General features: G+C 70.3%; 49 protein-coding genes and 1 pseudogene (2 of these 50 running past the window's edge). 24 read left to right on the forward strand and 26 right to left on the reverse strand.

All coding sequences use genetic code 11. From position 1 onward, the window contains the following. Nucleotides 1–317 carry the 3' portion of a diacylglycerol kinase family protein gene (locus tag C8D81_RS08960; RefSeq protein ID WP_094403271.1) on the forward strand. It extends 1,276 nt beyond the left edge of the window, so the window shows 317 of its 1,593 coding nt (coding positions 1,277–1,593); the start codon falls outside the window, past its left edge; it ends in the stop codon at nt 315–317. An 85-nt stretch (nt 318–402) separates the two neighbouring features. Here the strand turns inward: C8D81_RS08960 and C8D81_RS08965 are convergent, their stop codons facing one another. The 5 genes from C8D81_RS08965 to C8D81_RS08990 form a co-directional block, all read right to left on the reverse strand. After that, nucleotides 403–1,287, reverse strand: coding sequence for an ImmA/IrrE family metallo-endopeptidase (locus C8D81_RS08965; RefSeq protein ID WP_133625946.1), 885 nt, complete (start codon nt 1,285–1,287; stop codon nt 403–405). A gap of 368 nt (nt 1,288–1,655) precedes the next feature. Beyond that, the gene (locus C8D81_RS08975; protein WP_133625947.1) at nt 1,656–2,252 is read right to left on the reverse strand and encodes a hypothetical protein; all 597 of its coding nucleotides are present in this window, start codon (nt 2,250–2,252) and stop codon (nt 1,656–1,658) included. 87 nt (nt 2,253–2,339) lie between these two features. Continuing rightward, nucleotides 2,340–3,275 carry a prephenate dehydratase gene (gene pheA, locus C8D81_RS08980; protein WP_133625948.1) on the reverse strand — a complete coding sequence of 312 codons (936 nt, stop codon included), beginning with the start codon at nt 3,273–3,275 and terminating at the stop codon, nt 2,340–2,342. 37 nt (nt 3,276–3,312) lie between these two features. Then, complete coding sequence (locus C8D81_RS20885; protein WP_166646740.1) at nt 3,313–4,221, reverse strand: DUF2510 domain-containing protein; 909 nt, start codon at nt 4,219–4,221, stop codon at nt 3,313–3,315. Nucleotides 4,222–4,228: 7 nt separating this feature from the next. After that, nucleotides 4,229–5,890, reverse strand: a complete 1,662-nt coding sequence (locus tag C8D81_RS08990) for a hypothetical protein (protein ID WP_133625949.1) — start codon at nt 5,888–5,890, stop codon at nt 4,229–4,231. Nucleotides 5,891–5,961: 71 nt separating this feature from the next. Between C8D81_RS08990 and C8D81_RS08995 the strand changes: the two genes are divergently transcribed. From C8D81_RS08995 to C8D81_RS09005, 3 genes are read left to right on the forward strand one after another with little or no spacing between them, the layout of a single operon-like run. After that, nucleotides 5,962–7,224, forward strand: coding sequence for an arginine deiminase (locus C8D81_RS08995; RefSeq protein ID WP_094430922.1), 1,263 nt, complete (start codon nt 5,962–5,964; stop codon nt 7,222–7,224). A 34-nt stretch (nt 7,225–7,258) separates the two neighbouring features. Continuing rightward, complete coding sequence (locus C8D81_RS09000) at nt 7,259–8,647, forward strand: DUF1731 domain-containing protein (RefSeq protein WP_094430924.1); 1,389 nt, start codon at nt 7,259–7,261, stop codon at nt 8,645–8,647. Between the two features lie 30 nt (nt 8,648–8,677). Further along, nucleotides 8,678–9,127, forward strand: coding sequence for a BlaI/MecI/CopY family transcriptional regulator (locus C8D81_RS09005; RefSeq protein WP_094357730.1), 450 nt, complete (start codon nt 8,678–8,680; stop codon nt 9,125–9,127). A gap of 7 nt (nt 9,128–9,134) precedes the next feature. Here C8D81_RS09005 and C8D81_RS09010 read toward each other — a convergent pair whose 3' ends face one another. Further along, nucleotides 9,135–10,268 carry an NAD(P)-dependent alcohol dehydrogenase gene (locus C8D81_RS09010; RefSeq protein ID WP_094357732.1) on the reverse strand — a complete coding sequence of 378 codons (1,134 nt, stop codon included), beginning with the start codon at nt 10,266–10,268 and terminating at the stop codon, nt 9,135–9,137. A gap of 118 nt (nt 10,269–10,386) precedes the next feature. Here C8D81_RS09010 and C8D81_RS09015 point away from each other — a divergent pair, with 118 nt between their 5' ends. Genes C8D81_RS09015 through C8D81_RS09030 form a run of 4 tightly spaced genes read left to right on the forward strand, consistent with a single transcriptional unit; the run spans nt 10,387 to nt 14,693 of the window. Further along, the gene (locus C8D81_RS09015; RefSeq protein ID WP_166646741.1) at nt 10,387–11,331 is read left to right on the forward strand and encodes an AraC-like ligand-binding domain-containing protein; all 945 of its coding nucleotides are present in this window, start codon (nt 10,387–10,389) and stop codon (nt 11,329–11,331) included. Between the two features lie 38 nt (nt 11,332–11,369). Then, nucleotides 11,370–12,020, forward strand: a complete 651-nt coding sequence (locus C8D81_RS09020) for a DUF5134 domain-containing protein (protein WP_133625951.1) — start codon at nt 11,370–11,372, stop codon at nt 12,018–12,020. Beyond that, nucleotides 12,017–13,420: a PepSY-associated TM helix domain-containing protein gene (locus tag C8D81_RS09025; protein WP_166646742.1), complete on the forward strand. Its 1,404-nt coding sequence runs from the start codon at nt 12,017–12,019 to the stop codon at nt 13,418–13,420. Before C8D81_RS09020 ends, C8D81_RS09025 begins: the two co-directional genes overlap by 4 nt. A 10-nt stretch (nt 13,421–13,430) precedes the next feature. Then, the gene (locus C8D81_RS09030; RefSeq protein WP_166646743.1) at nt 13,431–14,693 is read left to right on the forward strand and encodes a S8 family peptidase; all 1,263 of its coding nucleotides are present in this window, start codon (nt 13,431–13,433) and stop codon (nt 14,691–14,693) included. A gap of 19 nt (nt 14,694–14,712) precedes the next feature. Here the strand turns inward: C8D81_RS09030 and C8D81_RS09035 are convergent, their stop codons facing one another. The 5 genes from C8D81_RS09035 to eccCa all read right to left on the reverse strand — a co-directional run bounded on the left by C8D81_RS09035 (nt 14,713) and on the right by eccCa (nt 23,978). Beyond that, nucleotides 14,713–15,639 (reverse strand): dihydrodipicolinate synthase family protein, encoded by a 927-nt coding sequence (locus tag C8D81_RS09035; RefSeq protein ID WP_094430933.1) that lies wholly within the window; start codon nt 15,637–15,639, stop codon nt 14,713–14,715. Then, nucleotides 15,636–17,063, reverse strand: a complete 1,428-nt coding sequence (locus tag C8D81_RS09040) for a sialate:H+ symport family MFS transporter (RefSeq protein ID WP_208109196.1) — start codon at nt 17,061–17,063, stop codon at nt 15,636–15,638. Before C8D81_RS09040 ends, C8D81_RS09035 begins: the two co-directional genes overlap by 4 nt. Nucleotides 17,064–17,175: 112 nt before the next feature. After that, nucleotides 17,176–17,880 (reverse strand): FadR/GntR family transcriptional regulator, encoded by a 705-nt coding sequence (locus tag C8D81_RS09045; RefSeq protein WP_208109197.1) that lies wholly within the window; start codon nt 17,878–17,880, stop codon nt 17,176–17,178. Between the two features lie 98 nt (nt 17,881–17,978). Further along, on the reverse strand, nt 17,979–19,394 hold the full coding sequence (locus tag C8D81_RS09050) for a glucose-6-phosphate dehydrogenase (RefSeq protein WP_094430935.1): 1,416 nt from the start codon (nt 19,392–19,394) through the stop codon (nt 17,979–17,981). Nucleotides 19,395–19,832: 438 nt separating this feature from the next. Beyond that, the gene (eccCa, locus tag C8D81_RS09055) at nt 19,833–23,978 is read right to left on the reverse strand and encodes a type VII secretion protein EccCa (protein ID WP_133625952.1); all 4,146 of its coding nucleotides are present in this window, start codon (nt 23,976–23,978) and stop codon (nt 19,833–19,835) included. A 120-nt stretch (nt 23,979–24,098) separates the two neighbouring features. Between eccCa and eccD the strand changes: the two genes are divergently transcribed. From eccD to mmsB, 5 genes are all read left to right on the forward strand, one after another. Further along, nucleotides 24,099–25,502: a type VII secretion integral membrane protein EccD gene (eccD, locus tag C8D81_RS09060; protein WP_166646744.1), complete on the forward strand. Its 1,404-nt coding sequence runs from the start codon at nt 24,099–24,101 to the stop codon at nt 25,500–25,502. A 133-nt stretch (nt 25,503–25,635) separates the two neighbouring features. Beyond that, entirely contained in the window at nt 25,636–26,673 is a 1,038-nt protein-coding gene (locus C8D81_RS09065; RefSeq protein WP_208109198.1) for a LacI family DNA-binding transcriptional regulator, read from the forward strand. 287 nt (nt 26,674–26,960) lie between these two features. After that, a complete protein-coding gene (gene chvE, locus C8D81_RS09070; RefSeq protein WP_094357752.1) occupies nt 26,961–28,001 on the forward strand; it encodes a multiple monosaccharide ABC transporter substrate-binding protein in 1,041 nt (346 codons plus the stop codon). A gap of 99 nt (nt 28,002–28,100) precedes the next feature. Next, complete coding sequence (mmsA, locus tag C8D81_RS09075; protein WP_133625954.1) at nt 28,101–29,657, forward strand: multiple monosaccharide ABC transporter ATP-binding protein; 1,557 nt, start codon at nt 28,101–28,103, stop codon at nt 29,655–29,657. Continuing rightward, nucleotides 29,638–30,858 carry a multiple monosaccharide ABC transporter permease gene (gene mmsB / locus C8D81_RS09080; protein ID WP_094357756.1) on the forward strand — a complete coding sequence of 407 codons (1,221 nt, stop codon included), beginning with the start codon at nt 29,638–29,640 and terminating at the stop codon, nt 30,856–30,858. The genes mmsA and mmsB overlap by 20 nt, the downstream gene beginning before the upstream one ends. Here mmsB and C8D81_RS09085 read toward each other — a convergent pair. The 9 genes from C8D81_RS09085 to C8D81_RS09125 form a co-directional block, all read right to left on the reverse strand. Then, nucleotides 30,855–31,874 carry a LacI family DNA-binding transcriptional regulator gene (locus C8D81_RS09085; protein WP_229119177.1) on the reverse strand — a complete coding sequence of 340 codons (1,020 nt, stop codon included), beginning with the start codon at nt 31,872–31,874 and terminating at the stop codon, nt 30,855–30,857. The two genes, mmsB and C8D81_RS09085, sit on opposite strands and share 4 nt — an antisense overlap. Before the next feature lie 84 nt (nt 31,875–31,958). Next, complete coding sequence (locus C8D81_RS09090) at nt 31,959–32,945, reverse strand: zinc-dependent alcohol dehydrogenase (RefSeq protein ID WP_094357760.1); 987 nt, start codon at nt 32,943–32,945, stop codon at nt 31,959–31,961. A gap of 1 nt (nt 32,946) precedes the next feature. Next, nucleotides 32,947–34,455 carry an L-arabinose isomerase gene (gene araA, locus C8D81_RS09095; protein WP_133625955.1) on the reverse strand — a complete coding sequence of 503 codons (1,509 nt, stop codon included), beginning with the start codon at nt 34,453–34,455 and terminating at the stop codon, nt 32,947–32,949. A 4-nt stretch (nt 34,456–34,459) separates the two neighbouring features. Next, nucleotides 34,460–35,215: an L-ribulose-5-phosphate 4-epimerase gene (locus C8D81_RS09100; RefSeq protein ID WP_094357764.1), complete on the reverse strand. Its 756-nt coding sequence runs from the start codon at nt 35,213–35,215 to the stop codon at nt 34,460–34,462. Further along, a complete protein-coding gene (araB, locus tag C8D81_RS09105) occupies nt 35,208–36,896 on the reverse strand; it encodes a ribulokinase (RefSeq protein ID WP_094357766.1) in 1,689 nt (562 codons plus the stop codon). The genes C8D81_RS09100 and araB overlap by 8 nt, the downstream gene beginning before the upstream one ends. A gap of 96 nt (nt 36,897–36,992) precedes the next feature. Further along, a complete protein-coding gene (locus tag C8D81_RS09110) occupies nt 36,993–37,805 on the reverse strand; it encodes a glycosyltransferase family 2 protein (protein WP_133625956.1) in 813 nt (270 codons plus the stop codon). Next, nucleotides 37,798–38,844, reverse strand: a complete 1,047-nt coding sequence (locus C8D81_RS09115) for a hypothetical protein (RefSeq protein WP_208109200.1) — start codon at nt 38,842–38,844, stop codon at nt 37,798–37,800. The genes C8D81_RS09110 and C8D81_RS09115 overlap by 8 nt, the downstream gene beginning before the upstream one ends. Beyond that, on the reverse strand, nt 38,844–40,010 hold the full coding sequence (locus C8D81_RS09120; protein WP_133625957.1) for a glycosyltransferase: 1,167 nt from the start codon (nt 40,008–40,010) through the stop codon (nt 38,844–38,846). The genes C8D81_RS09115 and C8D81_RS09120 overlap by 1 nt, the downstream gene beginning before the upstream one ends. Further along, a complete protein-coding gene (locus C8D81_RS09125) occupies nt 40,007–41,026 on the reverse strand; it encodes a glycosyltransferase (protein WP_094355094.1) in 1,020 nt (339 codons plus the stop codon). The genes C8D81_RS09120 and C8D81_RS09125 overlap by 4 nt, the downstream gene beginning before the upstream one ends. A gap of 47 nt (nt 41,027–41,073) precedes the next feature. Here C8D81_RS09125 and C8D81_RS09130 point away from each other — a divergent pair, with 47 nt between their 5' ends. Together C8D81_RS09130 and C8D81_RS09135 are read left to right on the forward strand one after the other, a co-directional pair. Continuing rightward, the gene (locus C8D81_RS09130) at nt 41,074–42,045 is read left to right on the forward strand and encodes a hypothetical protein (protein ID WP_133625958.1); all 972 of its coding nucleotides are present in this window, start codon (nt 41,074–41,076) and stop codon (nt 42,043–42,045) included. Further along, nucleotides 42,042–43,325, forward strand: coding sequence for a glycosyltransferase (locus C8D81_RS09135; RefSeq protein ID WP_094405972.1), 1,284 nt, complete (start codon nt 42,042–42,044; stop codon nt 43,323–43,325). The genes C8D81_RS09130 and C8D81_RS09135 overlap by 4 nt, the downstream gene beginning before the upstream one ends. Nucleotides 43,326–43,760: 435 nt before the next feature. On the opposite strand, the pseudogene C8D81_RS21940 reads toward C8D81_RS09135, so the two are convergent. The 5 genes and pseudogenes from C8D81_RS21940 to eccE form a co-directional block, all read right to left on the reverse strand. Then, a pseudogene (locus C8D81_RS21940) lies at nt 43,761–43,937 on the reverse strand (helix-turn-helix domain-containing protein); the annotation flags it as partial. A gap of 190 nt (nt 43,938–44,127) precedes the next feature. Then, nucleotides 44,128–44,901: an enoyl-CoA hydratase/isomerase family protein gene (locus C8D81_RS09145; protein WP_208109201.1), complete on the reverse strand. Its 774-nt coding sequence runs from the start codon at nt 44,899–44,901 to the stop codon at nt 44,128–44,130. A 40-nt stretch (nt 44,902–44,941) separates the two neighbouring features. Continuing rightward, nucleotides 44,942–46,159, reverse strand: a complete 1,218-nt coding sequence (locus C8D81_RS09150; protein ID WP_094355099.1) for a pyridoxal phosphate-dependent aminotransferase — start codon at nt 46,157–46,159, stop codon at nt 44,942–44,944. 13 nt (nt 46,160–46,172) lie between these two features. Further along, on the reverse strand, nt 46,173–46,874 hold the full coding sequence (locus tag C8D81_RS09155) for a hypothetical protein (protein WP_094426868.1): 702 nt from the start codon (nt 46,872–46,874) through the stop codon (nt 46,173–46,175). Then, nucleotides 46,874–48,034 (reverse strand): type VII secretion protein EccE, encoded by a 1,161-nt coding sequence (gene eccE / locus C8D81_RS09160; RefSeq protein ID WP_166646745.1) that lies wholly within the window; start codon nt 48,032–48,034, stop codon nt 46,874–46,876. The genes C8D81_RS09155 and eccE overlap by 1 nt, the downstream gene beginning before the upstream one ends. A gap of 119 nt (nt 48,035–48,153) precedes the next feature. Between eccE and eccB the strand changes: the two genes are divergently transcribed. The 6 genes from eccB (at nt 48,154) to C8D81_RS09190 (ending at nt 53,826) form a co-directional block, all read left to right on the forward strand. Continuing rightward, on the forward strand, nt 48,154–49,533 hold the full coding sequence (eccB, locus tag C8D81_RS09165; RefSeq protein ID WP_133625960.1) for a type VII secretion protein EccB: 1,380 nt from the start codon (nt 48,154–48,156) through the stop codon (nt 49,531–49,533). A 203-nt stretch (nt 49,534–49,736) separates the two neighbouring features. Beyond that, on the forward strand, nt 49,737–50,057 hold the full coding sequence (locus C8D81_RS09170; protein ID WP_094355103.1) for a WXG100 family type VII secretion target: 321 nt from the start codon (nt 49,737–49,739) through the stop codon (nt 50,055–50,057). A gap of 40 nt (nt 50,058–50,097) precedes the next feature. Beyond that, entirely contained in the window at nt 50,098–50,415 is a 318-nt protein-coding gene (locus tag C8D81_RS09175; RefSeq protein WP_133625961.1) for a WXG100 family type VII secretion target, read from the forward strand. 391 nt (nt 50,416–50,806) lie between these two features. Next, nucleotides 50,807–51,151: a hypothetical protein gene (locus C8D81_RS09180; protein WP_133625962.1), complete on the forward strand. Its 345-nt coding sequence runs from the start codon at nt 50,807–50,809 to the stop codon at nt 51,149–51,151. Between the two features lie 3 nt (nt 51,152–51,154). After that, a complete protein-coding gene (locus C8D81_RS21775) occupies nt 51,155–52,906 on the forward strand; it encodes a hypothetical protein (RefSeq protein WP_133625963.1) in 1,752 nt (583 codons plus the stop codon). Between the two features lie 56 nt (nt 52,907–52,962). Continuing rightward, a complete protein-coding gene (locus C8D81_RS09190) occupies nt 52,963–53,826 on the forward strand; it encodes an Fpg/Nei family DNA glycosylase (RefSeq protein ID WP_094403250.1) in 864 nt (287 codons plus the stop codon). 212 nt (nt 53,827–54,038) lie between these two features. Here the strand turns inward: C8D81_RS09190 and C8D81_RS09195 are convergent, their stop codons facing one another. Next, a complete protein-coding gene (locus C8D81_RS09195; protein ID WP_407644070.1) occupies nt 54,039–54,719 on the reverse strand; it encodes a hypothetical protein in 681 nt (226 codons plus the stop codon). 112 nt (nt 54,720–54,831) lie between these two features. Here C8D81_RS09195 and aat point away from each other — a divergent pair, with 112 nt between their 5' ends. The 3 genes from aat to C8D81_RS09210 form a co-directional block, all read left to right on the forward strand. Next, a complete protein-coding gene (aat, locus tag C8D81_RS09200) occupies nt 54,832–55,488 on the forward strand; it encodes a leucyl/phenylalanyl-tRNA--protein transferase (protein WP_094355109.1) in 657 nt (218 codons plus the stop codon). Between the two features lie 63 nt (nt 55,489–55,551). After that, nucleotides 55,552–56,487 carry an NAD(P)-dependent oxidoreductase gene (locus C8D81_RS09205; protein ID WP_133625964.1) on the forward strand — a complete coding sequence of 312 codons (936 nt, stop codon included), beginning with the start codon at nt 55,552–55,554 and terminating at the stop codon, nt 56,485–56,487. Between the two features lie 32 nt (nt 56,488–56,519). Beyond that, nucleotides 56,520–57,671 carry the 5' portion of a cytochrome P450 gene (locus tag C8D81_RS09210; protein ID WP_094405960.1) on the forward strand. The gene runs 54 nt beyond the window's last position, so the window shows 1,152 of its 1,206 coding nt (coding positions 1–1,152); the start codon lies at nt 56,520–56,522; its stop codon lies beyond the right edge, outside the window.

The raw sequence follows: 57,671 nt of genomic DNA on the forward strand, positions 1-57,671 counted from the left end.
CGTCGGTGCTGCTGATCGGCAATGTCGGGGTGCTCACCAACAACATCCGGATCATCCCGGATGCCTCCGCCACCGACGGCCAGCTCGATCTGCTGGTCGCCTCCCCGCGGACCGCGGCCGACTGGGTGCGCCTGACCACCAAGGTGCTGACCCGCGCCCGCGGCGCCGACCCGCGGATGGACCTGCTCAAGGGCCGCCGGGTCGAGGTCCGTGCGGAACGCAGTGATGCCTACCAGGTCGACGGCGACACCGAGGGCCGCTGCCGCACCCTGGAGGCCGAGGTGATGCCCAGCGCCCTCACGATCCTCGTCCCTTGAGTGTCAGATCGCTGCAGCGGCTTCTGCACGACGCATGACAGTCGTTACCTCCTCATCGACAGGCGCGGCGCACCACACGTTCGAATCAGGGACGAGTCCGGATCGGCAAAGACAGGATATCTGCTGGCTCATCCCCGAACACCGGTTGCGATGCGGACTCTGATGGCAATCGCGCGGCGAGATCGATCACCTCACCTGTTTGATCAGTTTCCCAGCGGGTCCACGCTCGAACGACCTCCCCATCAACACCAAACCGCTTTGCAGCAGCCGCGGAACTTTGAAACTGGCGACTCAGCGTCTTTGTCAACCAGTGGGCACCCTCGTTACCGACCTCAACAGGTTCACGAGTATTCCACCCCCGGGCTGAGATCTGTCGATAAAGACTCGTCGCGTGCGCATCGTCAATCCTGTTTAGCTGCCTGAACCTAACGACCAATGCCTTTATCGAGAGGCCCCACCTCTGTTTCAGATGGGCGAGAGTGTTGAGCGTGACGCGACCACCTAGCTCCTCGAGTCCGGCTAGCAAAGCTTCCGCCGGAGCGAGGAACGAGCCAGCGAACCTGTGAGCTTGCCGCTCCACAATCTTCGACTCATGACTACTTGCCGGGGCAGGTTGTTCGCAATGCAGCGCGAGATGCCCGATCTCGTGAGCGACAGTGAAACGCTGACGGTCTCCAGGGAGACCGCCTCCAGCCCGTGGTCGCGCCACCCGCAAAACCGGCACGCCATCTAACACCATGGACATTCCCATGTGGCGCCCAAGCTCGTCGTCCATCGGGATTACAAGACACCCTAGACGCTCGGCCGCTCGCGTCGCATTGCCGACGACCGAATCATCAGATATGCCGGCAGCCGCGCGCACCTCCTGCGCGAACACCTCGATTTCGTAGTCATCTGCAGGATCAGCGGTGAACGTGGGAAACCGATCGGGCAGTCGTCGAAGACCCAGCTTCTGAACGAACTCGACCATTAGTCGTGTCTCTTCAACATGGGCATCAACTCGCCGCCTAGATGCGTCGGCGTATGCCCGAAGCCAAGGACCTGCCGACCGATACGTAGGCGTGGGTGTTGCAAGCAGTTCAAGCGAACACCCGAACTCAATCGCAACGGCCTCCTCTAGCGCTGGAGCGAGCTGACCAGCTCCGGTCTCGAAACGATTAAGTGACGCCGTGCTCGTGTTCACCCTTCCAGCAAGAGCTGCTTGGGAAAGGCCCAGAATCGTACGCAGTTGTCGTACCCGTGTTGGTGATGCGGTCACCGTGTCAGTCCTATCGCAATGAACGTAGAGAGGCCAGTAGGACAGCGATCCCACCCGAAGGCTTGAGGTCGCGCACGAGCTCAGGCACCAGGTGCCATCTCGTCACCGTCGTCATCAAGCCCATCCAGTGCTTCATCGAGATCCTCATCGTCTGGCATGAATGTCCCATTAGGCGGCGGAACAACTGCATGTCCCAAGGGGATCTCCGGTCCGAGGACGAACATCGGTACTTTGCGGTCAGTCTGGCCCAAGACCTTGGCGATACACAGGTCAGTCAACGCGCAGTCGTCATCAATATCGAATCCGAAGACCCAGAACTCCTCCGGGATGGCGGCCTCATCCATGGGAGGAACGTCCGAGGCGATCACGGCCAACCTTCCATGCCCATCACGGTGCACTCGTCGGACCCGCAGCCGGAGGAGGACTCCACCAGCCATTGCCATCACCTCGACGGCGGTCGCGTTACCGTCCGAGACCCACACCGAGCAACGACTGGCGGACCGCCGGATCAGATCCTTGAGGAGGCTGCGCGCGAGTGCGGACCGGGCAGTTCCGTCATCACCGAAGGCGGCATGCCTATCCAGAGCTTCGGCGATCTGGTGACCCTCAGCGGACCACGCGTCGCGAATCTCGTCGGCCAGATCATGTAGAGGATCTAGGTCCTCACTGAATGACATGTTCATGAATATACTTCACGGAATAGTCACTTTGCAATAGGCACCGCGGTCTTGACCGGGCCTATTGCCACACCCGGCGTGCGCAGCTCACTCGCCGTCCCGGTCGATCAGGCCGTCCAGCCACTCGTTGGCGGCGCGGTAGTCGCCGTCGGTGTGGCCGCGGTCGACGGCGGGGCGGACCTTGTCGGCGCGCGGGTAGGAGCCCAGGAAGACGACCTCCCGACTGGTCCGCTTGATGCCCTTCAGGGCACCGGCGACGCGTTCGTCGGCGAGATGGCCGTGGGCGTCGATGGAGAAGCTGTACGCCCCCCGCACGAGTCGGCTGGGGCGGGACTCGATCCGCGACAGGTTCACCCCGCGGGAGGCGAACTGTTCCAGCATCCGCATCAGCGACCCGGAGTCGTCATCGTTGAGGAAGACCACCACAGTGGTCTTGTCGGCGCTGGTCCGCTCCGGTGGCGGCCCGGGCCGGGTGACCAGCACGAAGCGGGTCACCGCATCGGCATTGTCGGCGATCTCGGTGGCCAGCGCGGTCAACCGGTTGGCCTCCCCCGCCACCGCCGCACAGACCGTCGCGTCGAAACCGGATTCCGGATCGGCGACGGTGACCGCACCGGCGGCGGTGCTGCCCTCGGTGACGATCTGCACATCCGGCAGATGGGTGGTCAGCCACTGCCGGACCTGGGCGATCGCATGCGGATGGCTGACCACCCGGTGCACCTCGCTCAGCTTCGTACCCGGCCGTGCGTACAGATTGAACTGCACCGGCAGCAGCACCTCGCTGACGATCCGCAGCGGCCTGCCGTAGGTCAGGTCGTCCAGGGTCGCCGACACCCCGCCCTCGACGGAGTTCTCGATCGGCACCAGGGCCGCGGCGATCTCACCGGCCCGGACCGCCTCCAGCGCCAGCAGCACCGACGGATAGGGCACCGGGTCCGGCGGAGCGTCCGGAATGCTGAGCAGGGCCTGGTGGCAGAACGTGTTGGCCGGCCCCAGATAGCCGTACCTCTCCTCCGCTGACATGGCGGTCACGCTAACAGCGCGGGCCGCCGCACCCGGTTCAGCCCACCAGCCGGATCGTGGCCTGCGATGCGGTCAGCGAATCCCGCACCTCTGCCGGTGCGTTGGTCGGTACCAGGGTCAGCCAGACCCCCATTCCCGACGCCCGCCCGTTCTGCCAGGGCAGCACCAGCATGGTGACCTCCTCGGCGACCAGCTCGGGATCGGGGCTCTGGTAGCGCACCTCGGCGGTGACCCGGGTCGCCCCGGGCAGCCCCGGCCACGGCTCGATCCGCGGCGAGCTCCACTCCAGCGGCACCGAGGCGGTCAGCTTCACCCGCATCTGCTCATAGGTGCGCCGGGCGGTCGCCGCCGAGTCCCCGGGCACCACGAGCGTCGGATCGAGATAGCCGAGCACCTGCTGCGCGGACTGCTTCTCATCGGACCGCTGCTGGGCGGAGGCGATCCAGCAGTGCTGGTACAGCCCGGACACCTGCTGCACCGACAGATCCGGGGAGGCGACCTCGGCCAGCGTCATCTCCAACCGCTCCCCGAGAATCACCGTCCGGTCCCGGAACCCCCAGGCCGCAGCCGTCCGCTGCGGCGTACCCAGCGAGGACGGGGTCGGCGCCTCCGGCACCGCCTGCGGCAGCGATCGCCCATAGATCGAGAGCGCGGTCAGCCCGAGCAGCAGCGAGGTGAGCACCAGCACCGCGAGCAGCCACCGGGCCGAGCGCGGCCGACGCAGCTCCGCCCGCGGCAGCACCGAAGGAGCCGGCCCGCGCGGCGACGGGGCGTAGGGGGTGTCGGCCAGCCAGGCCGTCCAGGCGCGGCCGTCCCACCAGCGGTACGCCGGTTCCGGGTCGGGATCGTCGAGTTCGCGCGGGTCGGGATACCAGCCGGGCCGGGGCGGCGGGTCGGGGCGCGGGCCCAGCTCCGGATCGAGATCCTGACCTACGCGTACCGGCATCGTGACCTCAGCTGTTGGCCCGGGCCGGTTCGTCGGTCTCGTCGCTGACGTGCGGGGACTTCGTGTGGCTGCCGACCTTGAGACCGTGCTCGTGCCACCAGAGCACCACCATCACGATCACACCGATCGCTGCGGAGGTGGAGAAGATCTCGCGGAGCCGCTGGTTCGCCGCCGACATCAGCGGCGGGTAGGCGATCACCCGGCCGAGCACGTACGCCAGGTTCAGCACGGTGACCCGGAAGAGCCCGATCAGGTCGAGCTTGGTGGCCCCGATCAGCGCCATCGGCAGGAAGTAGATCAGGTCGTACCAGGCCAGCGAATACGAGGAGGTGATCACCCAGCCGGCGGCCAGCCAGACGCTGGTGCGGATCGCGACGGCCAGCGGATCCCGCTCCGGGCCGACCCCCTTCGGCGCCCCGGGCAGCGCCCGCCAGGGCAGCACCCGCGACAGCATCCAGCACAGCAGCACCGCCGAACCCCAGGACAGCACGCTGACGATCGAGGCGACCACATCGCCGTCCAGGAACGGCTCGAGGAGCCGGCGTACCGGATGGATCCAGGACGAGCCGGCGACGTAGGAGGCGTTCTTCGACGCCAGTTCCAGCGCCCGCGGATAGAGGAAGATGTAGACGATCACGTTCGGGATGGCCGCGCCGAGCACCGAGAGGAAGAGTTTCTTGATCTCCCGCCGGTACGCCCAGGCCATCGCCAGGCCGTAGATGCCGACCGTCGCCTTGCCGGTGCAGGCGATGCCGATCAGCAGGCCGGTCAGGAACGGGTGGCGCCGGATGAACAGGAACGCGGCCATCGCGAAGAAGATCGAGATGCCCTCGTTGTGGGCGCCGGTGACGACCGCCCAGATCATCGCCGGGGAGGCCAGCGTCCACAGGATCGCGCGGCGCTGCAGATAGGGGTTGCCGCGCGCGATCCAGATGATCACCGAGCAGGCGCCGATGAAGCCGAGGGCGCAGAAGAGCTGCAGCCAGAAGACGATGTCGTGCAGGTTGTCCCCGCCGAGCACGTTCGCGAAGTAGTTGAGCCAGTGCAGCAGCGGGCCGTAGACCTCGACGGTGTCCTGCCAGGGTCGCTCGGTCCAGCGCAGCACCGGGTCATAGAACTGCCGGAACACCTCCGCCGGGGAGGTCACATAGGGATCGAAGCCGAGCTTCGCCAACCGGCCGTAGGCGGCGTACATCAACGTGTCGGCCGAGGTCTGCGGCGGGGTGAGGATCGTCAGCAGGTTCAGCAGGACGCCGCCGATGTAGAGGTTGCGGACCCGGGGCGCCCAGCCGACGGCCAGTGCGCGCAACCCGATCCAGGTGCCGGCCACACCCATCAGCACGATCACATAACCCAGGAACGCGACCAGCCACGGGTTCGGCTCCAGCATCCCCGGCAGGTACCAGGAGGGCATCAGCGTCTCCCGGGGACCCAGGGTGAGGGTGGTCACCGAGGGGCCGAGGAAGCCGACGAACATCGTCAGCACCGTCGAGCCGGCGATCAGCAGCAGGGCCAGCCGGGGGCTACGGTGCCAGGGGGTGTCGGCGGGGGCCTCGGCCAGCTGGCGCACCGCCGCCCAGAACCGCTTCGGCACCGATGCGCGGGTCGGTGAGGAGCCAGCTGGTTCCTCACCGGGGGGCGCGCTGGGTGTGTCGACGGTCCGGGTCACGGGCGCAAGGTTATCCGTTCTCGCCCATTACGCACCTTTTCCGGCGCCGCGCATGCCGTACGCTCGCGCGCATGGTCGACTCCACCCTCACCAGCATCCCGGACAGCACTCCCGCCGCGGCCCCCGGCGTACGCTCCGAGGTCGGCCCGCTGCAGACCGTGCTGCTGCACCGGCCCGGCAACGAGTTGCGCCGGCTCACCCCGCGCAACAACGACGACCTGCTCTTCGACGCGATCCCGTGGGTGGACCGCGCCCAGGAAGAACACGACGCGTTCGCCGAGCTGCTCACCGGCCGCGGTGTCGAGGTGCTGCGGTTGACCGATCTGCTCACCGAGACCTGGACCGATCCCGAGGCCCGCCGGTGGGCGATCGCGATGACCTGCGACGACCTGCACATGGGCGCGCAGCTGCAGCGCTACCTGACCGAACGGCTCGCCGACCTCTCCCCCGCCGAGCTGACCGAGATCCTGGTCGCCGGGCTGCGCAACGACGAGGTCACCGGGGTGCGCACCCTGGTCACCGCGCTGAAGCAGCCGGAGGAGTTCGTGATCAACCCGCTGCCGAACCTGCTGTTCACCCGGGACTCCTCCACCTGGGTCGGCGACCGGCCGGTGGTGACCTCGCTGGCGATGCCGGCGCGGGCGCGGGAGACCCGGTTGACCGGGCTGCTCTATGACTTCCATCCGCGGTTCGCCGGGCTGCGCGATGGTGGCATCTCGCCCTTGCACGGTTGGGATTCGGAGCATCTGGAGGGTGGCGACGTGCTGGCGCTGGCCGAGGGTGTGCTGGCCGTCGGCGTCGGTGAGCGGACCAGCCCGGCCGGGGTGGAGCGGTTGGCCCGGGCGGTCTTCGAGCTGGGTCTGATCCGGCGGATCGTGGTGGTACCGATCGATCAGCGGCGGGCCACCATGCACCTGGACACCATCTGCACGATGGTCGACACCGACACCCTGCTGATGTATCCGAACGTCGCCGACACCTTGACCGCCCTGGAGGTACGCCCCGGTGAGGCCGGTGATCTGGTGGTCGGCGAACCGGGCCCGTTCCTCGAGATCGCCGCGGCCGCGATGGGCATCGATCGGTTGCACCTGATCGACACCGGGCTGGATCCGGTGACCGCGGAGCGCGAGCAGTGGGACGACGGCAACAACACCCTGGCGCTGGCGCCGCGGGTCGCGGTGGCCTACGAACGCAATACCGAGACCAATGCCCGGCTCGAGGACGCCGGCATCGAGGTGCTGCGGATCGCCGGGTCCGAGCTGGGCTCGGGCCGGGGCGGCCCGCGCTGCATGTCCTGCCCGATCGTGCGCACCGACCTGGGCAACGCCGGCTGAGCGAATGGGACCCCAGCTGCGGAACACTGAACCCATGTGGTCGCGTACCGAATCCATCGAACTCGCCCTCCCGATCGATGCCGTCCGGGCGGTCCTCGACGATCCCGAACGACTGCCCGAGTGGCACCACTTCTTCGCCACGGTGCAGTTGGTCGACCACGTGCACGGCCACTACCGCCCGCGCGGCTGGGCGAACCAGGTGCATGCCCGGACCGCCGGCGCGTTCCGGATCGAGCGCGGTGACCGCGCCCTGGAGCTGGAGCAGCCACAACCGGCCGGCGGCATGCATCGGTTCCGCTGGTCGCTGGAGCCGAGCGAGATCGGCTGCCGACTGACCCAGCAGGTCACCGTCACCGGGACCGCGGCTCCGCTGTTCTCCCGGTTGGCCGGTCGGCCCTCGGCGCAGCAGTTCGGGCTGGACGCGGTCCGGCTCCACCGGTTGGCCGGTGGCGAGGTGCACCCCGACGCCGCGCGGGTGGTGATCGCCGGCGGCAGTGGATTCCTGGGCCGGGCGCTGGCCGCCGATCTGGTCTGCCGCGGCCAGGAGGTGGTGCTGCTCACCCGCCGGATCTCCCCCGATACCGAACCGGGTGCCGGGCTGCCGTTCGCACAGCAGCGCTGGGACGCGCGCAGCGGTACCGGTGAGTGGACCCAGGTGTTCGACACCGGATCAACCGGCCGCCCACTGGATGTGGTGAACCTGGCCGGCAAGCTCGTCGACTGCCCACCGACCGCGGCCAATGTCGCCGCGCTGCGGGATTCGCGGGTCGACGCCACCCGGGCCCTGGTCACCGCGACCAGGGAGCATCGGGTGCGGCACTGGTTGCAGGCCTCCACCACCGCGATCTGGTCCGATGCCGGGGATGCCCGGCTCGACGAGTCCAGCCCGTTGCCGACCGGTGAGGCGGCGCTGCCGCAGATGACCGGGGTGGCCGCACCGTGGGAGCGGGCCGCCGACGACGCGAACGCCGACCACCTGGTCTGGCTGCGCACCTCGATCGTGCTGGCCCAGGACTGCCCGGCCTTCGACCGGCTCGCCGGGCTCGCGGCGTTGGGCGCCGGTGGCACCGTCGGCGCCGGTGACCAGTGGTTCTCCTGGATCGAGCTGGACGACTGGTTGGCGATCGCCCGCTCCACGCTCGGCCTGGGCCCGGTCGACCTGCCGTCGGGGGTGGTGGTCGCCGCCACCCCGAATCCGGTCGGCAATGCCGAACTGATGCGGCTGCTGCGCGAGCGGCTGGCACCCGCCGGGCTGGGCATCCCGACCCCGGGACCGCTGCTGAAGGTGGGCGCGAAGGTGATCCGCACCGATCCGGCGCTCGCACTGACCGGTCGGCACGTCACCTCGACGGTGCTCGCCGAGGTAGGATTCCGGTTCGACCAACCCGAACTCGGCCCGGCCCTCGATGAGATCCTGAGCTGAGCAGAGCCCGCCAGCGGAGAGGAGACGGGAGTGCCCCGCGATCATCTGCGACGTGCCGTCCTCGACCTGCTGTGGGAATACCCCGACGGGCTGACCGCGGCCGAGGTGCAGCAGCTGCTGGCCGACCGGGAGCTGGCGCTCACCACGGTGATCACCGTGCTGGACCGGTTGCGCGCCGAGGGTGAGGTGGACCGCGAACGCCACGGCCGGGCGTACCGGCACCGCACCACCCGCAGCCGGGAGGAGACGGTCGCCAAGGTGATGCTGGAGGCGCTGCACACCGGTGGTGACTCGCATCGCGCGCTGTCGCGGTTCGTGGACAGTGTGAACCCGGCCGAGGCGAGCCTGCTCAGCACCGCGCTGCTGACCCGCTGCGCCTGTGGCCCGGAATGCGGCTGCCCCGCCGACTGCGCCTGCCGCGGTACCGGGGATCCGACCGCCTGCACCGCCCACCCCGGGACCGTTCACCACCACCACTGATCCGGCGTCAGCCGGGCTGCTCCTCCGGGGAGATCCGGACGACCGGTTTGATCACCTCACCGCGATGGCTGGCCGCGATGGCCTCCTCGAGCTGGTCGAAGTCGTAGTACTGGATCAACCTGTCGAACGGGAACCGGCCCTGGCGATACAGCTCGATCAGCGCCGGGATCAGCACGTGGGAGCGGCCCTCCCCGCCGAGTACGCCGACGATGCGCTTGCCGAAGACGGTGCTGAAGTGGTCGGTGGTGAAGGTGGCACCGGCCGGGGCGCCGCCGATCAGGATCGCGGTGCCACGCATGCCGACGGTGGCGATCGTCTGCTCCACCACCGAGATGATGCCGGTGCAGTCCAGGGCGAAGTCGGCCGGAGCGCCGAGCCGCTCCCGCACCGCCTCGCTCACCGATTCCACCCCGGTGGAGTTGATGGTGTCGGTGGCTCCGAACTGCCGGGCCAGCTCGAGCCGCGAGTCGTGCACGTCCACCGCGACGATCCGGGTCGCCGGGGTGTTGGTGGCGGCCATCACGGCGGCCAGACCGACCGCACCGGCACCGTAGACGACCAGGCTCGCACCGACCTGCGGGCGGGCGGTGTTGAGCACCGCGCCCGCGCCGGTGGCGATGCCGCAGGCCAACGGCCCGACGAGTTCCAGCGGAATCTCCTCGGGCACCCGGACCACCGCGTTGGCCTGCGCCAGCGAGTGGGTGGCGAACGAGGACTGGCCGAAGAAGTGGCCGGCCACCGGCGTACCGTCGGCGCGCCGGTAACCGCTCTGCCCAGCCTTCGGGCCGAGCAGCCGGTGCCCGCCGACCACCGCCTCACCGACCCGTTCGCAGTAGCGCGGTTGACCGGCCAGACAGTTCGCGCATCCGCCGCAGAACGGCCAGCCCAGCACCACCCGATCGCCGACGGCGACACTGTCGACCCCCGCCCCGACCGCGGTCACCACCCCGGCGCCCTCATGCCCCAGGACCCCCGGCAGGGGCATCGGCATGTTGCCGCGGCGGGTGTTCTCATCGGTGTGGCAGACCCCGCTCGCGACCACCCGCACCAGCACCTCACCCGGACCGGGATCATCCAGTTCGATGTCGCGGACGGTGAACGGGCCGTTGACCTCATCGACGAGGGCTGCGCTGATCTGCATGGGGCCCATGCTCGGCCCCTCGGCCCGCGGGGGCTTCGCTGTGCGCGCCATGGGCGTTGCCGTTGCGCGCCAGGACGCGGTTGTACGCTGCCCCGGTCGGGCAGCGGAGGGGGCAGCGATGGGCACCAATGACCCGATCCGCGACACCGAGGTCGCGAGTGACTGGCAGGCGACGATCGCGCAGGCGTTCGACGGCCTGCGCGCGCGCCCACTGGACGGCGACGACGGGCCGGTCACGGGTCGGCTGACCGGTCGCCGATTCGACGACGTCGGACTCTACGATCTGGCCAGCAGTGCGCAGACCGTGCACCGCTCGCCCGGTTCGGCCCGCCGGGCCGGCGTACACCTGTTGAAACTCTCGCTGTCGCTGCGGGGCCGCGCGATCGTCGATCAGGCCGAGACCCAGGTGGAGATCCGGCCCGGGGAGTTCGCGATCTATGACACCAGCCGGCCCTACTCGCTGACCGCGTTCGGGCCCTGGCACACGTTGGTGATGACGGTGCCGCGGGCGCTGCTGCCCATTCCCCAGCGCGAGTTCGACCGGTTGCGGTCCCGGCCGCACGACGCGACCCGCGGCGCCGGTGCCCTGCTGACCGGATACCTGCGGGCCGGCACCCAGCAGCCGGACCCGGGCACGGCGGCGGAGGGCACCCGGATCCGCGATGCCGGCCTGGCCCTGCTGGAGGGGGCCCTGGCGGGTGCGGTGACCACCGCGACCACGGATGCCAGGACCGCGATACGGGCGTTGGCCGTCCAGCAGATCCGTGCCCGACTGGCCGATCCGGAGCTCTCCCCCGCCTCCGTGGCCGCCGCGTGCCATCTCTCCGCCCGCAGTCTGCATCGTGCGTTCGAGGGCAGCGGCAGTACTGTGGCCGAGGAGATCCGGCGCTCGCGGTTGGACGCGATCCGCCGCGATCTGGAGAACCCGGTGCTGCGGCACACCACCATCGCGGGGCTGGCGGCCCGCTGGTGTGTCTGGAACCAGGCCTGGCTCTCCCGGGCGTTCAAGCGCGAGTACGGGGTCTCACCCTCCGACTACCGCGCGCAGCATGGGGCGCCCTGAGTTGCACACAGAGTTCTACGTCTTGTAGAAATTGGGGCGTGCTTCCCGCTCCCTGGTCGATCGTGCTGACCCTGCTGTTCTGCGGCACGGCGGCGTACGCCCTGCTGCAACTGGTCCGGCTCGCGTCCCGGCCGCGCGCGGAGGGACCCGGTGGGCAGGTGGTCGAGCTGAACCATCTGGTGATGAGCGTGCTGATGGTGGCGATGGTCTGGTGGATGCCCGGCGGCCTCGGTACCGCGGTGCAGGTGGCCGCGCTCGGACTGTTCGGGCTGGCGCTGCTGCGTCACGCCACCCGGCCGGAGCTGGCCCGCGGCACCCGGATCGCGATGGCCGCCCATCTGATCGGCAATGTCGCGATGATCTGGATGCTGGTCGCGATGCCCTGGCTGATGGGCCACGGCACGGCCACCACCGACCCCGCCGCGGCGGGCCAGCATGCCGGCCACGGGGGCGGTGCGGAGCCCGCGCCGGGCGGTGCGATGCCGCCGATGGAGATGCCGATGGGTACGCCCGGTTGGATGACCGTGGTCACCCTGGTGCTGGCGGGCCTGCTGGTGCTGACCGCGATCGGTTGGCTGGTGCACCGGCACCGGGCCCGCGAACTGCGCGCCGGTGATGACTGGTCGCACCGGATCTGTCACGCGGCGATGACCGGCGGGATGGCCGCGATGCTGGTGGTCATGCGGTGAGCGTCGTCGATCCCGATCAGACCAGCCGAGCCGCCGACACCCCCACCACCCGCACCGCGGATCGCTGGTGGCTGGCCGGTTTCCGGCCGCTGCTGCTGCGGTTGCACTTCTATGTCGGCCTGTTCGTCGGGCCGTTCCTGCTGGTCGCGGCGGTGACCGGGCTGCTCTACACGATCGCCCCGCAGCTGGAGTCGTCGGTGCACGCAGAGCAGCTCCGGGTACCGGCGGTGGGCACCCGTGCCGTGCCGCTGGCCGATCAGGTGACGGCGGCGCAGGCCGCGGTGCCGGAGGGCACCCTGAAGTCGGTCCGGCCGCCGAGCAGCGCCGACGGCACCACCCGGGTGGTGTTCGCCAGCCCCGAGACGGCGGAGGGCTACACCCGGACCGCGTTCATCGACCCCTACACCGGCCGGTCGCGCGGGGTGTTGGACACCTATGGCGAGTGGTTGCCGGTCCGCGCCTGGCTGGACGATCTGCACCGCAACCTGCACCTCGGCGAACCCGGCCGGATCTACAGCGAGCTGGCCGCGAGCTGGCTGTGGGTGCTGGCGCTCAGCGGCCTGCTGCTCTGGTGGGCGCGGGCCCGGAAGGCACGCCGGGATGCCGGCGGACCGGGCCGGTTGCGCCGCCTGCTGATGCCGCGCGGTGGGAAGGGCCGGGGCCGCCTGCTCAGCTGGCACGGCAGCATCGGCGTCTGGGCGCTGCTCGGCATGTTGTTCCTCTCCGCGACCGGGATGACCTGGTCGACCTATGCCGGTGCCACCGTCAGCGAGGTGCGCAGTGCCCTCAGCTGGCAGGCACCGTCGGTGACCAAGGGGTTGCCGAGCACCGCCGCACCGGTCGCGGCCGAGGATCAGCCGGCCGCCGTGCAGCGGGTGCTGACCGCGGCCCGTACCGCCGGCCTGGACGGCCCGGTGGAGGTGAGCGTCCCGAGCTCCGGCGCAGCCTGGAAGGTCAGCCAGACCAAGCGTTCCTGGCCGGTCGCGCAGGATTCGATGGCGGTCGATCCGCAGTCGGGGACCGTGCTGAATCGGATCGACTTCGCCGATTGGCCGGTGATGGCCCAGCTCGCCAATCTGGCCATCGACACCCACATGGGGCTGCTCTTCGGCGTGCCGAACCAGATCGCGCTGGCACTGATCGCGGTCGGCATCATCGCCGCGGTGCTGATCGGGTACCGGATGTGGTGGCTGCGCCGCCCGACCCGCGGCACCGGGGCACGCCTGCCCGGACCACCGGGGGCGGGCCGGGCACCGAGCCGGATCGCGCTGGTCACGATGGTGCTGGTGGCGATCGCGGTGGGGGTGGCGTTCCCGGTGCTCGGCGGTTCGCTGCTGCTGTTCTGCGGGATCGACGCCGTCTGGCAGGCGACCCGGAGAGCTGGCCCGACCGGGTCGTAGGGTGGCGCCCGTGCCATCCTTCCGATCCCTCGGCCGGCGGCTGCTCGGGGCCGCCGCGGTGGCACTGCTGCTCGCCCAGGGCGCGCAACCGGCGTACGCCGCCGACGGCGAGGGCGAACCCTTCGACGCCACCCTCTGCGGTGACTTCGTCCCCAACGACCCGAGCCAGGTGGAGAACGCGCACTGGGCCACCCAGCGGCTGCAGGTCGAGCGGGTGAACCAGTTGGCGACCGGCAAGGGGGTCCGGATCGCGGTGATCGACACCGGGGTGGACACCTCCCGCAATCCCGAGCTGCAGCGCGAGGGCCGGCCGGTGGTCAGCCAGGCGTACAACTTCGCCGGTTACGACAAGTCCAAGGGCTCGGGCAGTGAACGCAGGGCGGACTGCGCGCACGGCACCCGGGTCACCTCGCTGATCGTCGGGCGCCCGGACGGCAAGGGTTTCAGCGGGCTCGCCCCCGATGCGGAGGTGATCTCGCTGCGGGCGCTGCAGCAGACCGCCGGCAGTGTCGGTACGCCGGGTCAGCAGCAGGAGTCCGAACCGCTGCAGCCGACGATCAATGCGGTCCGCAAGGCGATCGAGCTGCGCGTGGACATCATCAACATTTCCCAGCAGGGCAGCGATTCCTACGAATACCGGCAGGCGATCAATGAGGCGATCGGGGCCGGGATCGTGGTGGTGGCGGCCTCCGGCAACCGGGGCGGGGAGCCCAGACCGCCGTATCCGGCGAGCTATCGCGATGTGATCGCGGTCGGGATGAGCGACATCAACGACCAGCCGCATCCGCAGTCACAGTTCAACCCGGATCTGCATGTGGCCGTCGGGGCGCCGGGGGTGAAGGTGCTCGCGGCGAACCCGTCCGGGCCGCAGGGCCAGTCCTGGGAGATGGTGGACGGCACCTCCTATGCCGCGCCGCTGGTGTCGGCGACGGTCGCGCTGATGCTGGAGCGCGATCCCGGTCTGAAACCGGCCGAGGTGAAGCGGCGGTTGCAGGCCAGCGCCGACCCGCCGGCTGCGACCGCACCGGACAAGCAGCTCGGCTTCGGGATCGTGAACCCCTACCGGGCGCTCACCGACGTCGACTTCGGTACGCCGGGGCCGACTCCCCCGCCGGTCGCCGGCCGCGCCCCCGATCCGACGAAGGCCGCGAGCACCACCGGCGGCGGGAAGCTGGCGGTCGCGCTCGGCCTGGCCGCCCTGGTCGGGGTCGGGCTGGCCACCGCCCTGTTCGCGGCCTATCCCTCGGGCAAACGGCGCGGCTGGAAGGCCTGACCCGCATCGGCGCTGCTCCTCAGCGCACCACCGTGAGCCCCGCGCGGATCAGGATCTCCCGGATCCGGTCGATCTCCGCATCGGTCAGCGGGCTCAGCGGTGCGAAGGTGCGGGGCGAGTCGAGCACGCCGCGCAGCCACATCGCTGCCTTGAAGGCGCCGAGGGCGCCGGCGGTGAAACCGATCCGGGATCGGTCGGCGACATCGATGATCGCGAACAACGCGATCAGCCGCTCCTGTTCGGCGGCCGCGGCGGCCGGGTCACCGGCCTCGACGGCGCGGAGGATCGCGGGGTAACCGTTCGGGTCGACATTGCCCAGGCCGGGTACGATGCCGCTCGCACCGAGCTGGACGGCGACATCGGCGAAGACCTCGGAGCCGGTCAAGGCGGTGACCCCGGTCCCCCGCAGCGCCGCGAGCGCACGGCGGAAGCCGGCCAGGTCACCACTGGAGTCCTTGAAGGCCGCGATCGTACCCTGCTGTGCGAGTCGGGCCAGGGCCGCGAGCGGCAGCGGTGAATGGGTGGCGGCGGGGATGTCGTAGGCGACCACCGGCACCTCCACCGCGGCGGCGATGAGCTCGTAGTGTCGGACCACCTCGGCCACCCCGGGTGCGATGTAGAACGGCGGGGCCGCGACCACCGCCGCGGCCCCGGCCGCGACGGCCGCGACCGCGTGGTCGATGACGCGCAGCGTGCCGGTGTCCATCGCGCCCGCGATCACCGGGGCCCGACCGGCGGCCGCCGCGACGGCGACCTCGACCACCCGGCGGCGTACCGCATCGGGTTGCAGGGCGACCTCACCGGTCGATCCGCCGACGAACACCGCCCGGGCGCCGGCGCCGAGCTGCTCGTCGACGACCCGGCCGAGCGCGTCCTCATCGAGCTCGCCGGTGTCGGTCAGCGGGGTGACCAGCGGGGTCACCACACCGCGCAGTGCCTCGGTCATCGGGCGCCCTCCTGCAGGGCCGGGGCATCGGACTCGACGCGCAGCGCCTTGCCGATCCGGGCCGGGACGTTGAAGCCGACGAACACCGCGACCACGATCGTGAACGCGATCGCCAGCACCATCAGCGCGGTCCCCAGGCCGCCGAAGCGCTGGGCCAGGGTGGCGCCGATGACCGGGGCCAGTGCCCCGCCGAGGGCGCCGATGTTGTAGGTCAGACCCAGGCCGGCCGCACGCAGCCGGGTCGGGAAATGGTCGGTGATGAACTTCGGCAGCAGCCCGGAGATGCCCTGGCTGGTGAACTGCAGCGCGAACAGCAGCACCGAGAGCAGCACGAAGCTCGAACCGCCGATCAGGAACACCGGTGCGATCACCAGCAGCGAGACCAGCAGCCCGGTGAGGTACGCCCGACGGGTGCCGATCCGGTCGCCGAGCATGCCGGCCGCGACCGAACCGGCCGCGTACCCGAGCCCGGCCCAGAGCAGCACCGTCGAGACGGCGGCCGGGTTGTAGCCGAGGTCGGTCTTCAGATAGGTGGGCAGCAGCGACTGGATCGGCCAGGAGTAGAGGAAGGCCGCGAACACCGTGACCACCAGGGCGACCGTCATCGGCCAGAGCCGGCCGGCCATCTGCACCAGGTAGGCGATGAAGCCCGCACCGACGATGATCGCGAGCAGCCAGGTGGCGGGCCCGGCGGCCTTGGAGAAGACCAGCACCAGGCAGACGGCGATGACGATGCCGATGACGGTGTTCAGCAGGGCGCGCTGCCGGGTGCCGAACAGGATCTGGAAGGTGGTCGCCTCGGCCCGCTCCCCGACCTCGCGCTGCCATTCCGCGGCCTCGGGCAGCGAGCGGCGCATGACCAGTGCGAGCACGACCGGCAGGATGCCGATGTAGAACATCCAGCGCCAGCCGAGCGAGGGCACGATCACCGCGTACAGCAGGCTGGCGACGACCACACCGACCGGGTACGCCGAGAGCAGCATGCCGGAGGCGCGGTTGCGCAGTGCCTGCGGCCAGGACTCCATCGCGAAGGTGGCACTGGATCCGTATTCGCCGGCCATCCCGATGCCGACCAGCGCCCGGAAGGCGAACATCGACCAGTAACCCCAGGCGAAACCGCAGAGCAGGCTGCCGACGGCGAAGCACCAGATGCTGATGATCATCGCCGGCTTGCGGCCGAACCGGTCGCCGATCGCGCCGAGCACCAGGCCGCCGAACCAGCGGGAGACGAAGGCCGCGCTGACCAGGGTGGCCGCGGTCGGCAGGTCGAGCTGGAATTCCTCGGCGATCTCGGTGAGCACCAGGGTGATCAGGATGAAGTCGAATCCATCGAGGAAATAACCGAGCCAGGCGGCGAAGAAGGACCGCCACTGCTGGGGTTGCAGCGAGCGCAGACCGCTCTGCTGGGTTGGCGTCGTTGCCACGTGAGCTCCCGTCGTCCATCGCGGGGTCGGGCCCCGCCTCCCGTACGCCCCCCGAAGATAGGACGTCCCATGTCCTATGACGGTAACCCCGTTGCTGGGTGAACCGCAACCATCAGGCGCGGCCGAGCCGCTCCCGGATGTCGGCGAAGTGCGTCGCGACGGCCCGCTGGGTGGCCCCGACATCCTGCTGCCGGACGGCCGCCAGGATTCCCGCGTGCCAGCCGGCGGCGGCCACCGGGGTGTATCTGGCACCGGGCAGTTGGGCCTCGACATCGCCGAACACCCGCCAGAACACGCGCAGCAGATCGGTCACCAGCGCATTCCCCAGCGGGGCGTACAGGGTCTCGTGGAATCGCCAGTCGAGCTCGGGGAAATAGTCACCGGCCGCCGCCGCGCGCTGCATGCCCTGCACGATCTCCTCGAGGGCCGCCAACTGGGCGTCGTCGACGGCCGCCACCACCCGGGCCGCGAGCCCCACCTCGAGCGCCTCCCGGACATCGAGCAGATCCCGCAGTTCCCCGAGCCCGGCGCGCAGCGACATCGCGGCCCGGAAATGCAGCCCGCGTTCCAGCGCGGTGAGGCCGGCGTTGCCGACGAAGGTGCCGTAACCGTGGCGGACCTCGACGATGCCGAGCGCCTGCAGCGCCTTCAGCCCTTCGCGCAGCACGTTGCGGCCGACGCCGAACTCGCGCATCAACTCCTGCTCGGTGGGCAGCGGGTCACCGGGCCCCAGGCCGTGCTCGACGATGTAGTCGGTCAGCAGCGAGCGCACCTGCTCCTGCAGCAGGGGCCGCGCGGTGCGGCGGTCGGCACTCACACGCTCAGCCTAGCCGCGACCCCGCGCCCCTCCCTCACGTTCCCTGAGCGAGGAGCGCCGCGACGAGTCGACGGGACCGTGGCTTCGTCTCGCTCGTGCTACCAGCCCTCCGGCCCGGCCGAGCCGGCGGCGTACTCCTCCAGCGGCACCTTGCCCGCCGCCCAGGCGTTCAGCACCGGCTCGACGATCCGCCAGCACTCGACCGCGGCGTCGCCGCGGACGGTGAGCAGCTGGCTGCCGTCGAAGATCTGGGCCAGGATCTCCCCGTAGGGCAGCAGATCGGCCGGCGCGAGGGTGACGGTCAGCGTCTTCTGCTCCAGATCGAAGGGATCGCCCTCGGCGTTCATCGTCAGGCTCAGCGACACCTCACCGGACTTGAGGTCGAGCACCAGGGTGTCGGCGCCGGTGGTGTCGTCGATGAACCCGTCCGGCAGATGGGCCACATCGCGGAAGGTCACGATGATCTTCTTGCAGGGCGTGCCCAGCGCCTTGCCGCTGCGCAGCACGAACGGCACCCCGGCCCAGCGGTTGTTCTCGATCGCGACGGTGACCTGCGCGAGCGTCTCGGTCTCGCGGGTGGGATCGACGCCGTCCTCCTTGGCGTAGTCGGGGAGCTTGCGTCGGCCGATGCTGCCGGCGGTGTAGCGGGCCCGGCGCGAGGACCGCTTCGGCGAGTTCCCCCACAGCCTGGTGGCGCGCAGCACCTGCGCCTTCTGGTCGCTCAGCTCCTGATCGTCCAGGACCGCGATCGACTCCAGGGCGAACATCGCCATCACCTGCAGCAGGTGGCTCTGGATCATGTCGCGCAGCGCACCGGCGCCGTCGTAGTAGCCCGCCCGCCCCTCCAGCGCCAGATCCTCGTCGTAGACGATCTCCACCCGTTCGATGTGGGTGCCGTTCCAGACCGGTTGCAGCAGCCGGTTGGCGAACCGCAGCCCGATCAGGTTGAGCACGGTCGCGCGGCCGAGGAAGTGGTCGAGCCGGAAGACCTGCTCCTCGGGCACCACCTGGTGCAGCAGGGTGTTGAACGCCTCCGCACTCGCGCGATCCACCCCGAAGGGCTTCTCCAGGGCGAGCCTGGTGACCGCGGGGAGGTCGATGTCGCGGAGCAGTTCGCAGACCTTCATCGAGATCTGCGGCGGCAGCGCGAAGAAGATCACCAGCGGGCCGTCGCCGCACCGGCCGATCAGGTCCGCGAGCGCGGCCGGGTCGAGCAGGTCGGTCTGCACGTACGCCGTGCGCCGGGTCACCGCGGTGGTCACCCGGGCCGGCGCATCGGTGCTGGCGAAGGAATCCTTGACGCGGTCCTTCCACTGCGCGGCGCTGAGATCGGCGCGGTCGGCCCCGGTGACGCGGATGTCCCGGTCACGCTCGGCGGTGAGCAGGCTGGCCAGCCCGGGGAGCAGCAGCCGATGGGTGAGGTCACCGGCCGCACCGAGGATCAGCAGGGTCGCCGACTTCGTGGTGTCCGCGTTCTGGACGGTCTTCTTCTTCGCCTTGGTACCGGTCGCCATGGCGGCAGTTTTCCATGCCGGTCGGAACGCCCATCGACCAGACCGCCATGCGAAGCGAAGCGGAGCAATGGCCGGCCGACCCGGACGCCCATCGAGTAGGCCGCCATGCGAAGCGAAGCGGAGCAATGGCGGCCGTGTCGAGATGAACCACCACAATCGGTTGGACCGCACGACGGGCCGGCAGCTGAAACCCCCTTACCGTGCGTGAAACCCCTGCTGCAGTGGGGGTTTCACGCACGGTACGGGGGTTTCACGACTGGGCGTCGAGGATGGAACGGGTGGCTTCGACTCGCTCGTTCCTCGCTCGCTCAGCCGGCGTAGGCGCGTGCGGTTCATCTCGACACGTGGCCCCGGCTCCGCTGGCGCTCCGCCGGGTCCACTACTCGATGAACGTGGGGCAAGGGCCCGGCTCCGCCGGGTCCACTACTCGATGAACGGTCAGTCGAAGACCGGGGCTGGGGTGTTCACGGTCTGGATGAGCACCTTGCCGCCGCGGGTGACGAAGGTGCCGCGGCCCGGGGGCAGCGGGAACGGGCGGACGTCGGCGAGCAGCTGGCCCTCGTCCTTGGTACCGGACATGATCAGACCCGGCGACTGGCCGTCCTTCATCCGGGCGATCAGCGCGTCGCTGAAGGCCGCCCGGCCGGCACCGCCCATACCGCGGGCGATGATGATGTGCAGGCCGATGTCGGAGGCCTGGGAGACCAGGTCGGCGAACGGCTGCAGCGGATTGTTCATCGAGGTGGCCACCAGGTCGTAGTCGTCGACCACCACGAAGATCTCCATGCCCTGCCACCAGGACCGGTTCCGCAGCTCCTCCTGGGAGACGTCCGGGCCGGGCAGGCGTACCCGCACCGCCTCGGCGAGATGCTTGGACATGTCGGTCGCCGCCTGCGAGGAGGCGCAGTAGCTGATCAGGTAGTCATCGGGTACCAACCCCAGATGCTGGCGCCGATAGTCGAGCAGCAGGATCTTGGCGTCCTCGGAGCTGTACCGGGTGGTGATGCCCTCCAGGATCGTGCGGATCAGCGTCGACTTGCCGCACTCGGGTGCACCGAAGGCGACCAGATGCGGTTCGGAGGCCGGGTCGAACCAGACCGGCGCCAGCTCCAGCTCGTCGACCCCGATCGGGAACGCCCGCTCGGTCTCGTCGCGGCTGATGCCGGGCAGCTGGGCCGGGGTGAGGTCATCGGGCAGCATCCGCACCTCGGCGGCCTTCGGCCCGCGCCAGGCCGCGTCGATCTGCTGCACCGCGGCACGTACGCCGTCGGAAAGTTCTTCCACATCAGGGTTTCCGTCGATCCGCGGCAGCGCGGCCAGCGAGTGCAGACCGTCGCGGGACAGGCCCCGGCCGGGCCGACCCTCGGGCACGTTCGCGGCGAGTTTGCGGTTGATCTCGGACTCGAAGTTGTCACCGAGCTTGAGCTCGATCCGGCTCTGCAGCAGGTCGCGGATGTTCATCCGGAACTCCGACCACTTGGCGCCCGAGAGCATCACGTGGATGCCGAAGCTCAGGCCGCGGTGCGCCAGCTGGGTGATCGTGGACTCCAGGTCCTCGAACTCCTGACGCAGCGTGATCCAACCGTCGACGACCAGAAAAACGTCACTGGGGAAGCGATCGGGGGGAATGCTGCCCTGGGCGCGGCCCCGCCGGTAGGCCTGCATCGACTCGACGCCGAGCTCACCGAACTGGGTCTCCCGCGCCGACAGCAACGAGGTCAGCTCGGCCACCGTCCGCTTCACCCGGTCCACATCCAACCGGCCACAGACCGAACCGACGTGCGGCAACCCGCGCAGCGAGGCGAGCGCACCGCCGCCGAAGTCCAGGCAGTAGAAACCGACCTCGGCCGGGGTGTGCTGCAGCGCCATCGACATCACCGTCGAACGCAGCACCGTCGACTTGCCGGTCTGCGGGCCACCGACCACACCCAGGTGGCCACCGCCGCCGGCGAGGTCGATCCACATCGGATCGCGGCGCTGCTGCCGGGGCCGGTCGATCAGCCCCATCGGCGCCTGCAACCGCCCGTACATCCGCGAGTCCCCGGTCGTCAGCCCACGCCCCTCGACCTCGACCAGTCGGCCCCCATCGCCGAAGCTGGAGGCGTACAACTCATCGAGGGTGGGCGGCACGTCCAGCGGCGGCAGCCACACCTTGTGCGCCGGCCAGCCCTGCCCGCGGAGCCGACCGACGACGACGCTGAGCAGGGTCTCCTCATCGTCCTCGTCGTCCTCGGTGGCGACCGGGGCGGGTTCGGGTTCGGCGGCCAGATCCGGTGGCGGCGCGGTCTCCTCCATCCGGGCGGCCCGGGCCGGCAGCAGTTCGGGCTCCGGCGGACGCGGCACCTCGACCGCGCGCGGAGTGAACTCCAGCACCGGCGGAATCCAGGTATCGCTCGGTTCCTCTTCGTCGGCGGCGTCGATCAGGCTGTCCCCGGCGCGGCTGCGGACCGGGGCGACACTGCCCTGCCAGGGCCCGGAGACGTAGGCCGCTTTGAACTGCACCATGTTGGTGGTGTCGTATTTCAGATAGCCGTTGCCGGGGGCGCTGGGCAGCTCGTAGGCATCCGGTACGCCGATCACCGTCCGCGATTCCTGCGGGGAGAAGGTGCGCAGCGCGATCCGGTAGGAGAGGAAGGTGTCCAGCCCGCGGAGCTTGGACTCCTCCAGTCGCTGCGAGGCGAGCAGCAGGTGTACGCCGATGGAGCGGCCGATCCGGCCGATCTGGATGAACAGGTCGATGAACTCCGGCCGTGCGGTGAGCAGCTCGGAGAACTCGTCGACGACGATGAACAGGCTCGGCATCGGCGGGATGTCGGCCCCGTCGAGGCGGGCCTGGTCGTATTCCTCGCGGTTCTTGATGTCGCGGTTCTTCAACTGGGCATTGGTCTGCGAGAGCACCTCCATCCGGCGGTCCAGCTCACCGCCGATGGCGTCCTGCATCCGGTCGACCAGGGTCAGCTCGCCCTCCAGGTTGGTGATCACCGCCGAGACGTGCGGCAGCTCCTCCAGCCCGGCGAAGGTGGCACCACCCTTGAAGTCGACGAGCACATAGTTGAGCTGGTCCGGCGGATGGGTCATCGACAGCCCGAGCACCAGGGTGCGCAGGAACTCCGACTTGCCCGAACCGGTCGCGCCGATGCACAGGCCGTGCGGGCCCATGCCCGACATCGCGGCCTCCTTGATGTCCAGCTCTACCGGCTGACCGCTGGTGCCGTTGCCGATCGGCACCCGCAGCCGCTGGTGCAGCGGGCGCTGTTTCCAGACCCGTGCGGTGTCCAGCATGGCCGGGTCGCCGACCCCGACCATCGACGGGTAATCCTTCGGTGCTTCGAAAACGGGCGCATCGGCGATGTCCCCGGTGTCCTCGACGACCGCACCGATCGGCATCCGGAACGGGGCCAGGGCGCGGGCCAGCAGCTCGGCGTGCACCATCGCGGTCTGGTCGGCCGGGCCGATCTCGCTGGTCTGCAACCGGTTGCCGCGGCGCAGGTGCGCGTGCAGCTGACCCTCGCGCACCTCCACCGCCATCGTGCCCGGCTCGATCCGCCGCGGCGCCTCCCGGACCCGGGACACCTCCAGGGTGGTCGCGGTCGTTCCGGGCGCGGTGAACTGGCCGGCGTTCACCCCGTCGACACCGTCGGCGACGACCACGATGTGGCGCAGCGTGTCATCGCTCAGCGACCCGGCGGCCCCCTCGGCGAGCTGGGTCAGCTCGGCGGCACTGCTGGCGAACAGCCGGACCGCCCCGGCGCCGTCGTTGCGATCCGGGTGCTGGGCGTGCGGCAGCCACTTCACCCAGTCCCAGTGCCGCTGGTTCTCCGGGGCGATGCAGAACAGGATCCGGAACTCGGTCGGCGCATGCCAGGCGGCCATCTGGGAGACCATCGCGTACGCCAGCCGGCGCGCGCCATCCTCCTCGCCGATCAGCTGCACCATCCGGTAGGAGGGCAGATCCAGCGAGATCGGCATCGAGGTGACCCGGCGGTGGGTGTTCATGAACCGGCGCAGCGCACCGACGGTGAGCGGCTCCAGATCCTCCACCGGCTTGGATTCCGGCGGGGTGATCCGCTGGGCGAAGTTCTGCTGGCCGAGCCCGATCCGGATCGAGCCGAAGTCACCGTCCTCGGGGCGGCGCTCCCACATCCGCCGGGTGCCGGCGATGGTCCACAGGTTCTCCGGGTCGGGATGGATCCACAGCGTCGAGCGGCGCTGCTCGGCGGCGGTACCGCGGATCCGCTTGCGCATCTGGCCCAGATAGCGGAAGTAGTCGCGGCGCGCGGCGTCGAGCTGCTGGGCCTGGTCGTCGTTGCCGCGGCCGGTCTGGCTGAGCATCATGCCGAGCATCGAGATGCCGTACATGCCACCCATCACCGCACCGAGCGGCCCGCGGGCCCCGGCGGTGGAGGTCATCATCATCGCCATCGCGCCGGCACCGGCGAGCATCGGCAGCATCCGCAGCACCATTCCCCAGTTGGCACCGGTGGACGGCGGCGGGATCTCCGGCGGGGACTCCAGCAGCAGGTCCCCGCGCGGCATCGCGGGACCGCTAGGGCGCTTCGGCCGGTTGAAGGTGACGGTCGCCATGGTGGTTCGCAGACTAGTCGGAACAGGGGCCGAACGATCAGTCGACTGGTTCTCGAATCATCTGTCGAGTGCCTGTGACTCGCTTATTGAATGGGCCTTTCAACCACTACTCTCACGCTCGTGAGCACAGCAACCGACGAAGCCGCCGAGGAGGTCGCCCGGGTCACGGTGATCTCACCGACCCGGCGGATCGACCTGGCGCTGCCCGCGGGCACCACCCTGGGTGAGTTGATGCCCAACATCGTCCGGTTCTCCGGCTACGAGGGCGGCGGTGCCCAGGAGGCCGTGCAGTCGTGGGTGCTGCAGCGTTTCGGTGAGGACCCGCTCGACGCCGATCGGCCGATCGGCGAACTGGAACTGCGCGACGGCGAGACGCTGCATCTGCGGCACCGGGAGGCGACGCTGCCCGATGCCGCCTTCGACGACGTGGTGGACGCGGTCGCCACAGCGACCGGCACCCAGCCGCGGTGGAGCGACAACGACTCCCGGAAGTTCACCCTGGTCTTCGTGGCGCTGCTGGCGGTGCTGCTGCCCGGCTTCGCGGTCGCCGCGAGCCCCGGCTGGATGGTCGCGGTCGCGGTGCTGGTGCTGGCGCTGGCCTGCGGGTTCACCGCGGTGCTGCTGGCGCGGGCCTTCGGCTTGACCGCGGTCGCGGGGACGCTGGCCTGGGTGGCGGTGGCGCTGGCCGGGATCGGCGGGTTCGCGGTGCTGCCGGGTACGCCGATGCTGCCGCGGGGCGATATGAGCGTGCAGGTGCTGCTGGCCGCGGCGCTGATCCTGGCGATGGCCGGGGCGATGGCGTTGGGCACCCAGGTGACGGCGTACCCGCTGCTCGGGGTGAGCTGTGCCGCGGTCGTGGTGGTGCTGGCGGCGATGGCCGCGGTGCTGCTGCCGAACCGGCAGCTGCATGCCGCGGCGGTGGCGCTGGCGATCGTGATGGCGGCGACCTCGATGCTGCCGATGCTGGCCTTCCGGGTGGCCGGGGTGGCGATGCCGAATCTGCCCTCGACCGCCGAAGCGCTGATGGCCGATCGGCAGCCGGTGCAGCACGACATCGTCTCCCGGGCGATCGCCGCGGACCGGTTCCTGACCGCGTTCCTGGTCGGTACCGGGTTGGCGGCGGCGGTGCTGTCGGTGCCGGTGCTGGTGCTCGGTACCGGGTGGGCACCGACGGTGCTGGTGCTGGTCTGCGCGCTGGCGCTGCTGCTGCGCGCGCGGGCCTTCGTCGGCCGGACCGCGCGGCTGGCGCTGCTGGCCGCCGGCACCCTGATGGCGCTCGGCGCGGCCATCGACGGGCTCGCCGGTCTGGAATCGCCGATGTCCCGGGCACTGGCCGGGTTGCTGATCGTCGCGCTCGGCGTCTGGTTCGGCAGCCAGTACGCCGCCACCGGCTGGAACCGGGTGCTGTCCCCGGTCTGGGGCCGCTGGGGTGACATCTTCGAGTGGCTCGCGGTGATCGCGATCCTGCCGCTGCTGCTCGCCGTCCTCGATCTCTACTCCTGGGCGTATGGACTGGGCGGCTGAGCCCCCGACGGATGGCCACGGCCCCCGGGGCCGAGTCCGGCGGTACGATGACGAGTCGCCGGGCCAATCAACAGGTATGGGCCAACAGCTATGGGCCAACGGGTATGGGCGTGATCCAGCAGACAGGACGACCGTGACGGCAGCCAATCAGCGACGACGCTCGCCGAGCATCCGCGACGTCGCGCGCGAGGCCGGGGTGTCACGGCAGACCGTCTCCCGGGTCATCAACAACCATCCGAGTCTGCGCCCCGAGACCCGCGACCGGGTGCTGCAGGTCATCGAGCAGATGCGGTACCGGCCGAACGCGGTGGCCCGGGCGCTGGGTCGCAACAGCTCGCACGTCATCGGCGTACTCGCCCTGCAGCGCACCCAGTACGGCCCGATCGCCGCCATCCAGGCGATCGAGGAGGCCGCCGTCGCCTACGGGTTCGTCTCGTTCACGGTCCCGCTGACCGACACCTCCTCCGACATGATCCGCGAGGGCCTGGAGTTCCTCGTCTCCCAGCAGGTCGCCGGCATCGTGGTGATCGCCCCGCAGCGGCCGGTGCTGAAGGAGGTCACCCAACTGGAGTTGGACATCCCCTATGTGCTGTTGCACTCGCGCGTCGACGACGAGACCGATCTGGAGATCTTCGCCGACCAGCGCCACGGTGCCCGGCTGGCGGTGGCCCATCTGGCGGACCAGGGCCATCGGCGGATCGCCCACCTGGCCGGACCCGCCGACTGGATGGAGGCCGAGGCGCGGTTGCACGGCTATCGGGACGAGCTGACCGCGCGGGGTCTCGATCCGTTGCCCGTGGTGCACGGCGACTGGTCGTCCGCGAGCGGCGCCGCCCTGGCGGACCCGATCGTGGCGAGCGGCGCCACCGCCGTGTTCTGCTCCAACGACCAGATGGCGCTCGGGCTGATCCATGCGGTCCGCCTCCGCAACCTGTCGGTCCCCGAGGACGTGAGCGTCGTCGGCTTCGACGACATCCCGGAGGCGGCATACTTCGCCCCACCGCTGACCACCGTCCGGCAGGACTTCGCCTCGATGGGCCGGCGCTGTGTGGCGCGGCTGATCACCCCGCCACCGGGCGCCCCGATGGCCGCCACCCGCCTCGACATCACCCCCGCCAGCACCGTCGCGCTGGTGGTCCGCGAGTCGGTTCGCAACATCACGAGTCGGTGACGGCCCCACCGATCGTGGCCGAATCCCTTGACTGACGAATCCCCGTCATGCCTATCATGTGACCGGTCCCATGAGGCCTGACTTCAAGCCGGACGCCGTCCGCAGACCGCTCGATGCCGAGGGAGAGCAGGAGCGGCGCCGAAGTGTCAGGTCCCGGCCGTACCGAGCAGGCAACGAGGCCCGCCGGAAGGAAAGGATGAGTTGTGGACAGAAGGACTTTCCTGGGAACGACGTCCCTGGTTGCGCTCGGACTGGGCCTCACCGCATGCTCCGGTGAGCGCGCGGGAATGGCGAGCGGGTCAGCGGCACCGGGTGACAACAAGGGTGCTCTGGTCGGCGTCGCGATGCCGACGAAGACCTCGGAACGCTGGATCGATGACGGCAACAACATCCAGGCGAAGCTGGAGGCCCTCGGTTACAAGGTCGATCTGCAGTACGCGAACGACAAGGTCCCCGATCAGCAGCAGCAGTTGGAGTCGATGATCAACAAGGGCGCGAAGGCGCTCATCGTCGCATCGATCGACGGCACGGCCCTCACCCAGCAGTTGGCCTCGGCGGCCCAGTCGGGGGTCAAGATCATCGCCTACGACCGGTTGATCAACGGCACCCCGAACGTCGACTACTACGTCACCTTCGACAACCAGAAGGTCGGCGTGCAGCAGGGCACCTCACTGCTCATCGGCCTCGGGCTCCTCGACGCCGACGGCAAGGAGACCGGCAAGACCGGGCCGTTGAACATCGAGTACTTCGGCGGATCGCCGGACGACAACAACGCCCAGTACTTCTGGCAGGGTGCGATGAGCGTCATCAAGCCGTTCGTCGACAAGGGTGTGCTGAAGGTGGTCTCGGGACAGACCGAGTTCAGCCAGTGCGCGATCCAGCAATGGAAGCAGGAGACCGCGCAGGCCCGGATGGAGACCATCCTCAACGGCTTCTACGCCCAGGGCACGAAGCTCGACGGGGTGCTCTCCCCCTACGACGGCCTCTCCCGAGGCGTCCTGAACGCCACCAAGGCCGCCGGTATCCCGAACCCGATCGTCACCGGACAGGACGCCGAGAAGCCCTCGGACAAGTTGATCCTCGACGGCGTCCAGTATTCGACGATCTTCAAGGACACCAGGAAACTCGGCGACACCGCGGCGCAGATGGTCGACGCCGTGCTGAACGGGCGGACCCCCGAGACCAACGACACCACCACCTACAACAACAAGGTGAAGGTCGTCCCGGCCTACCTGCACCAGTCGGTGATCATCACCAAGGACAACCTGGTCAAGGAGATCGTCGATTCCGGTTACTACACCAAGGAAGAAGTCGAGAAGGGTCAGTGACCCCTCGGCCCGACCGAGAGCCGTCGTCGCGGGCGGGGCAGCAACCGGCCCTGCCCGCTCCGGTTCCCGACTCCGGCTCAAACTCCGACTGGGAGAACGATGACAGCTCAGCACATCCTGCAGATGCGGGACATCACGAAGACGTTCTCGGGGGTGGTCGCCCTGAAGAATGTGAACCTGACCGTCCAACGCGGTGAGGTGCACGCGATCTGCGGTGAGAACGGGGCCGGGAAGTCCACCCTGATGAAGGTCCTCTCCGGGGTGTACCGCCACGGCAGCTACACCGGGGAGATCGAGCTCGACGGAAAGCCGGCCGAGTTCGGCGGCATCCGCGACTCCGAACGCGACGGCATCGTCATCATCCACCAGGAACTCGCGTTGAGCCCGTACCTGTCGATCGCCGAGAACATCTTCCTGGGCAACGAACGCCGCAATCGGATCGGCCTGGTGGACTGGAACGCCACCAACATCGAGGCGGCCCGGCTCATCCAGCGGGTCGGTCTGCGGGAGAACCCGGCCACCAAGATCCTCGACATCGGGGTCGGCAAGCAGCAGCTGGTGGAGATCGCCAAGGCGCTGTCGAAGGACGTCCGGATCCTGATCCTGGACGAGCCGACCGCCGCACTCAACGACGAGGACTCCGCACACCTGCTCGACCTGATCCGCGGCCTCCGGGACGAGGGTGTCACCTGCATCATCATCAGCCACAAGCTCAACGAGATCCGCGCGATCGCCGACCGGGTGACGATCCTCCGCGACGGGCAGACGATCGAGACGCTGCAGAACGACGCCGAGCTCACCGAGGACCGGATCATCCGCGGAATGGTCGGCCGGGCCCTGGAGAACCGCTTCCCCGCCCGGGAGAGCAATCCGGGTGAGGAGACGCTGCGGATCGAGAACTGGACCGTGCACCATCCCCTGGAGACCAGCCGGATCGTGGTCAATGACGCGTCGCTGAACGTCCGGGCCGGTGAGGTGGTCGGCATCGCCGGTCTGATGGGTGCCGGACGCACCGAGCTGGCGATGAGCGTGTTCGGGCATTCCTACGGTCACAACATTTCCGGCGACCTGTTCGTCAACGGCAGACCGGTGCGGGCGAGGAGCGTACGCCAGGCCATCGATGCCGGCCTCGCGTACGCCACCGAGGATCGCAAGGTCTATGGACTCAACCTCATCCAGTCGATCCGCACCAACATCTCTGCCGCCTCCCTGGACAAGCTGTCGCGGCTCGGTTGGGTCGATGCGAACAACGAACAGATCGTGGCCAACGACTATCTGCGGAAGATGCGGATCAAGGCTCCCAATGTGGATGCGATCGTGGGCAAGCTGTCCGGCGGCAACCAGCAGAAGGTCGTGCTGTCGAAGTGGATGTATTCCGACCCCGACGTGCTGATCCTCGATGAACCGACCCGCGGCATCGACGTGGGTGCGAAATACGAGATCTACACCATCATCAACGAGCTGGCCGCCGCCGGGAAGGCGGTGCTGATGATCTCCAGCGAGTTGCCCGAGCTCCTCGGCACCTGTGATCGCATCTACGCCATGTCCGCCGGCCGGATCACCGGCGAGCTGCCCGTCGCCGAGGCCACCCAGGAACGACTCATGCAGTACATGACCCGAGAGAAGGAAGAAGCGCGTGAGCACATCGACCACTGAGGCGCCCCAGACCCCGGCGCCCGAGACCAGCCACGGTGTCGGCGCGTTCCTGGCGAGCCGGCTCCGGCAGGTGGGCCTGATCATCGCCCTGGCGGTGATCATCCTCCTCTTCCAGGTGCTGACCGACGGCAATCTGCTCACCCCGCGGAACGTGACCAGCATCATCAACCAGAACGCCTACGTGCTGATCCTCGCCATCGGAATGGTGATGATCATCATCGCCGGGCACATCGACCTCTCGGTGGGCTCGGTGGTCGCCTTCGTCGGTGCGATGAGCGGCATCTTCATCGTGAAGATGGGCATGCCGTGGTGGCTGGGTGTCGTCCTCTCCCTGGCCATCGGGGCGCTGATCGGTGCCTGGCAGGGGTTCTGGGTCGCCTATGTGGGCATTCCGGCGTTCATCGTCACCCTGGCCGGGATGCTGACCTTCCGCGGCCTCACCCAGATGGTGCTGCAGAACGTCCCGATCACCCCCTTCCCCGCCGAGTACACCGCGATCGGCTCGGGGTTCCTGCCCGATCTGACGGGCGGGCAATCGGTGTTCGAGATACTCACCCTGATCCTCGGCGCCGTCGCGACCATCGCGCTGGTCGCCAGCCAGGTCAACGAACGCCGCAAACGGGTCCGCCTCAACCTGGAGAGCGATCCGATCCAGTGGTTCGTCCTCAAGCTGGTCGTCATCTGCGCCTTCCTGGTCGGGCTGACCTTCGTGCTGGCCAGCTACCAGGGCACCCCGATCGTGCTGGTGATCCTGGCGGCGCTCATCCTCATCTACTCCACGGTGATGTCGAACAGCGTCTTCGGCCGCAATGTCTATGCCCGCGGTGGAAATCTGTTGGCGGCGCAGTTGTCGGGTGTGAACACCAAGAAGGTCGACTTCCTGCTGTTCGTGAACATGGGTGTGCTCGCCGGCATCGCCGGCATCGCGTTCACCGCGCGCACCAACTCGGCCCTGCCGAACGCCGGCAGTGGCTTCGAACTCGATGCGATCGCCGCGGTGTTCATCGGCGGTGCGGCGGTGACCGGTGGCGTCGGAACGGTGACCGGCGCGATGATCGGCGGCCTCACCATGGGCGTGCTGAACAGCGGCATGTCCCTGCTCGGGCTCGGCAGCGAGGTCCAGTCCTTCATCAAGGGCTTCGTGCTGCTGCTGGCGGTCGCCTTCGACATCTTCAACAAGCGCCGCGGAGCCAACGCCTAGGCGAGCGGTGCGGTGCTGGCCCGGATCCGCAGTTCGGGGGCGATCAGCCGGCGCGCCGGCCCCTCGCCCCCGATCTGCGCGACCAGGGTCTCCAGGCAGGCGGACGCGAGCTCGTCGAAGGGCTGGCGAACCGTGGTCAGCGCCGGGGCGAAGAAGGCGGAGCCGGGCATGTCGTCGTAACCGACGACGCTCACCCGGTCCGGCACCCCGATGCCCCGTTCCCGGAGCGCCGCGATGAGACCGAGGGCGATCAGGTCGTTGCCGCAGACCACCGCGTCGGGCAGACCGGAACGGGCGAGCTGCTCACCGAGGGCGTGACCGCGGGCGGCGGTCCAGTCCCCCTCGAGCAGCGGCCCGTCCAGACCGGCGTCCGCCATCGCCGAACGCCAGCCGCGGATCCGGGACCGGGCGTCGAACCAGTCCACCGGCCCGGCGAGATGGGCGATCCGGCGATGACCGAGCTCGATCAGATGCTGGGTGGCGGCCCGGGCGCCGGCCGCGTGATCGACCGCGACCACACTGGGCTGCTCCGAGGACTCCCCCACATCGGCCACCACGATCATCGGGATCGCGGGCACCAGGTCCAACAGGGGTGCGGCCATCGCCTCGCGTCCCACGATCGCGACGATGCCGTCGACCCCGCGGGCCGCGAACGAGTCGACCAGGGACACCGGTTCCTCGGGGTCGTCCTCACCGACGATGCCCACCAGGGTGGCGTACCCGTGCCGCCGGGCGGCGGCCTCCACCGCACTCAGCGTGCTGGCCGGACCGAGCAGCGGGGAGCCGCCCGACAGCACCCCGATCAGACCGGAGCGGTGGGTGGCCAGGGCCCGCGCCGACAGATTGCGCCGGTAGCCCAGCTGGTCCACCGCGGCGAGCACCCGATCCCGGGTCGCGGCACGGACGCTGTCGGCCTCGTTGAAGACCCGGGAGACCGTCTGGTGCGAGACCCCGGCCAACGCGGCCACATCCATCATGCTCGGCGGTCGGGTCCGCCCGCCGGATCGTTCGCTCACCCTTGACCTCCTCGACAGCTCCACCCGGACGAGGTGGCGCGGCGCTATTCCAGCACGCCGCCGTTCCTCGCAGTCGCCGGTGGCTCAGATCTCGATGACGGTCTTGAGACCTGCCCGCCGGGCGGCGAAGTCGAACCCGGCGGCGGCATCGGCCAGCGGGAACCGGTCGCTGACCAGCGAGTCCAGGTCGACGTGTCCGCGCTGCACGGCGGTGACCGCGCGGGCGTACACCTCCTTCATCCGGCGTACGCAGACCAGGGTGAGTCCCTTGCGGCGCGCGAGCGAGGCCGTGAAGGTGGTCCGGTCCTCATCGGGGATGCCGACCAGGGCGACCCGTCCGCCGCCGCGGGCCAGCTGCATCGAGAGCTCGACCGCATCGGGTCCCCCGTGCACCTCGAAGACCACCTCGCAGGAGGCGGGTGGTTGTTCCCGGGCCTGGTCGGGGGTCAGCACCCGATCCGCGCCATAGCGTTCGGCCGCAGCCCGCCGGTGGGCCAGTGGTTCCACCGCCCACACCTCCCGTGCCCCCAGGGACACGGCCAGTTGGACCAGCAGCAGGCCGATCGGGCCGCAGCCGACGACCGCGACCCGGTCCGCCAGCCGCACGTGCCCCAGATCCCAGGCGTGGATGGCCACCCCCAGTGGTTCCAGCACCGAGGCGGCCACCGGGTCGATCCCCTCCGGCATCGGGTGGAGCCGGTCGGTCGGCCAGCGCAGTTCCTCCTGCAGCCCGCCGTCGAAGCCGCCGTGCCCGGCGAAGTCCTGGTGCTCGCACAGGTTGGGATTCCCCTCGCGGCAGTGCTCGCACCGATCACAGGGGATGGACGGATCGATCGCGACGACCCGGCCGGCGTAGGGACCGTCGAGGGCCACACCACCCATCTCGTGACCGGGCACGACGGGCTGGTCGAGACGGGCGTCGCCGATCCCGCCCTCGGCGTACCAGTGCAGATCCGAGCCACACAACCCGACCGCCCCGACCGCGATCCGGGTCCACCCCGGACGCGACTCGGGCGCCGGCTCCTCGGCGAGCCGCAGATCACCGGGGGCGTACAACCGCGCCGCGCGCACCTCAGGCCCCTCGGGTGAGGCGACGGTAGGCGTGCTCCCAGCGCAGCGCGTCGGCGAAACCGCGAGTGGTGGTCCGGTCGTCGATGACGGCCAGCTCGATGTCGACCATGTCCGCCAGCGCCTCCCAGACGTCGAGACCGACGGCGCTGCTGAGCACCGTGTGATGGGCCGCGCCGGCGGTGATCCAGCATTCCGCCGAGGTCGCGAAGTCCGGTTCCGGCTCCCAGACGGCGTGCGCCACCGGAAGGTTGGGCAGCGGGGCGTCCGCGGCGACCAGGTCGACCACATTGGCGGTCAGCCGGAGCCGCTCGCCGAGGTCGGCCATCGCGACCACGATGCCCGGGCCCGGATCGGCCTCGAAGACCAACCGGACCGGGTCCTCGCGGTTGCCGATGCTCAACGGGTGGACCTCCAGCCGCGGCCGCGCGGTGGTCAGCGAGGGACAGATCTCCAGCATGTGCGCGCCGAGGATCTTCTCCCGACCGGGCGTCAGTTCATAGCTGTAGTCCTCCATCAGCGAGGCGCCACCCGGCAGACCATGGCCCATCACCTTGGCCACCCGGACCAGGATCGCGGTCTTCCAGTCGCCCTCGGCGCCGAACCCGTATCCGTCGGCCATCAACCGCTGCACGGCCAGGCCGGGCAGCTGGCGGAGCCCGCCCAGGTCCTCGAAGTTGGTGGTGAAGGCCCCGAAACCACCGCCGTCGAGGAACGACCGCAGGCCCAGCTCGATCCGCGCGGCGACCCGCAGCGAGTCCCGCCGATCCCCGTCGGGGCCCAGTTCCGGTGCCACCTCGTAGTCCCGGTCGTACTGTGCGCAGAGGGCGTCCACCTCGGCGTCCGGAACCGCGTCGACCGCCTCGACGAGTTCGTTGACCGCCCAGGAGTTCACCGAGACGCCGAGTTTGAACTCGACCTCGGTCTTGTCCCCCTCGGTGACCGCGACATTGCGCATGTTGTCACCGAAGCGCGCGAGTCGCAGGCCGCGGAGTTCGGCGGCTCCCGCGGCGGCCCGGGCCCAGGCGCCGACCCTGGCACGGGTCCGGGGATCGCTGACGTGGCCGACGACCACCGTGCGGCGGGTACCCAACCGGGCCCCGAGATACCCGAACTCGCGGTCCCCGTGGGCGGCCTGGTTGAGGTTCATGTAGTCCATGTCGATGGTGGCCCAGGGCAGCTCCACCGCGGCCTGCGTGTGCAGGTGCAGCAGCGGTTTGGCCAGGGCGGCCAGCCCACCGATCCACATCTTCGCCGGGGAGAAGGTGTGCATCCAGGTGATCACCCCGACGCAGGCGTCGTCACTGTTGGCATCGAGCATGGTGCGGCGGATCGCGTCCCGATCCTTCAGCGTCGGTTTCCAGACCACGCGGATCGGGATCTCCGGGGCCTCGTCGAGCTGGGCGACGATGGCCTGCGACTGCTCGGCCACCTGGCGGAGGGTGTCCTCGCCGTAGAGATCCTGCGATCCGGTGAGGAACCAGATCTCCTTGCCCTGGAACGGATTCTGCACCGGGTCAGCCTTTCTGGTTCTGGGAGTGGGTCGCGTCCTCGGCAGCCGTCGGCTGGCCATAGACGTTCTGGTAGCGGGCGTACAACCGGTCGACCGCATCGGAGTGGATCGGTTGCGGCATGCCCAGCTGGCGGGCCAGATGCACGGTCCGGGCGACCTCCTCGACCATCACGGCCGCCTTCACCGCGGCACGGGCGTCCGGTCCGATCGTGAACGGGCCGTGGTTCGCCATCAGCACCGCGGGCGATCTGCTGCCGCGCAGGGTCTCCACGATGCCCTGTCCGATGGAGTCGTCGCCGATCAGCGCGAAGGGCCCGATCGGCACGTCGCCGCCGAACTCGTCGCCCATCATCGTGAGGACGCAGGGAATGGGTTCGCCGAGCGCGGCCCAGGCGGTCGCATAGGGCGAGTGGGTGTGCACGACCCCGCCCACCTCGGGCATGTGCCGGTACACGTAGGCGTGCGCGGCGGTGTCCGAGGACGGGGTCAGCCGCTCCGGCGTACCGTCGTCGATCTTGGCGCCGTCCAGGGTGCAGACCACCATCGCCTCGCTGGCGAGTTCGTCATAGGACACCCCGGACGGTTTGATCACGAACAGATCGGTGCCCAGGACCCGTTCGGAGACGTTGCCCGCGGTCCAGACCACCAGGCCGTTGCGGGGCAGTTCGGCGTGCAGGGTGGCGACCCGCTCGCGGCAGGCCGCCACCGCGTCCCGGGTCGCCCGGTCCAGATCGCGCAACCGCGGCCGCTGGTCACTCATCGCGGGTCCTCCTGTCCTCGAGGGCCTGCTGGCGCATCTCCTTCAGGTCGTGCATGAGATCGCGGGCCTCTCGTCCGAGATGGTCATGGAGCCGGCGGTAATGGGCGTAGAGCCTGCGGTAGGCGGCCGCGGCGTCCGGGTCGGGCCGGTACGCCGCATCGACGCGGCGGCCCATCGCCTCGGCCGCGGCCGGCACGTCCGGATAGCACCCCGCGGCCACCGCGGCGTGGATGGCCGAGCCGAGCGCGGGGCCCTGGTCGGAACCGATCACCGCGATCTCCATGTCCAGCACGTCGGCGTACACCTGCATCAGGAACCGGTTCTTCAGCAGGCCGCCGGCCGCCACGAATCGGGTCACCGGTACGCCGGAGCGGTCGAAGGCCTCGACGATCGTGCGGGTGCCGAAGGCGGTGGCCTCGATCAGGGCCCGGTACTGGTCCTCCGGTCGGGTGGCGAGGGTCTGGCCGACGATCACCCCGGACAGGGCGTGGTCGACGAGGATGGACCGGTTGCCCGAGTGCCAGTCCAGCGCCACCAGGCCGTGCTCGCCCACCTGCTGCCGCGAGGCCAGGTCGCTGAGGTGCTGGTGCACCGAGATCCCGGCGGCCTCGGCCGCCTCGGCGTAGGAGGCGGGTACGCAGTTGTCCACGAACCAGCCGAGGATGTCGCCGACCCCGGACTGGCCGGCCTCGTAACCCCAGAGACCGGCGACGATGCCACCGTCGACGACCCCGCACATGCCGTCGACCTCGCGCAGCTGGGCACCGTTCATCACGTGACAGGTGGAGGTGCCCATGATCGCGACCATCTCGCCGGGTGCGGTGGCCCGGGCGGCGGGGGCGGTGACGTGGGCGTCGACATTGCCCACCGCGACGGCGATCCCCTCCGGCAGACCGGTCCAGGCCGCGGCCTCGGCGGTCAGGGACCCGGCGCGGGCACCCAACTCGCCGATGCGGGCCCGGAGCTTCTCCTCGACGAATCCGCCGAAGCCGGGTGAGAGCGCCTCGCAGAACTCCTCGCTCGGGTACCGGCCGTCCTGGTAGATGCCCTTGTAGCCGTTGGTGCAGGCGTTCCGGACGTACTCACCGCACAGCTGCCAGACGATCCAGTCGGCCGCCTCGACCCAGTGGTCGGTGGCCGCATAGACCTCGGGCGCCTCCTCGAAGAGCTGCAGCCCCTTGGCGAACTCCCACTCCGAGGAGATCAGTCCGCCGTAGCGCGCGAGCCACGGCTCACCGCGCTCGGCGGCCAGCGCGTTGATGCGGTCGGCGTGGGGTTGGGCGGCGTGGTGCTTCCACAGCTTCACATAGGCATGGGGGTTGTTGCGCCACTCGTCGAGATCGCTCACCGGGGTGCCGTCGGCCAGCACCGGCATCGGCGTCGATGCGGTGAAGTCGGTACCGATGCCCCGCACGCGGGCCGGGTCGACCCCGGCGGACTCGAGCGCGGCCGGAACGGCCCGGCGGAGCACCGACAGGTAGTCCTGCGGCGCCTGCAGGGCCCAGTCGGCGCCCAGCGCGCGCCCGTCCCCGGCGGTCAGCCGGTCGCTCATCACCGCGTGCTCGTAGTCGTGGACCGCGCTGCCGAGTTCCTTCCCGTCGCGCACCCGGACGACGACCGCTCGTCCGGACAGGGAGCCGAAGTCGACTCCGATCACCACCTCGTCGTGGTCCGCACCCATCCTGTGTCCTTCGCTAGGCCAAGTTGCCGCAATGTTAGCGCTCACAATTTGGCTGTCAAGACGTCCGCCGGGCAGTCGGAAGGGTCGCCGCGGGTGTTACCGGGTGGGTGACTGGGTCTTCTCCCAGCCCGATCCGGTACGCCGCAGCGCACCAGCCTGCTCGAAGGCCTCGAACCAGCCGCGCATCGGCCAGTCACCCCAGCGGCGGTGGAAGATCCGGGCATTCACCAGGATGTCGTCGAGGTGCTGCCAGGGCGGGCTGCTGGTGGGGTGCCACTGGTGCACCGCGTCGGCGCCGCCGACCCAGACCAGGTCGATCCCGGCCACCCGGGCCAGTCGGCCGAAGTCGGTGTCCTCCCCGCCATAGCCGGCGTACTCGGTGCAGAAGCCACCCAGTTCCCGCCAGGTCTCGGCGGTGCAGGCGAAGGACAGCGACCAGAACAGGTCGTGGTCGCCGCCGTCGGCGAGCGTGCCCGCGGGCGGGTCGGGGCGGGCCGGATGCGGGGCGCGGTGGGTGACCAGCTGCTGCCAGTCGGCGCCGGCGGTCTCGGCGGGCAGGTAGCTCACCGGCCCGCAGAGCAGCGCCCGGGGCCGGGCCGCGAGGGCCCGCCGGTACGCCGGCAGCAGCCCCGGGGTGGGCAGGCAGTCGACATCGAGCAGGACCAGTTCGCGGTGCCCGTTGGCCATCGCCAGGTCCGCGGCCAGGTTCCGCGCGGCGGCCAGCGGCAATCGGCCGTCGGCCGCAGGCAGGTGGGCGTGCAGGTCCCCGCAGCCCGGGTCGAACTCCGGGCCCATGGTGACCACCACGTGCCGGGCCGCTGGGGCGTACGCCCGCAGGGCCGCGGCCTGGTTGTGCAGGTGCGCCAGCCGGCCCCGGGTGGCGAGGGTGAGCACGGCCGGTTCAGCCATCGGCGACCCCCGCGATCACCCCGGCGGCGCGCTCGGCGGCACCGGTCAGCTGCCAGCGGTCCCAGTCCGGGCGCAGGTCCCGGGCGCGGTGCAGCAACCCCGGCCAGTCGGCGGCCGCCGGCCAGCCGCCCTCGGCCGGGCCGACCGCCAACCCGGCGGCGACCAGGGCGCGCGCGGTGGCCCGCTGTTCGCCGAACGGGCGCTGCTGCGGTACCGCGACCAGCCGGGCCCCGGCGGCTCCCGCGTCCGCCACCGCGTTCTGCCCGGTCTGGCAGACCACCACCTCGGCCCGGCACAGCGCCGGCCACGGGTCGGCCAGCCAGGTCCCCTCGGCGCCGCCGAGCAGCTGCCACTGCCAGCCGTCACCGGCCGCGCCACCGGCTCCGGGGGTACGCCAGGGCTGCGTCCCATCGGTCGGGTCCGAGCCACCGGTACCGCCGAGCAGCAGCACCCGGCCCGGTTCCGGATCGGCGACCCGCGCCCGCCCGGCGAACCGGGAGAGCCCGCCGACGGCGTGCAGCCGGTCGCGGTGATCGGCCAGGTGGCCGGTGTCGTACCAGTCCGCGGGCCAGGGGGCGAGCAGTGCGTCGGCGAGGGTGTGCACCCAGCGGTGCGGCGGGTCGTCGCGCTCTCCCGGCAGCACCATGGTGATCACCGGGATGCCGTGCAACCGGGCCAGGCCGGCCACCTCCACCGAGACATCCACCACCATCGCCGCCGGCCGGTGCCGCTGGATCCAGGCGGAGATGGCGGCCATCCGGTCCCGCAGACCCGGGTGCCGGCGCGGCACCCAGTGCAACACCCCGTGCGCGGTCGGATCCGCGTCGGCGGGGTCGGCGCCGGCGGGGTCGGTGTCGAACCCGGGCGCGGTCCAGTCCGGGGGCAGTTCGACCCAGTCGGCGAACGGGCCCGGCTCGGTCGGGCGTTCCCGGGAGGTGAGCAGGGTGACCGGCCGGTCCAGTGCCGCGGCCACCACCCTCGCGCGGGTCAGGTGGCCGGAGCCGTGATGGTGGGCGTACCAGCCGATCACCGAACTCATCAGGCGGATTCCTCGGCCACTTCGCTCGCCAGCTGGTCGATCATCGAACGCGAATCCGACCAGCGGCCGGCGGTCACCCCGGCGAGCTCGGCATAACACCGCTCCAGCAGGTCGACCCGGCGCGCGACCGAGAAGCGTTGCTCGGCGGTCCGTCGGGCGATCCCGCGCAGCGACGGGTCGGTGCCCAGGTCGCGCGCGGCATCGGCCAGCGCGGCCACGTCATCGGCCGGTACCAGCCGGACCGCGGGGGTCCGTTCCCCGGTCTCCCGCAACCCACCGCGGGCGAAGGCGGCGACCGGCGTTCCGCATGCCAACGCCTCGGGCAGCACCAGTCCGAAGGGTTCCTCCCACCCGGGAGTGACCAGGGCGCAGCGGCTGCCGCCGACCAGCTCGACGAGTTCGGTGGCGCTGCGCTCCCCGACGTACTCGATCCCGTCGCCGAGCGCGGGCCGCAGCACCCGCTCGAAATAGCGCGGGGCGCCGATCCGGCCCGCCAGCCGCAGCGGCAGTCCCGCACGGCGGGCCGCGGCGACGGCCAGATGGGGTGCCTTCTCCGGCACGATCCGGCCCGACCAGACCAGGCCGGTACCACCGGGACCGGGCCGCCACAGCGTGGTGTCCACCCCGTTCAGCAGCACCCGCGAGGTGACCCCGGCGCGGGCCCAGCTGGCTCTGGTGTGCTCGCTGACCGAGAAGAAGGCCTGCCGGGCGCGATTCTGTCGCGGCCGCGCGGCATGCAGCCCGGCCAGCATCTCCGGCAGCACCGGGGTGTGCAGGGTGGTGATCATCGGCAGCCCGAGGCGGCCGGCGAGCCGCAGCGGTGCACCGGACAGGCTGTGGTTGTGCAGCACGTCGACCCGGGGGCGGATCTCGGCCAGGGCACGCATCGCCCGGGCGTACACCGCCTCCTGACGCAGCAGCCCGCCGGCCGGCAGCCGGTCGTCGCTGCGGTCCGCGCCGACGGGCCAGCGCAGCGGGGTGAAGGCGAGCTCGGGATAGCGCGGGTCGAGCTGTTCGGAACCGTGCGGGGCGACGAGCAGCACCTCGTGGCCGCGGGCCCGGAGCAGGCGTACCTGATCCATCACATGGCCCTCGAGACCGCCGGGGGCGGGCTGGCGGAGCGGGTAGCGGTAGGGGCCGAGGACCGCGATCCGGAGCGGCCTCATGCGGGGACCCCGCGGCGGGCCACGTCACGCCACAACCGGGCGTGCCGCTCGGCGACGGCCTGGCGTTCGGCGAGCCGGGTCGCGCGGTCCGCCGGCCGGACCCGGTCGCGGCCGGCGAGCAGCCGGGCCAGCGCGGCGCGCAGCGCCTCCCGGTCACCGGGGGGCCAGCTGGCGAGCAGGGCCGGGTCGGGTTGCTGATCGGCGTGCTGGCCGATGTTCGGGACGGCGACCGGTACGCCGAGGTCGCGGCAGAGTTCGAGCAGCCCGGAGTGGGTGCCGTGGGCGTAGGGCAGGACGAGGACGCCGAGGGTGACCAGCCAGCGTTCCAGTTCGGCCTCGGTGAGCGGCTGGTGTTCCCACCAGCGGACGTGCGATCGGGCGGCGTACGCCGTCAGCGGTCCCCGGACACCGGGATGGACGCTCATCGTGCAGACCTCGCCGAGTTCCGCAGCCACCGCGACCACATCGGCCACCGCGCCCAGATCGGTCCCGGCGCGCAGCGATTTGAGATGCAGTCCGATGCCGGCGGGCGGCGCCGCGGGGGCCGGTGCCGGATGGTCGAGCAGGGTCGGGTGCGGCAGCACCGTCGCCTGCCGGTCGTGCTCGGCGGCGATCAGCCGCGCGGCCCCGTCGGTCAGGGTGACCACCTCATCGGCGGCCGCCAGCAGCAGGGCGAGCTGCTGCTGGTGCCGCGTCTGGTCGGTGAGCTGAGGGTTGGCCAGGTCGTGCACGGTCACCACCAATCCGATCCGGAGCTCGCGTACCACGGTCAGTACGCGGGCCAACTCGTCGACGGTCAGCGATTCGTAACCGAAGTGCACATGCAGCACATCAGGCCGCTCGGCGCGCAACCAGTCCTCGGTGAGCACCACCGGCGGCCACCACTGGCCGGGCGGGCGGCCCGCGGGGATCGGATCGGGCAGGACCCGGACCCCCGGTGTCGACGGGGTGATGCCCCGCACGTACGGGTGCCCGGCGGGTACCGATGCGACCCGCAATGCGCTCTGAGAATCCATGTCGCCCTGTAGGTACCCGAGGGGGGGCTGGCCGATACCGTGAGCGGATGCAGGATGATCCGATCCAGGTGGTGCTCGGCCCGCCGGAGCACGGGGTGACCCGGTACGCCCGGCAACTGGCCGATGCCGGCGGCGGGCCGGTGCAGGTGCAGCGGCAGCTCGTCGACGCCGCGCCGCCCGCGGCGCCGTACCATCTGCAGCTCACCCCGCAGCTGGTCGGGCCGACCCCGGAGGAGGCGGCCGAGCGGTTGGTGGAGTGGTGTGCGCGGTCGCCGGCGCGGCCGACGATCACCCTGCATGACGTGCCGCAGCCCTCCGACGGGGCGCAGATGTTCCCCCGGAGGGCGGCCTGTGTCCGCCGGTGGTTGGGGCTGGCGCGGGCGGTCGCGGTGAGCAGTGCACACGAGGCGGCGCTGGTGCGCGAGTTCGCGCCGGAGGCGGCACCGACGGTGCTGCCGTTGCCGGTCGACCCGCCGCCGGATCCGCTGCCCCCCGCCCCGGACGGCAGCCTGGGGGTGCTCGGGTTCATCTATCCGGGCAAGGGCCACCAGGAGGCGATCGGTGCCGCGGCGGGTCGGGAGCCCCGGCCGCCGGTCCGGTTCCTGGGCGCTCCCAGCCCCGGGCACGAGGACCTGGTGGCCGAGCTGCGCGGCACCGCGGACCGGTCCGGCGTACCGCTGGAGGTCACCGGGCATCTCGACGAGACCGCCTGGGCGGCGCAGATCGCGCGGGTCGGTGTCCCGCTGGCGCTGCACCGGCACCTGTCCGCCTCCGGGTCGATCAATTCCTGGGTCGCGCATCGGCGCCGGCCGTTGGTGCTGCGCTCCTCCTACGCCGAGGAGCTGGCCGCCCTGCGACCCGGGACGCTGCAGCTGATCGAGGTCGAGGAGATCGATGACGCGGTGGCCGCCGCGCTGGCCGATCCGCGGCGCACCGTGCTGCCCGCCGATCTGCCGCTCGGCCCGGACACCGCGGCGACGCTGACCGGGTACCGCCGGTTCTGGGCGGCCGCCGGATGAGCGCTGCCGCGGAGCTGCCGCAGGCCCCGGTACCGATCCCCGGTGGCTGGACGGTGCCGGAGAACCGTTGGGACCTGCTGGCCGGGCTGACGCAGGAGCCGCCGACGGTCAGCGTGGTGGTGCCCTACTACCGCGACCAGGCCGGGCTCGATGCGATCGTCGCGGCACTCGAGGCCCAGCGTTACCCGACCGACCGGATCGAACTGATCGTCGCCGACGACGGGTCCCCCGAGGCACCGCGGGTCGCGAGCGGGCTCGCCCATCGGGTGGTCCGGCAGGAGGACCGCGGGTTCCGGGCCGCCGCCGCGCGGAATCTCGGGCTGGCGGTGGCCGAGGGAACGGTGGTGGCGTTCCTGGACGGTGACTGCGTACCGGAGCCGGGCTGGTTGGCGGCCCTGACCCGGTTGCCGGCGCTGGCCCCGGAGGCCCTGGTGGTCGGCCGCCGGGAGCATCGCTGGCTGACCGGTCCGCGTGCCGGGGAGCCGATCGAGGCGCCGCGCTGGTTGGCGGACGGGTACGCCGCCAGCGGTGATCTGCTGCGTGCCGACGATTCGTCGTGGCGGTTCGTGATCAGCGCGAATCTGGCCGGTACGCGGGATTTCCTGCGGGAGCTGGGTGGTTTCGACGGTTCCCTGATCGGTTACGGCGGGGAGGACTGGGAGTTCGCCGAACGCGCCTGGCACGCCGGGGCGCTGCTGGCCCACGAGCCGGCGGCGGTGGTGCTGCACGACGGGCCGGACTGGGCCGGGCGTCCCGAGGACCGACGGTCGGCGAAGAACGCGGAGTCGCTGGCGCTGGCCCGTCGGATGCGGCATCCGATGGCGCGGCCGCTCGGTTTCGGTGCGGCGACGCTGGCGGCGCGACTGCGGTCGGGTACGCCGGCCGCGGCCCTGGTCTGTGTGGACAGCCTGCTCCGTGCCCATCCGCGGACCGCGATCGCGGTCGGGGCGGAGCTGGTCGCCGAGCTGCCGCCCGATCCGCGGGTGGTGGCCGAACTTCCCACCACACCTTCGACCACCGACCCGATCTGGCACCTCGCGATCGACACCCCGGTCCGCTTCGACGACACCCTGCCCCGGTCACTCGCCCGGCTGGCCGGCAGTGCCGACGCCCCCGGCATCCTGCTCGCCCCCGGCATCCGGCTCACCCGGGCCCGTGCCCTGGCCCGCGAGCGCCGCGCCGGCCGGCCGCTGTTCCGCACCGAGACCGTCCCCGCCCTTGCCCATCGGTTGCCCGCCGAGGTCGACCTGGAGGGCTGGTTCGGTGGTTGGTGGCCCTGAATCGGCCGCCGGTGGCAGCTCTGGCCCCTCCGCCCACGGTTCGAGGTCGGTTCCGCACCGACAGGGACAGCTCGGTACGCAGGGGCCGAGCACGTCGCAGTCCGACGGGCAGGTGCAGACGAACGGCGTCGGGGCGGGGACGGGCAGCAGACCCAGCGCTCGCTCCTGCTCCCACTTCGCCCGCCGCCGCTCCCGGCGCGCGTGCTCCGCGGCGATCACGTCCTGCGCGGTCGGATGATCCACCGGCACCTCACCTCGCCGCGCACGCGACTGCTCGCGACGCGCGCGCCGCGGGGCGCATGGAACCAGCCCGGAGAAATACGGATCGATCAGCTCCACATCGAGATGCGCGGGGAGGAAGCGGCCCTGTCTGTCGCGGACGGTGTCCGCCTCACCCATCGGCCGCACCGCGTTTCCGTCGGCATCGAGAACGTGCAGGGTGAACCCCGCCAGCTCCAGGGCGGCCACCAGTTCCGGTACCCGCGGTGAGCGCTGACCGGTCTCCCACCGGGCAAGGTGCGATGCCGACACTCCCAGCCGTTCCGCGAACTCTCGTTGATTCAGGTCCAGCGCGCGGCGCACCCGCCGCAACACTCCGCCGACATCGACCATGGATCAACGATGCCCCGCCGGGCGCCGTTTCGGCGTGCTCGGGTGTCTCCCCGTTGTTGTCCGACTCCGCGTTGTCCGAGTCCGCGTTGTCAGAGTCCGCAGGTGGCGTTGGGTTTTCTCCTCAGGCGCCCCCGCGAACGTGTACGGAAGTGCTGCCGTCCTGGCAGCACTTCCGTAGCGTTCTGAGCCACTACCCAGGAAGAGGACCGATCGGCGCGCCGACCAAGCCGGTCAGCAGCCGTGCCTGGGCCTGGCGTTCGGCGAGCAGCTGGGCCTGGACGTCGTTGGTGATCGCGGCGCGCAACAGCCGCTTGGTCTCGCGCAGCGCGGCGTCGGGGATCTCCAGGATCGCGGCGACCACCTCGTCGGTGACCGCGGCCAGCTTCTCGTTGGGCACCGCCAGGGTCGCCAGTCCGGAGCCGACGGCCTCCCCCGCGCCGACGAACCGGCTGGTCACGCAGATCTCCAGCGCCCGCGAATAACCGAGGGTACGCACCAGCGGCAGCGTTCCCCCGAGATCGGGCACCAATCCCAGCGACGGTTCGCGCATCGCCAACCGGACGTCCTCGGTGACCAGGCGCAGGTCGGCGGCCAGCGCCAGCTGGAAGCCGGCACCGATCGCGTTGCCCTGCACCGCCGCGATCACCAGCGCATCCACCTCACCCCACGCGGTGAAGCCCTCCTGGAACCCCGCGATCAGCTGCTCGGTCTCCCCGGTGCCCCGATTGGCGGCCACCGACAGCACCCGCGGTTCGCCCGGAATCCCTTCCGGAGAAAGCATTCCGCGGTCCAGTCCCGCCGAGAAGTCCTGCCCCTCGGCGTTCAGCACCACCACGCGTACGCCCTCATCCAGGGTCCGCGCGATCTCCGCCAGCCGCGCCCACATCGTCGGCGTCTGCGCATTCCGCTTCTCCGGCCGCGCCAACGTCACCGTCAGCCGCGCCCCCTGCCGATCCACCTTCACACTTTCCCCGTTCCCCGAGCGAGCGGAGCGAGTCGAGGGGTCACTCACGGAAACCCTCCAGGAAGTCCGCGATCCGGCCGATCGCCTCGGTCAACACCTCTTCGTCGGGCAGCGTCACCAACCGGAAATGATCCGGCTCGAACCAGTTGAAACCGGTGCCGTGGGTGACCAGGATCTTCTTCGCCCGCAGCAGATCGATCACGAACGCCTGGTCATCGGTGATTCGGTAGACCTCCGGATCGAGCTTCGGGAAGCAGTAGAGCGCACCGCGCGGTTCGACACAGCTGACCCCCGGGATCTCGTTGAGCAGCCGGGACGCGAGCTTCGCCTGGTCGTGGTAGCGCCCGCCGGGGGCGACCAGTTCACCCACCGACTGGTACCCACCCAGTGCGGCCTGGATCGCGTGCTGGGCGGGCACATTGGCACACATCCGCATGTTCGACAGCAGCGTCAGACCTTCCAGGAAGTCCGTCGCCAGATGCTTCGGACCGGAGATCATCACCCAGCCGGCGCGATATCCGCAGACCCGGTAGGCCTTGGACAGCCCGCTGAAGGTCAGGCAGAGCACCTCGTCCCCGGCATAGGTCGCGACATGGTGGTGCACCGCGTCGTCGAAGATGATCTTCTCGTAGATCTCGTCGGCCATCAGCACCAGCTCGTGCCGGCGGGCGATGTCGACCAGACCCTTGATGGTCTCCTCCGAATAGACCGCACCGGTGGGATTGTTCGGGTTGATCACCACCAGCGCCTGGGTGTTGTCGGTGATCTTGGACTCGATGTCGTCCAGATCCGGATTCCAGCCGTTCTCCTCGTCGCAGCGGTAGTGCACCGGCGTACCACCGCACAACGTCACCGCCCCGGTCCACAGCGGATAGTCCGGTGCCGGGACCAGGATCTCGTTGCCGTTGTCGGTGAAGGCCTGCAGCACCATCGTGATCAGCTCGGAGACCCCGTTGCCGATGTAGATGTCGTCGACCTTCACATCGCGCAGACCACGCGACTGGTAGTACTGCGCGACCGCGGTCCGGGCCGGCCGGATGCCGCGCGAATCCGAATAGCCCTGGGAGTCCGGCAGGTGGTGCACCATGTCGGCGACGATCGCTTCGGGGGCAGCGAATCCGAAGGGCGCGGTGTTGCCGATGTTCAGCTTCAGGATCTGGTGGCCCTCGGCCTCCAACCGCTCGGCCTCGACCAGGATCGGACCGCGGACGTCGTAGCGGACGTCCTGGAGCTTCTTTGACTGAACGATCGGGCGCATGGGCCTCAGTGTGTCACTGCGCGCCGAAGAGCAGCTGATATTCCAGCGGTGTCGGTCGCACCGAGAGCTTCACCACACGCCGCGGCATCGCCAGCATCACCTCGTCCTCGGCGAGCAACTGACAGGCCTTCACCTGCCGGGGGCTGAGGAAGTATGCCCGGCGCAGGTTGTCGATCACCCGGTTGTCGGCCGAGTTGACCAGCGTCATGTCCACCGAGCGCAGCGTGCCCACGGCCTGCGCCTCCCGCAGGTCGGTGGTCAGCAGGACCGCCTGCCAGGCGCCGATGCCGGCCTGGCTGCCGTCGTAGAGATCGGTGTCGTCGACGATCAGCGACGGCCGATAGGGCAGCCCCGCCTCCGGCAGCCGCGCCGCCGCGCCGCCGGGCACCACGTCCACGGTGCCGCCGTGCCGGCGTACCCGCTCCACCAGGCCGAGCCATTCCCGCTCCTGGGTGGGTAACAGCGAGATGTGGGCACCGAGGGAGATGCTGCGGAAGGTGAGCAGCCAGGCGACGTACTGCGGCACCGAGACCGCGAGCCGGGTCCCCCGCTCCCGGAACAGCCGGATCGTCACCGGACCCTTGGGACCGTTGCCGAGCACCAGCCCGCTGGGGCCGGTCCGGACGACCCCGCTGCGGCCGGTGTCGGCGACCAGCTGGAAGTTGCCGGGCGCGGCCCGGGCCGCCTGCTGCGCCTGCGTCGCCGAACGCGCCATCACAGCTGCACCCCGCGACCCAGCGGCACCGTCGCCAGCATCGTCGGCACCTGGGTGCCACCGGCCTGGGCGAGGGCGACCTCGCTGCCGACCCGATCGGCCAGATGGCCGACCGCGGCGTCGGCGGTCTGCTGATTGGGGGTGACCAACCGGACCCCGCCGGAGGCGTCCTGCTCGGGGCTGAGGGTGAAGGAGGTGACCGCGAACAACACCGGCGCCTGGGCGACCGCATCGAGCAGCACCTGGTAGGCGTAGGAGGGGTTGCTGCCCCAACGGCGGACCAGTTGACCGGAGTGCACCATGCCGTCGCACACCCAGTGGTCCCAGTGCTCGGCGGACCGCTCGGGGCCCATCGGGTCGGCGGTCGCACCACTGGTCAGGGCCAGCACCTCGGCGAGCTCGGCACCGCCGATCGCGTGCGAGTCGACGCCGTGCCGCTTGAGCAGCGACTGCACCCGGTGCAGCCCGAACCGCAGCGTCGCGTGGATGCCGTCCACACCGGCACCGCGGCGCTCCACCGCGGCCAGGCAGCGGGTCGGATCGAGGCGCAGGCAGATCCAGGTGCGGCGTACCGTCGGCGGCACCGGATGGGCGTTCTCGGCGTACGCCCGGGCGGCCTGCGACCCGGGGCCGAGCAGCAGCGAGGTCGGCGCCGGCACGGTGTAGGTGATCACCTGGATGCCGGCGAAGATGATGTCATCGGAGACCGTCAGGTCGGCCAGCGAACCGAGATCGAGTTCGGCACCGGAATCGGCGAGCAGATCCTCATCGGCATCCAGCGCCAGCACCGCGCTCCAGGCGTCACCGTCCGAGATCACCCCGGTCTCGTCGCCGCGGCCGCCGACGGTCTGACCGATCTCGAAACCGGGCACCCATTCCGCCAGCGGGACCAGGTCCGCGGGCACCCGCGCCGGGCGTACCCGCTGCCGACCCGAGTAGGCCAGCCGCAGCCGCAACCAACCGATCAGCGACCGGCCGCCGATCACCGGGGCCAGCAGGACCAGCAGCAGCACCAGCAGCAACCCGCCGACCAGGATGCCGAGCCGGGAGCCCGCGATCAGCGCGAGCACCGCCAGCAGCAGCACCCCTTCGAGCAGCACGAGCCGGCCGCTGTGCCGCAGCAGCCACGAGCGCCGATGCGGCGAGGCTGCTGATTGCACTGACTTTCCCTTCGTCGAGGCGAGCGCCACTACTCTAGGGCCGGCAGGGTCGGGTGACACCGCAGCGCAGCAGAATGTGCCCTGCGAACGATGGTTGAGCGAGAGGAGCCCGGCCGCAGATGGCGACCCGCAAGGATCTCCTCAAGGCGCACACCTTCACCGCGCAGCGGTTGGTGTCAGCGCTGGTGGACCGCGACCCCGACAACCCCCAGCCGCCGCTGCGCCGGGTCGGTACCGGCATGTTCATCGGGGTGATGCTGGGCATCCTGGTGCTGGCCGGTTTCGGCGTGGTCGGGTTGATCAAGCCCGGCAGCTCCAAGAACTGGAAGAACGACAACACGATCGTGGTCAGCTCCGACAGCGGTGAGGTGCTGGTCTATCTGGGCGGGAAGCTCTACCCGGCGTACAACATCACCTCCGCCAAGCTGGCCAGCGGCGGCGGGGATGTGAAGTCGGTGAAATCCTCATCCCTGCGGGATTTCCCGCGGGAGCGGACGATCGGCATCAAGCAGGCACCGACCCAGTTGCCCGAGCGGTCGGCGCTGGTCAGCTATCCGATCCGGGTCTGCTCGGTGACCGCACCGGCAGGTACCAGCACCGGGTCCGGCACGCAGGCCCGGGCGACCACCCTGGAGCTCGGCCAGGGTGAGGTACCGGCGACCTCGACCGCGTTCGTGGCCCGCGCCGACGGCAGCAACGGCAAGGAATATCTGATCGCCGACGGCACGGCGTACGAGATGCCGAACCATGCGGTGGCGATCCAGCTCGGCTTCGGCGAACAGGCGGTACGCCCGGGCAATGCCTTCCTGGGCGCGCTGCCGAAGGGGCCGCCGCTGAACCCGATCGACATCGCCGGGGAGGGGGAACGCTCCCAGCGCCCGGTCGGCGGGGTCGATCCGACCGTCGGCACGCTGATGCACGTCGAGGGCCCCAGCGCGACGACCTGGTATGTGCTGTTGAGCGACGGGTTGAGCGAGATCTCCCCGCTCGAGGCCGCGGTGCTGACCGCCACCAACGGCAAGAAGTCGCAGCCGATCAAGGCCGCCGAGGCCAATGAGGCCCGCAACACCCGGGTCCGTTACGCGGGCCGGCAGGGCATGCCCGCCCAGCTGCCGCAGCGCAGCCAGATCCCCGGCATCGAGACCGCCAGCGTGTGTGCCAGCTGGCCGGCCGCCGGACAGAGCCCGCGGATCGCGTTCGGCGCCCCGACCCCGGTGGTGGATCGGCGCAGTGCCGACCCGGCGCTGGCCGACACGGTGGTCCAGCCCTCGCTGCGCGGCGCCCTGGTCCGTCACGACGGGTCGGTCGGCCCGGCCGACCCGGGCACGCTGATCGTCGGCGGGCTGCGGTACGGCATCGCCGACAACGACTCCAAGAACGCGCTCGGTTACGGCGAGGTGACCCCCGAGCCGATCCCCGCGCAGGTGCTGCGGCTGATCCCCGAGGGCCTGCCCGCCGGCCAGTCGCTCTCGGTGTCCGCCGCCCAGCAGCAGTCCTGACCCGACCCACGCGGCCACTACTCAGCCACCTAGGCACATGTACTCACGCGCTACTCAAACTCAAGCAGGGCGGGATTTTCCGCTCGATTCCTGACCCCACCGGCTCCTAGTGTCTTCACCAGACGGCACCACCGAACCCGGTGCACCGGCCTTCCGGCAGAGGGAGGTTGGCCCCGACAGACGACTCCCCGGAGGAGAAGAAAATGGGATCTCAGCAAGTATCGGCCAATGACCTCAAGGTAGCCGCCGGCGAGGCCGAGGACTTCTACGGCAAGATCGAGGGTGTTCAGAAGAACCTCTACACCCAGATCGACGGCCTGATGGCCGGGTGGCAGGGCCAGGCTGCGCGGGTCTTCCTGACCGCCTTCAAGGAGTTCGATGAGGAGTTCAGCCAGGTGCAGAACAGCCTCAGCGAGCTGCACCAGAAGCTGGGTCAGACGAGCTTGACCTACCAGCAGAACGAGGCCGAGCAGAGCCAGGTTGGTCAGGATCTGATGAACCTGATCAACAGCAACCGCAAGTGACCCGCTGACCAACCCACACGAACTCTGAGGAGCCTGAACAATGAGCGATGATTCCGTTCTCGTAAACAAGCAGTACATGCAGCAGGGCATCCAGGACCTGGATTCCGCCAAGAAGCAGATGGTCGACCTCAAGGAACAGATGGTCCAGACCCTCGGCAAGCGCCTCGACTCCTGGCAGGACGGCGGCGACGGCGCCGCCCCGAAGCAGGCGTACCAGCAGGTGCTGCGGACCTGGGACGATTCGATGAAGGAGATGGAGAACATCGCCAACGCGATGCGCACCAATCTCGATACGATCGCCGGCAACTACGCCAGCAACGAGATGAAGACCGCCTCCTTCTGGGAGACCGGCAACTGAGTCTCTGCCGAGACCGTACGCCCGGGGCGCGACCGATCGGTCGCGCCCTTCGGCGTCTCCACGCTCATCGAGTGGGCGCCATGCGCAGCGAAGCGGAGCAATGGCGTCCGTGTCGACCCGTCGCTGCGCCCCACCCACGCTGGCTGAGCGAGTGAGGAACGAGCGAGACGAAGCCACCTGGCGGGACACCCTTCCACCCGTCGCCGCCCTCCTCGCTCAGGGATCGCGTACTGGGAGGAAGATTCCTCCGATCATTCCTTCGAAGTGGGGAACCGAGTAGGACACGATAGGGGTCGGAGGCCGTGTTGACCCCGACCCGGCTGACACCGAACAGCGAGAGATGGAGAGCGCGATGCTTCTGGCTGATGGCGGGGGCGGTACCCGCCCCCACGTGACGTCCGACATCCAGGTCGACCCCGGGCAGATCCGTCAGTTCGCGAAATTCCTCGACGAGATGACCGGTGAGATCCGCACCCTCCGGGATCGATTGCAGGACTACACCCCCGAGGGGACCGAGAAGGTCTCCTTCGGCAACTACACCGGTTCGGCACGCGCCGCGGAGCAGCACCGGGCCACCGTGACGAAGGGCCACGGCGCCCTGCGCGGGCTGCACCAGCGCTCCGACGACATCACCGAGGCGACCCGGCGGCTGGCCGGCCAGTACGACGACCTGGAGGAGCTGAACAGCGCCACCGCGGCCCAGGTCACCAACGAGCTGAATCGGAAGAAGGCCTGAGACATGCGAATGATGTTGGACGGGGGCGGATCGTCCAGCGCGTACTCCCTCTACACCCAGCGCGAGATCATGGCGGTCATCGGGTCTCTCGATTCGACCGCCCTGGATCGGACCGAGCGGATGTGGCGCGACACCGCCTCCGCGGCCCGCGAGATCCATGGCCTGGTGCGCAAGCGCCTCGACGATCTGACCGGCCCCGGTGGGTGGACCGGGCCGGGCGCCGAGGCGTACCGGAACTCGATCAAACGCGACGTGCTCGACAAGCTGGAGGCGTACGCCGCCGACGCGACCCGCAATGCCGACGCACTCGCGCCGGTGAACCAGTCGGTGTCCTCCTCGATCGGCGCCGCCCTGCTCAACGACATCCCCTGGGATCGCGACACCAACTGGGAGGTGACCCGCAAGGAGGTCGAGCAGTCGCTGTTCGGCAAGGTCGATGAGATCTTCACCGGCGAGGACGAGGACTACGAGAAGGCCAAGGAGCAGGCGCCCTATCTGGTCCTGAACGGGCAGCGGAACACCCTCGACTCGGTGGAGCCGAAGCGTTGGGAGACCCTGCTGACGGTCTATCCACAACAGCAGCAGTCGCCGCAGATCTTCCGGCAGACCGATACCCCGGTGACCCCGCAGGTGCATCGCTTCGATCAGTTGATGGAGGCACTGGGCCTCAACTCCAACCAGGTCCAGACGGTACGCACCCGCGCGGACTCGGTGGATGAGCAGTTGCAGAGGTACCAGCCGACCGACCAGCAGCATCCCGACGACGACCGGCGCACCAGGGCGCCGGGCAGCGGTACCAACGACCCGACGCCGAACTCCACCGGTACCGGGCCGAGCGCGCCGTCGACGAACACCGCGCCGCCGTCGACCAACAGTCTGAACCCGAGCGGCCCGGGCGGACCGAACGAGCTCGGTCCGGGCAAGCCCGGTGACCCCAGCCTGCCCGGTGGTCCGGGCGGGCCCGGTGGCCCTGGTGGGCCGAACGGTCCGGGACAGCCCGGCGGGCCGTTCCCCGGCGGCACCCATCCGGGTGCGCCGGGTGGCCCGGGTTTCCCGGGTGGCCCCGAGCTGCCCGGTGGTCCGGGAGGCAGCGGTTTCCCCGGTGGCGACCCAGGTGACCTCGGCATCGGCGGCCCCGGTGGGCTGCCGGGTGGCGGGGCCCCCGGTGGCGGCGGGTCCGGCCTCGATCCGGCCGAGCTGAGCAACAACCTGCCGGGCACCGAGAGCGCCGGGTTGCTGACGGCCCCGGGTTCCGCGGCCGGGATGAGCAATCTCGGCGGCCCGGGTGTTCCCGGTCTCGGTACGCCGGGAGCGGGCGGCGTCGGTGGTCCGGCGATCAATGTCGGCAGTGGCGTGGTACCGACGATGGGGATGGGCCCCGGTGGGCTCGGCTCCGGTGGACTGGGCAACAGCGGCCTCGGCGGCGCGGGCAACGGCCTGGGTCGCGGTGGCGCCGGCGGACCCGGTGCCGGAGGCAACCCGCTGGCCGGCCGCTCGGGCAACTCGTTCGGCATCGGCCCGAACGGCAAGGGCATCGTCAACCCCGGTTCGGTCGGCCCGGTGGCCGGCCCCGGTGGTGCGGCCGGCGGCCCCGGTGGCGGGGCACCCGGTGCCGGTACCGCTCCGGGTGGGATGCCGATGGGCGGGCGCCGCAACGACCGCAAGGACGAGGAGAAGGACGAGAACCCCTACAACTCCTGGCTCGAGGAGGACGAGGACGTCTGGTTCGACGACCCGGACGGCCGCTCCCGCTGACCCCTCCCGCAACGGTCCTCGAGCAGCACCCGGAGGCGCCGTGTCAGACTGGGCCCATGCCCGAGTTGCCCGAGGTGGAGTCGCTGCGGCGGTTCCTCACCGAACGCCTGGTCGGCCGGGTGATCGCCCGGATCGACCTGACCGCGTTCAGCGCGCTGAAGACCTTCACCACCCCGCTGAGCGCGATGCACGGACTGGAGATCGAGCGGGTCGAGCGGCGCGGCAAGTTCCTCTGCCTGGACGCCGGCGGCACCTGGCTCTGCTTCCACCTGGCCCGCGCCGGCTGGTTGCGCTGGCGCGCGGAGATGCCGACCGCCCCGGCCCGGCCGGGCAAGGGCCCGCTCGCGCTGCGGCTGGTGCTCGACGACGGGTCCGGGTTCGAGCTGACCGAGGCCGGTACCCAGCGCAAGCTCGCGGTGCACGTGGTCAACGATCCCGACGAGGTCACCCAGATCGAGACCCTCGGCCCGGAACCGATGGCCGACGAGTTCACCTACGAGGTGTTCGCGGAGATCCTGAACAAGGCCGGCCGGGCGCAACTCAAGGGCGTACTCAAGGACCAACGGGTGATCGCCGGAATCGGCAACGCCTATTCCGATGAGATCCTGCACGCCGCGAAGCTGAGCCCGTTCAAACCGGCCAACGGGCTGACCGATGCGGAGCGGGAGCACCTGTACACCTGCCTGCGCGCCGAGCTGGCCGATGCGGTGCAGCGCTCGGCCGGACTGGCCGCGAAGGACCTGAAGGGTGAGAAGAAGCTCGGCATGAAGGTGCACGGCCGCGCCGGTGAGGCCTGCCCGGTCTGCGGCGACACCATCCTCAGCGTCTCCTTCGCCGATTCCAGCCTGCAGTACTGCCCCACCTGCCAGACCGGCGGCAAACCCCTGGCCGACCGTCGGATGAGCAAGCTGCTGAAGTGAGGGCCACGCTCATCGAGATGCCGAACGCCGGGTGAGCGAGCGAGGAACGAGCGAGTCGAAGCCGAGTCCCTCGTCTCGTCGCTTACCGCGAGGTCAAACCCCAGAATCCAACCCGCGTTTCTCGTCGTGGCCCGCGAACCCGCATCCGCTCGTCACTGCTCACGAACTGGAGTCGAAAAATGGGGTTCGACCGCCCGGTAAGTGACGGGGGGTCAGGCGCGGCGGCGGTCCACCAGCTGGCCCTTGGCGTACCGGGCCACCTGCAGCGTGTCCCAGCCGTCGAAGGCGGCGCCGACGCCACCACCGAGCACCGGTACCCGCTTGGTCATCGCGACGACCATCCGCTTGCCGGTGACCCGGGCCAGCAGATCGCCGGCGACCCGGTCGGAGATCTTGGTGTCCAGCCCGGCGTCGTAGACCGGCGCGGTGGCGACCACCAGCGGGCTGCTCGGCAGCTCGGAGTCACCGAGCAGGTTCTCCAGGTTGTCGCCGACCAGGCACATCGCGATCGCCGTGCGTACCCGCGGATCGGTGACGTCGTAACCGCGCAGGTGCGCGATGGTGGCGACCACGCGGGCCTGCAGCACCGCGATTCCGGCGATGTTGGCCGGCAGCGAGACGAGCGAGGTGACCAGTCCGCCGATGTTCGTCACGAACCCCTGGGCACCGGCGAGGGCGACGTGCTGCTGGATGAGCACATTGATCGCCTTCTCGGCATCGCCCTGCTTCTGCAGCTGGCGGCCGGCCGAGTCCCGGGCGGGCGGCAGGTTGCCCATGCCGTCGATCGCGACGGTCATGATGCGACGCAGCACCTTGCCCGCACCATTGGGTGCGAAGCCTCCCGACGGCACGAGGCCGCCGAGGGTGTCCCTGACGTTGTTGGCCATCGTCATCCTCTCTGGTCGCCCGCACTCCTGCGCGCGGCACCTTCCAGCGTACGCAGGACCCGTGCCGCCACCCACCCCGGAATGACCCGGAACGGTCCCCCACTGACAGAATGAGCGGATGCTGCTGTTCGCCAATCCGGCCACCTGGCCGCACTCGGACCTGGTGGCCGCGACGGTCGATCTGGACCCGCGCACGGTGCTGGCAGCATATCGCGAGGGGGTGTTCCCGATGCCCCTGGAGCCGGATCTGATCGGCTGGTTCTCCCCGCTCGACCGCGGTGTCCTGCCGCTGGACGGCCTGCGGGTGACCCGCTCGCTGCGCAAGTCGATGAAGCACTACCGGGTGAGCGTCGACCAGGCGTACGAACAGGTGGTGGACGGCTGCGCCGACCCGCGCCGGGAGGCCGGTTGGATCGATGCCGACATCCGCCGGGTATATGGCGAACTGCATCAGGCAGGGGTCGTCCACTCGGTGGAGGTGTGGGACGCCGCGGACCGGCTGGTCGGCGGGTTGTACGGGGTGTCGATCGGCGGGCTGTTCGCTGGTGAATCGATGTTCCACGATCCTCAGCACGGCCGGGATGCGTCGAAGACGGCGCTGGTGGAGCTGGTACGCCTGCTTTCGGCCGACGGCGTCCCCCGGTTGCTGGACGTGCAGTGGCTGACCCCGCACCTGGCCAGTCTCGGCGCGGTGGAGTTGTCCCGGCGGGATTACCTTTCCCGGCTGCGGAAGGTGTTGGATCAACCGCCGCCGGCCTGGCCTGTCGCCGACTGACCGTACCCGGCGGGTCATGACCACCTCCTTGCCCCCGGACGGCGGGGCGTCTAGGCTCCCCACATGGAACGCCATTCCACACCACTCGTGGCGATCCATCCCGCGGTGCTCGAATCGCTGCCCGATGCGCCGGCCACCCTGACCGCCGCCGGGATGGCGTACGAGGCGCTCACCGACGAGACCGACGCCCGCGTACTGATCGTCGGCGGCTCCGACGTTGGCCCGGCCCAGCTGGACCGGGCGCCCCGGGCCGAGCTGCTGGTACGCGCCGGGATCGGGATGGACCGGATCGACCTCGCGGCGGCGGCCGAGCGCGGTATCACCGTGGTGAACACCCCCGGTTACGGCACCAACGAGGTCGCCGACCAGGCACTGCTGCTGCTGCTCGCCTGCATCCGCCGGCTGGACTGGCAACGGGAACGGGCCGGTGCGGACTGGCCCTCGATCACCGCCGAAGGGGTCCCCCGGCTGGCCGACAGCACCGTCGGGCTGATCGGGCTCGGGGCGATCGGCCGGGCGATGGCGCGCCGCTGCCGGGCGCTCGGCTGCACGGTGATCGCGGCCGATCCGGCGCTCACCCCGGAGACGGCCGGGGGCGCCGAGGCCACCCTGGTCACCCTCGAGGAACTCGCCGCGCGCAGCGACATCATCAGCCTGCACGCCCCGCTCACCACCGACACCCACCACCTGGTCGATGCCGCCTTCCTGGCCCGTACCCGGCCGCACCTCACCCTGATCAACACCGCCCGCGGCGCCCTGGTGGACACCACCGCCCTGCTGGCCGCCCTGGCGACCGACCCGCTGCGCACCGCCGGGCTGGACGTGCTGGACGGTGAACCGACCCCCGACCTGGCGCCACTGCGGGACCACGATCGGGTGATCATCACCCCGCACCTGGGCTGGTACTCCGAGGGCTCCCGCCGCCAGTTGGGCCAGCTCGCCGCCGAGGCGGCCCTGGACCATCTCCGAACCCACCGCCCCGACCCGATCAGCCGCTGAACCCGGCACCACGAATCAAGGAGAGAATCCCCGTGACCACCACCTTCCCGATGCCCCGGCGCTCGGTCTACGACCCGCCCGCGGCCTACAGCGAGGGGCCGCCGGTGCAGGAGGTCGAGCTCTATGACGGGCGCCGGGTCTGGCTGGTACGCAGCCACCAGCTGGTCCGTGAGGTGCTCGCCGATCCGCGCTTCTCGGCGGACCGGGCCCGGGCGGACTTCCCGTTCTCCAGCCCGGCCCGGGTGGCGTTGGAGCGGTTCGCGATCCCGTTCGTGGCGATGGACGACCCGGATCATGCCCGGATCCGGCGGGTGTTCACGAAATTCTTCACCGTCCGTCGGGTGGAGCAGTTGCGCGGTGACATCGCCGAGATCGTCGCCGCGGTGGTCGACGAGCTGCTGGCCAGCGAACCGCCGGTCGACTTCGTCCGCACGGTCGCCGTCGAGGTACCGGGCAATGTGATCTGCCGGATGCTCGGCATCCCGGCCGACCGCAAACACGTCTTCATGGGCCTGGACAATGCGCGCAACAGCCTCGGTACCGCCGGTGATGCGATCGAACAGGCCAGCCAGGAGATGCTGGATTTCGCCGCAGAGCTGATCGCCAGCAAGCGTCGCGCGCCCGGGGATGACCTGATCAGCCAACTGGTCGCCGACGAGCAGACCAGCGAGAAGCTCACCGAGAGCGAGTTGCTTCGCTCGGTCCGGTTGCTGATCACCGCCGGTCACGAGACCACCGCCAACCAGATCACCCTCGGCGTACTCGGCCTGCTCCGCTCCCGCGACCAGTGGCAGCGGCTGGTCGACGACCCCGGGTTGATCCCGGGCGCGGTGGAGGAATTGCTGCGCTGGGTGAGCATCTTCCACATCTCGCCGATGCGGGTCGCGACCGCCGATGTCGAGCTGGCGGGCGTACGCCTGCGGGCCGGGGACGGAGTCGTCCCCTGCTCGGCCGCCGCCAACCGCGACCCGGACGCCTTCCCGCAACCGGACCGACTCGACGTCGGCCGCGACGCCCGCGGGCACGTCGCCTTCGGTTTCGGGATCCACCAGTGCCTGGGCCAGAATCTGGCCCGGATCGAGATCGCCGAGGTGCTCAAGGCCCTCACCCAGCGCATCCCCTCGCTGGACCTCGCGATCCCCGCCGAGCAGATCGAACTGCGCGACTACGCCTTCCTCAGCGTC

This window comes from Enemella evansiae, from assembly GCF_004362375.1.
In the GTDB taxonomy this organism is placed as follows: Bacteria; Actinomycetota; Actinomycetes; order Propionibacteriales; family Propionibacteriaceae; genus Enemella; species Enemella evansiae.

Bases quoted from the DNA above. Each gene is read 5' to 3' on its own strand.
- C8D81_RS09205 (WP_133625964.1), top strand. From the start codon at position 55,552: ATGGAACGCCATTCCACACCACTCGTGGCGATCCATCCCGCGGTGCTC.
- C8D81_RS09170 (WP_094355103.1), top strand. From the start codon at position 49,737: ATGGGATCTCAGCAAGTATCGGCCAATGACCTCAAGGTAGCCGCCGGC.
- C8D81_RS09135 (WP_094405972.1), top strand. From the start codon at position 42,042: ATGAGCGCTGCCGCGGAGCTGCCGCAGGCCCCGGTACCGATCCCCGGT.
- C8D81_RS09015 (WP_166646741.1), top strand. From the start codon at position 10,387: ATGGGCACCAATGACCCGATCCGCGACACCGAGGTCGCGAGTGACTGG.
- C8D81_RS09100 (WP_094357764.1), bottom strand. From the start codon at position 35,215: ATGAGTGACCAGCGGCCGCGGTTGCGCGATCTGGACCGGGCGACCCGG.
- C8D81_RS08965 (WP_133625946.1), bottom strand. From the start codon at position 1,287: ATGGTCGAGTTCGTTCAGAAGCTGGGTCTTCGACGACTGCCCGATCGG.
- C8D81_RS09150 (WP_094355099.1), bottom strand. From the start codon at position 46,159: ATGCGCCCGATCGTTCAGTCAAAGAAGCTCCAGGACGTCCGCTACGAC.
- C8D81_RS20885 (WP_166646740.1), bottom strand. From the start codon at position 4,221: ATGCCGGTACGCGTAGGTCAGGATCTCGATCCGGAGCTGGGCCCGCGC.
- C8D81_RS09195 (WP_407644070.1), bottom strand. From the start codon at position 54,719: ATGACGATGGCCAACAACGTCAGGGACACCCTCGGCGGCCTCGTGCCG.
- araB (WP_094357766.1), bottom strand. From the start codon at position 36,896: ATGGGTGCGGACCACGACGAGGTGGTGATCGGAGTCGACTTCGGCTCC.
- C8D81_RS09120 (WP_133625957.1), bottom strand. From the start codon at position 40,010: ATGAGGCCGCTCCGGATCGCGGTCCTCGGCCCCTACCGCTACCCGCTC.
- C8D81_RS09155 (WP_094426868.1), bottom strand. From the start codon at position 46,874: ATGGCGCGTTCGGCGACGCAGGCGCAGCAGGCGGCCCGGGCCGCGCCC.
- C8D81_RS09035 (WP_094430933.1), bottom strand. From the start codon at position 15,639: ATGACCGAGGCACTGCGCGGTGTGGTGACCCCGCTGGTCACCCCGCTG.
- C8D81_RS09175 (WP_133625961.1), top strand. From the start codon at position 50,098: ATGAGCGATGATTCCGTTCTCGTAAACAAGCAGTACATGCAGCAGGGC.
- chvE (WP_094357752.1), top strand. From the start codon at position 26,961: ATGGCGAGCGGGTCAGCGGCACCGGGTGACAACAAGGGTGCTCTGGTC.
- C8D81_RS08995 (WP_094430922.1), top strand. From the start codon at position 5,962: ATGGTCGACTCCACCCTCACCAGCATCCCGGACAGCACTCCCGCCGCG.
- mmsA (WP_133625954.1), top strand. From the start codon at position 28,101: ATGACAGCTCAGCACATCCTGCAGATGCGGGACATCACGAAGACGTTC.
- aat (WP_094355109.1), top strand. From the start codon at position 54,832: ATGCTGCTGTTCGCCAATCCGGCCACCTGGCCGCACTCGGACCTGGTG.
- C8D81_RS09130 (WP_133625958.1), top strand. From the start codon at position 41,074: ATGCAGGATGATCCGATCCAGGTGGTGCTCGGCCCGCCGGAGCACGGG.
- C8D81_RS21775 (WP_133625963.1), top strand. From the start codon at position 51,155: ATGCGAATGATGTTGGACGGGGGCGGATCGTCCAGCGCGTACTCCCTC.
- eccCa (WP_133625952.1), bottom strand. From the start codon at position 23,978: ATGGCGACCGTCACCTTCAACCGGCCGAAGCGCCCTAGCGGTCCCGCG.
- eccB (WP_133625960.1), top strand. From the start codon at position 48,154: ATGGCGACCCGCAAGGATCTCCTCAAGGCGCACACCTTCACCGCGCAG.
- C8D81_RS09010 (WP_094357732.1), bottom strand. From the start codon at position 10,268: ATGCAGATCAGCGCAGCCCTCGTCGATGAGGTCAACGGCCCGTTCACC.
- C8D81_RS09050 (WP_094430935.1), bottom strand. From the start codon at position 19,394: ATGGCGACCGGTACCAAGGCGAAGAAGAAGACCGTCCAGAACGCGGAC.
- C8D81_RS09000 (WP_094430924.1), top strand. From the start codon at position 7,259: ATGTGGTCGCGTACCGAATCCATCGAACTCGCCCTCCCGATCGATGCC.
- C8D81_RS08975 (WP_133625947.1), bottom strand. From the start codon at position 2,252: ATGTCATTCAGTGAGGACCTAGATCCTCTACATGATCTGGCCGACGAG.
- C8D81_RS09110 (WP_133625956.1), bottom strand. From the start codon at position 37,805: ATGGCTGAACCGGCCGTGCTCACCCTCGCCACCCGGGGCCGGCTGGCG.
- pheA (WP_133625948.1), bottom strand. From the start codon at position 3,275: ATGTCAGCGGAGGAGAGGTACGGCTATCTGGGGCCGGCCAACACGTTC.
- C8D81_RS09190 (WP_094403250.1), top strand. From the start codon at position 52,963: ATGCCCGAGTTGCCCGAGGTGGAGTCGCTGCGGCGGTTCCTCACCGAA.
- C8D81_RS09125 (WP_094355094.1), bottom strand. From the start codon at position 41,026: ATGGATTCTCAGAGCGCATTGCGGGTCGCATCGGTACCCGCCGGGCAC.
- C8D81_RS09115 (WP_208109200.1), bottom strand. From the start codon at position 38,844: ATGAGTTCGGTGATCGGCTGGTACGCCCACCATCACGGCTCCGGCCAC.